The organism is Pseudoduganella ginsengisoli (assembly GCF_009720865.1).
GTDB classification, from domain to species: Bacteria; Pseudomonadota; Gammaproteobacteria; order Burkholderiales; family Burkholderiaceae_D; genus Rugamonas; species Rugamonas ginsengisoli.
In genome coordinates, this window is record NZ_WNLA01000019.1 from 57,672 (window position 1) to 113,977 (window position 56,306).

The 56,306-nt window shown below is 57.1% G+C and carries 56 protein-coding genes and 2 tRNA genes (2 of these 58 cut by a window edge); 35 read left to right on the forward strand and 23 right to left on the reverse strand.

What is annotated here, in order from left to right:
* From infB to GM668_RS23000, 4 genes are all read left to right on the forward strand, one after another.
* Window positions 1-1,956, forward strand: partial view of a translation initiation factor IF-2 gene (gene infB / locus GM668_RS22985; protein ID WP_155441302.1) — the 3' portion only. It extends 972 nt beyond the left edge of the window; the window shows 1,956 of its 2,928 coding nt (coding positions 973-2,928); its start codon lies off the left edge, out of view; it ends in the stop codon at window positions 1,954-1,956.
* A gap of 188 nt (window positions 1,957-2,144) precedes the next feature.
* On the forward strand, window positions 2,145-2,552 hold the full coding sequence (gene rbfA, locus GM668_RS22990; RefSeq protein WP_155441303.1) for a 30S ribosome-binding factor RbfA: 408 nt from the start codon (window positions 2,145-2,147) through the stop codon (window positions 2,550-2,552).
* Window positions 2,549-3,472, forward strand: a complete 924-nt coding sequence (gene truB, locus GM668_RS22995) for a tRNA pseudouridine(55) synthase TruB (RefSeq protein ID WP_155441304.1) — start codon at window positions 2,549-2,551, stop codon at window positions 3,470-3,472. The genes rbfA and truB overlap by 4 nt, the downstream gene beginning before the upstream one ends.
* A gap of 145 nt (window positions 3,473-3,617) precedes the next feature.
* Window positions 3,618-5,330 (forward strand): DUF4214 domain-containing protein, encoded by a 1,713-nt coding sequence (locus tag GM668_RS23000; RefSeq protein ID WP_155441305.1) that lies wholly within the window; start codon window positions 3,618-3,620, stop codon window positions 5,328-5,330.
* A gap of 70 nt (window positions 5,331-5,400) precedes the next feature.
* Here GM668_RS23000 and GM668_RS23005 read toward each other — a convergent pair whose 3' ends face one another.
* The 3 genes from GM668_RS23005 to GM668_RS23015 all read right to left on the reverse strand — a co-directional run bounded on the left by GM668_RS23005 (window position 5,401) and on the right by GM668_RS23015 (window position 9,026).
* Entirely contained in the window at window positions 5,401-6,747 is a 1,347-nt protein-coding gene (locus GM668_RS23005) for a DUF4214 domain-containing protein (protein ID WP_155441306.1), read from the reverse strand.
* 200 nt (window positions 6,748-6,947) lie between these two features.
* A complete protein-coding gene (locus GM668_RS23010) occupies window positions 6,948-8,288 on the reverse strand; it encodes a DUF4214 domain-containing protein (RefSeq protein ID WP_155441307.1) in 1,341 nt (446 codons plus the stop codon).
* Between the two features lie 132 nt (window positions 8,289-8,420).
* Window positions 8,421-9,026, reverse strand: coding sequence for a phosphatase PAP2 family protein (locus GM668_RS23015; RefSeq protein ID WP_155441308.1), 606 nt, complete (start codon window positions 9,024-9,026; stop codon window positions 8,421-8,423).
* 175 nt (window positions 9,027-9,201) lie between these two features.
* Here GM668_RS23015 and typA point away from each other — a divergent pair, with 175 nt between their 5' ends.
* The 7 genes from typA to GM668_RS23050 all read left to right on the forward strand — a co-directional run bounded on the left by typA (window position 9,202) and on the right by GM668_RS23050 (window position 18,123).
* Window positions 9,202-11,037 carry a translational GTPase TypA gene (typA, locus tag GM668_RS23020; RefSeq protein ID WP_155441309.1) on the forward strand — a complete coding sequence of 612 codons (1,836 nt, stop codon included), beginning with the start codon at window positions 9,202-9,204 and terminating at the stop codon, window positions 11,035-11,037.
* A gap of 131 nt (window positions 11,038-11,168) precedes the next feature.
* Window positions 11,169-13,532 carry a DUF3141 domain-containing protein gene (locus GM668_RS23025; protein WP_155441310.1) on the forward strand — a complete coding sequence of 788 codons (2,364 nt, stop codon included), beginning with the start codon at window positions 11,169-11,171 and terminating at the stop codon, window positions 13,530-13,532.
* Between the two features lie 83 nt (window positions 13,533-13,615).
* Entirely contained in the window at window positions 13,616-14,647 is a 1,032-nt protein-coding gene (dusA, locus tag GM668_RS23030) for a tRNA dihydrouridine(20/20a) synthase DusA (RefSeq protein ID WP_155441311.1), read from the forward strand.
* Window positions 14,648-15,086: 439 nt separating this feature from the next.
* Window positions 15,087-16,796 (forward strand): methyl-accepting chemotaxis protein, encoded by a 1,710-nt coding sequence (locus GM668_RS23035; protein WP_155441384.1) that lies wholly within the window; start codon window positions 15,087-15,089, stop codon window positions 16,794-16,796.
* A gap of 62 nt (window positions 16,797-16,858) precedes the next feature.
* Entirely contained in the window at window positions 16,859-17,191 is a 333-nt protein-coding gene (locus GM668_RS23040) for an energy transducer TonB (RefSeq protein WP_155441312.1), read from the forward strand.
* Between the two features lie 50 nt (window positions 17,192-17,241).
* On the forward strand, window positions 17,242-17,577 hold the full coding sequence (locus GM668_RS23045; RefSeq protein ID WP_155441385.1) for an energy transducer TonB: 336 nt from the start codon (window positions 17,242-17,244) through the stop codon (window positions 17,575-17,577).
* Window positions 17,578-17,733: 156 nt separating this feature from the next.
* Window positions 17,734-18,123 carry a YajG family lipoprotein gene (locus tag GM668_RS23050; protein WP_155441313.1) on the forward strand — a complete coding sequence of 130 codons (390 nt, stop codon included), beginning with the start codon at window positions 17,734-17,736 and terminating at the stop codon, window positions 18,121-18,123.
* A 226-nt stretch (window positions 18,124-18,349) separates the two neighbouring features.
* On the opposite strand, the gene GM668_RS23055 is transcribed toward GM668_RS23050, so the two are convergent.
* Window positions 18,350-18,826 (reverse strand): hypothetical protein, encoded by a 477-nt coding sequence (locus tag GM668_RS23055; protein ID WP_155441314.1) that lies wholly within the window; start codon window positions 18,824-18,826, stop codon window positions 18,350-18,352.
* A 466-nt stretch (window positions 18,827-19,292) separates the two neighbouring features.
* On the opposite strand from GM668_RS23055, the gene GM668_RS23060 reads away from it, so the two are divergent.
* Window positions 19,293-21,482 carry a hybrid sensor histidine kinase/response regulator gene (locus tag GM668_RS23060; RefSeq protein ID WP_155441315.1) on the forward strand — a complete coding sequence of 730 codons (2,190 nt, stop codon included), beginning with the start codon at window positions 19,293-19,295 and terminating at the stop codon, window positions 21,480-21,482.
* 166 nt (window positions 21,483-21,648) lie between these two features.
* Window positions 21,649-22,434 (forward strand): substrate-binding periplasmic protein, encoded by a 786-nt coding sequence (locus GM668_RS23065; RefSeq protein ID WP_155441316.1) that lies wholly within the window; start codon window positions 21,649-21,651, stop codon window positions 22,432-22,434.
* Between the two features lie 4 nt (window positions 22,435-22,438).
* Here GM668_RS23065 and GM668_RS23070 read toward each other — a convergent pair whose 3' ends face one another.
* From GM668_RS23070 to GM668_RS23095, 6 genes are all read right to left on the reverse strand, one after another.
* A complete protein-coding gene (locus GM668_RS23070) occupies window positions 22,439-22,966 on the reverse strand; it encodes a GNAT family N-acetyltransferase (protein ID WP_170305780.1) in 528 nt (175 codons plus the stop codon).
* A gap of 66 nt (window positions 22,967-23,032) precedes the next feature.
* Entirely contained in the window at window positions 23,033-23,674 is a 642-nt protein-coding gene (udk, locus tag GM668_RS23075) for a uridine kinase (RefSeq protein WP_155441318.1), read from the reverse strand.
* A 95-nt stretch (window positions 23,675-23,769) separates the two neighbouring features.
* Window positions 23,770-23,845, reverse strand: a tRNA-His gene (locus GM668_RS23080).
* A 135-nt stretch (window positions 23,846-23,980) separates the two neighbouring features.
* On the reverse strand, window positions 23,981-24,826 hold the full coding sequence (gene murI / locus GM668_RS23085; RefSeq protein WP_155441319.1) for a glutamate racemase: 846 nt from the start codon (window positions 24,824-24,826) through the stop codon (window positions 23,981-23,983).
* A 140-nt stretch (window positions 24,827-24,966) separates the two neighbouring features.
* Entirely contained in the window at window positions 24,967-26,496 is a 1,530-nt protein-coding gene (locus tag GM668_RS23090; RefSeq protein WP_155441320.1) for a fumarate hydratase, read from the reverse strand.
* 40 nt (window positions 26,497-26,536) lie between these two features.
* Window positions 26,537-27,094, reverse strand: coding sequence for a YqhA family protein (locus GM668_RS23095; protein WP_308506841.1), 558 nt, complete (start codon window positions 27,092-27,094; stop codon window positions 26,537-26,539).
* Window positions 27,095-27,365: 271 nt separating this feature from the next.
* Here GM668_RS23095 and acs point away from each other — a divergent pair, with 271 nt between their 5' ends.
* The 4 genes from acs (at window position 27,366) to GM668_RS23115 (ending at window position 32,056) form a co-directional block, all read left to right on the forward strand.
* A complete protein-coding gene (gene acs / locus GM668_RS23100) occupies window positions 27,366-29,357 on the forward strand; it encodes an acetate--CoA ligase (protein WP_155441322.1) in 1,992 nt (663 codons plus the stop codon).
* A 114-nt stretch (window positions 29,358-29,471) separates the two neighbouring features.
* Window positions 29,472-30,209 carry a hypothetical protein gene (locus tag GM668_RS23105; protein ID WP_229499770.1) on the forward strand — a complete coding sequence of 246 codons (738 nt, stop codon included), beginning with the start codon at window positions 29,472-29,474 and terminating at the stop codon, window positions 30,207-30,209.
* A gap of 8 nt (window positions 30,210-30,217) precedes the next feature.
* Complete coding sequence (locus GM668_RS23110; protein ID WP_155441323.1) at window positions 30,218-30,697, forward strand: hypothetical protein; 480 nt, start codon at window positions 30,218-30,220, stop codon at window positions 30,695-30,697.
* Window positions 30,698-31,003: 306 nt separating this feature from the next.
* Entirely contained in the window at window positions 31,004-32,056 is a 1,053-nt protein-coding gene (locus GM668_RS23115) for a DUF2278 family protein (RefSeq protein WP_155441324.1), read from the forward strand.
* On the opposite strand, the gene pdxR is transcribed toward GM668_RS23115, so the two are convergent.
* On the reverse strand, window positions 32,040-33,521 hold the full coding sequence (gene pdxR / locus GM668_RS23120; RefSeq protein WP_170305781.1) for a MocR-like pyridoxine biosynthesis transcription factor PdxR: 1,482 nt from the start codon (window positions 33,519-33,521) through the stop codon (window positions 32,040-32,042). The two genes, GM668_RS23115 and pdxR, sit on opposite strands and share 17 nt — an antisense overlap.
* A gap of 100 nt (window positions 33,522-33,621) precedes the next feature.
* Between pdxR and GM668_RS23125 the strand changes: the two genes are divergently transcribed.
* From GM668_RS23125 to GM668_RS23150, 6 genes are all read left to right on the forward strand, one after another.
* Complete coding sequence (locus GM668_RS23125) at window positions 33,622-34,065, forward strand: carboxymuconolactone decarboxylase family protein (protein ID WP_155441325.1); 444 nt, start codon at window positions 33,622-33,624, stop codon at window positions 34,063-34,065.
* Between the two features lie 16 nt (window positions 34,066-34,081).
* On the forward strand, window positions 34,082-34,720 hold the full coding sequence (locus GM668_RS23130; RefSeq protein WP_155441326.1) for an FMN-dependent NADH-azoreductase: 639 nt from the start codon (window positions 34,082-34,084) through the stop codon (window positions 34,718-34,720).
* Window position 34,721: 1 nt separating this feature from the next.
* Entirely contained in the window at window positions 34,722-35,153 is a 432-nt protein-coding gene (locus GM668_RS23135; protein WP_155441327.1) for a GNAT family N-acetyltransferase, read from the forward strand.
* A gap of 103 nt (window positions 35,154-35,256) precedes the next feature.
* Window positions 35,257-36,465, forward strand: coding sequence for a DUF4382 domain-containing protein (locus tag GM668_RS23140; protein ID WP_229499772.1), 1,209 nt, complete (start codon window positions 35,257-35,259; stop codon window positions 36,463-36,465).
* Window positions 36,466-36,542: 77 nt separating this feature from the next.
* Window positions 36,543-37,286, forward strand: a complete 744-nt coding sequence (locus GM668_RS23145) for a substrate-binding periplasmic protein (protein WP_155441328.1) — start codon at window positions 36,543-36,545, stop codon at window positions 37,284-37,286.
* Between the two features lie 245 nt (window positions 37,287-37,531).
* Window positions 37,532-38,485, forward strand: coding sequence for a hypothetical protein (locus tag GM668_RS23150; RefSeq protein ID WP_155441329.1), 954 nt, complete (start codon window positions 37,532-37,534; stop codon window positions 38,483-38,485).
* Window positions 38,486-38,539: 54 nt separating this feature from the next.
* On the opposite strand, the gene GM668_RS23155 is transcribed toward GM668_RS23150, so the two are convergent.
* On the reverse strand, window positions 38,540-38,767 hold the full coding sequence (locus GM668_RS23155; protein WP_155441330.1) for a hypothetical protein: 228 nt from the start codon (window positions 38,765-38,767) through the stop codon (window positions 38,540-38,542).
* A 252-nt stretch (window positions 38,768-39,019) separates the two neighbouring features.
* Here GM668_RS23155 and GM668_RS23160 point away from each other — a divergent pair, with 252 nt between their 5' ends.
* The 3 genes from GM668_RS23160 to GM668_RS23170 all read left to right on the forward strand — a co-directional run bounded on the left by GM668_RS23160 (window position 39,020) and on the right by GM668_RS23170 (window position 40,863).
* Complete coding sequence (locus GM668_RS23160) at window positions 39,020-39,511, forward strand: Hcp family type VI secretion system effector (protein WP_155441331.1); 492 nt, start codon at window positions 39,020-39,022, stop codon at window positions 39,509-39,511.
* Window positions 39,512-39,519: 8 nt separating this feature from the next.
* Window positions 39,520-39,984 (forward strand): penicillin-insensitive murein endopeptidase, encoded by a 465-nt coding sequence (locus GM668_RS23165; RefSeq protein WP_155441332.1) that lies wholly within the window; start codon window positions 39,520-39,522, stop codon window positions 39,982-39,984.
* 492 nt (window positions 39,985-40,476) lie between these two features.
* Window positions 40,477-40,863, forward strand: a complete 387-nt coding sequence (locus GM668_RS23170; RefSeq protein WP_155441333.1) for a hypothetical protein — start codon at window positions 40,477-40,479, stop codon at window positions 40,861-40,863.
* A gap of 138 nt (window positions 40,864-41,001) precedes the next feature.
* Here GM668_RS23170 and GM668_RS23175 read toward each other — a convergent pair whose 3' ends face one another.
* The gene (locus tag GM668_RS23175; protein WP_155441334.1) at window positions 41,002-41,775 is read right to left on the reverse strand and encodes a substrate-binding periplasmic protein; all 774 of its coding nucleotides are present in this window, start codon (window positions 41,773-41,775) and stop codon (window positions 41,002-41,004) included.
* 945 nt (window positions 41,776-42,720) lie between these two features.
* On the opposite strand from GM668_RS23175, the gene GM668_RS23180 reads away from it, so the two are divergent.
* Window positions 42,721-43,104 (forward strand): hypothetical protein, encoded by a 384-nt coding sequence (locus GM668_RS23180; RefSeq protein ID WP_155441335.1) that lies wholly within the window; start codon window positions 42,721-42,723, stop codon window positions 43,102-43,104.
* 30 nt (window positions 43,105-43,134) lie between these two features.
* A complete protein-coding gene (locus GM668_RS23185; RefSeq protein WP_155441336.1) occupies window positions 43,135-43,563 on the forward strand; it encodes a hypothetical protein in 429 nt (142 codons plus the stop codon).
* Window positions 43,564-44,029: 466 nt separating this feature from the next.
* Here the strand turns inward: GM668_RS23185 and GM668_RS23190 are convergent, their stop codons facing one another.
* The 5 genes from GM668_RS23190 to GM668_RS23210 form a co-directional block, all read right to left on the reverse strand.
* Window positions 44,030-44,740 (reverse strand): class I SAM-dependent methyltransferase, encoded by a 711-nt coding sequence (locus tag GM668_RS23190; RefSeq protein WP_155441337.1) that lies wholly within the window; start codon window positions 44,738-44,740, stop codon window positions 44,030-44,032.
* Window positions 44,718-45,329 (reverse strand): hypothetical protein, encoded by a 612-nt coding sequence (locus GM668_RS23195; protein ID WP_155441338.1) that lies wholly within the window; start codon window positions 45,327-45,329, stop codon window positions 44,718-44,720. Before GM668_RS23195 ends, GM668_RS23190 begins: the two co-directional genes overlap by 23 nt.
* An 82-nt stretch (window positions 45,330-45,411) precedes the next feature.
* Entirely contained in the window at window positions 45,412-45,918 is a 507-nt protein-coding gene (locus GM668_RS23200) for a YfbU family protein (protein WP_155441339.1), read from the reverse strand.
* Between the two features lie 11 nt (window positions 45,919-45,929).
* Window positions 45,930-46,643 (reverse strand): FRG domain-containing protein, encoded by a 714-nt coding sequence (locus GM668_RS23205; protein ID WP_155441340.1) that lies wholly within the window; start codon window positions 46,641-46,643, stop codon window positions 45,930-45,932.
* Between the two features lie 44 nt (window positions 46,644-46,687).
* Entirely contained in the window at window positions 46,688-47,800 is a 1,113-nt protein-coding gene (locus GM668_RS23210; RefSeq protein WP_155441341.1) for an FRG domain-containing protein, read from the reverse strand.
* Here GM668_RS23210 and GM668_RS23215 point away from each other — a divergent pair.
* The 4 genes from GM668_RS23215 to GM668_RS23230 all read left to right on the forward strand — a co-directional run bounded on the left by GM668_RS23215 (window position 47,799) and on the right by GM668_RS23230 (window position 50,213).
* Window positions 47,799-48,086 (forward strand): hypothetical protein, encoded by a 288-nt coding sequence (locus tag GM668_RS23215; RefSeq protein ID WP_155441342.1) that lies wholly within the window; start codon window positions 47,799-47,801, stop codon window positions 48,084-48,086. The genes GM668_RS23210 and GM668_RS23215 overlap by 2 nt on opposite strands.
* Window positions 48,087-48,483: 397 nt before the next feature.
* Entirely contained in the window at window positions 48,484-48,882 is a 399-nt protein-coding gene (locus GM668_RS23220; RefSeq protein WP_155441343.1) for a TraK family protein, read from the forward strand.
* 147 nt (window positions 48,883-49,029) lie between these two features.
* Window positions 49,030-49,797, forward strand: a complete 768-nt coding sequence (locus tag GM668_RS23225) for a LysM peptidoglycan-binding domain-containing protein (protein ID WP_155441344.1) — start codon at window positions 49,030-49,032, stop codon at window positions 49,795-49,797.
* Window positions 49,785-50,213 carry a hypothetical protein gene (locus GM668_RS23230; RefSeq protein WP_155441345.1) on the forward strand — a complete coding sequence of 143 codons (429 nt, stop codon included), beginning with the start codon at window positions 49,785-49,787 and terminating at the stop codon, window positions 50,211-50,213. The genes GM668_RS23225 and GM668_RS23230 overlap by 13 nt, the downstream gene beginning before the upstream one ends.
* Before the next feature lie 330 nt (window positions 50,214-50,543).
* Here GM668_RS23230 and GM668_RS23235 read toward each other — a convergent pair.
* Window positions 50,544-50,634, reverse strand: a tRNA-Ser gene (locus GM668_RS23235).
* Window positions 50,635-50,804: 170 nt separating this feature from the next.
* Between GM668_RS23235 and GM668_RS23240 the strand changes: the two genes are divergently transcribed.
* On the forward strand, window positions 50,805-51,323 hold the full coding sequence (locus GM668_RS23240; RefSeq protein WP_155441346.1) for a 2'-5' RNA ligase family protein: 519 nt from the start codon (window positions 50,805-50,807) through the stop codon (window positions 51,321-51,323).
* A 10-nt stretch (window positions 51,324-51,333) separates the two neighbouring features.
* Here the strand turns inward: GM668_RS23240 and GM668_RS23245 are convergent, their stop codons facing one another.
* Both GM668_RS23245 and GM668_RS23250 read right to left on the reverse strand, forming a co-directional pair.
* On the reverse strand, window positions 51,334-51,936 hold the full coding sequence (locus GM668_RS23245) for an acyl carrier protein phosphodiesterase (RefSeq protein ID WP_155441347.1): 603 nt from the start codon (window positions 51,934-51,936) through the stop codon (window positions 51,334-51,336).
* Window positions 51,936-52,361 (reverse strand): VOC family protein, encoded by a 426-nt coding sequence (locus GM668_RS23250; RefSeq protein ID WP_155441348.1) that lies wholly within the window; start codon window positions 52,359-52,361, stop codon window positions 51,936-51,938. Before GM668_RS23250 ends, GM668_RS23245 begins: the two co-directional genes overlap by 1 nt.
* Window positions 52,362-52,474: 113 nt before the next feature.
* On the opposite strand from GM668_RS23250, the gene GM668_RS23255 reads away from it, so the two are divergent.
* Window positions 52,475-53,221 (forward strand): metallophosphoesterase family protein, encoded by a 747-nt coding sequence (locus tag GM668_RS23255; RefSeq protein ID WP_155441349.1) that lies wholly within the window; start codon window positions 52,475-52,477, stop codon window positions 53,219-53,221.
* Window positions 53,222-53,343: 122 nt separating this feature from the next.
* Here the strand turns inward: GM668_RS23255 and GM668_RS23260 are convergent, their stop codons facing one another.
* Window positions 53,344-54,126 (reverse strand): alpha/beta fold hydrolase, encoded by a 783-nt coding sequence (locus GM668_RS23260; RefSeq protein ID WP_155441350.1) that lies wholly within the window; start codon window positions 54,124-54,126, stop codon window positions 53,344-53,346.
* 243 nt (window positions 54,127-54,369) lie between these two features.
* Between GM668_RS23260 and GM668_RS23265 the strand changes: the two genes are divergently transcribed.
* Window positions 54,370-55,011, forward strand: a complete 642-nt coding sequence (locus GM668_RS23265) for a transporter substrate-binding domain-containing protein (RefSeq protein ID WP_229499774.1) — start codon at window positions 54,370-54,372, stop codon at window positions 55,009-55,011.
* 7 nt (window positions 55,012-55,018) lie between these two features.
* Here the strand turns inward: GM668_RS23265 and GM668_RS23270 are convergent, their stop codons facing one another.
* Window positions 55,019-56,306 carry the 3' portion of a DUF4214 domain-containing protein gene (locus GM668_RS23270; protein WP_155441352.1) on the reverse strand. 845 nt of this gene lie beyond the right edge of the window, so 1,288 of the gene's 2,133 nt are visible here — the last part of the coding sequence; the start codon falls outside the window, past its right edge; its stop codon occupies window positions 55,019-55,021.

Below are 56,306 nucleotides of genomic sequence, written 5' to 3' on the forward strand. Positions count from 1 at the left end.
AAGTCGGCCAATGTATCGTCGACCTGGCAAGATGACGCGAAGAAGCGCGGCGCACCGAGCGGCCAAAAAGGCCGTGGCGGCGCGAACGCCAACGCAGGCGGCGGCCGTGACGGCTGGCGCAGCGGTGGCCGTGGCGGCCGCCGTGGCAATTCGCACTCGGATGAGCGCGAATCGAACTTCCAGGCGCCAACCGAAGCCATCGTCAAAGACGTGCACGTGCCGGAAACCGTCACGGTTGCCGAACTGGCGCACAAGATGTCCGTGAAAGCGTCGGAAGTCATTAAACAGCTGATGAAGCTGGGCCAGATGTGCACCATCAACCAGGTGCTGGACCAGGAAACCGCGATGATCGTGGTGGAAGAGATGGGCCACAAAGCCTTCGCTGCCGCTGTCGATGATCCGGAAGCGATCCTGGCCGACCAGGGCGAACACGCGCACTTTGAAGCCACTCCGCGTGCACCTGTGGTGACCGTCATGGGTCACGTTGACCACGGTAAAACGTCGCTGCTGGACTACATCCGCCGTGCCAAAGTGGCATCGGGCGAAGCGGGCGGCATTACGCAGCACATCGGCGCGTACCACGTGGAAACGCCGCGCGGCATCATTACCTTCCTGGATACGCCGGGCCACGAAGCGTTCACGGCAATGCGTGCACGCGGTGCGAAAGCCACCGACATCGTGATTCTGGTGGTGGCAGCCGACGACGGCGTGATGCCGCAAACGAAGGAAGCGATTTCGCACGCAAAAGCAGCCGGCGTGCCGCTGGTGGTGGCGATCAACAAGATCGACAAACCGGGCGGCAACCTGGAGCGCGTGACGCAGGAACTGATCGCTGAAGGCGTCGTGCCGGAAGAATACGGTGGCGATTCGCCATTCGTACCTGTGTCGGCAAAAACCGGCCAGGGCATCGATTCGCTGCTGGAAAACGTGCTGCTGCAAGCCGAAGTGCTGGAATTGAAAGCACCGGTCGAAGCGCCTGCGCGCGGCCTGGTGGTGGAAGCCCGTCTGGACAAGGGCCGTGGTCCTGTGGCCACCATCCTGGTGCAGTCCGGTACGCTGAAGCGCGGCGACGTCGTGCTGGCTGGTTCGTCGTATGGCCGTGTGCGCGCCATGCTGGACGAAAACGGCAAGTCGATTACCGAAGCCGGCCCATCGATCCCTGTCGAGATCCAGGGCCTGACGGAAGTGCCTGCGGCAGGTGAAGAAGCCATGGTGATGGCGGATGAGCGTAAAGCACGTGAAATCGGCCTGTTCCGCCAAGGTAAGTTCCGCGACGTGAAGCTGGCAAAACAGCAAGCGGCGAAACTGGAAAACATGTTCGACCAGATGGCCGAAGGCGAAGTGAAGAACCTGCCGCTGATCGTCAAGACCGACGTGCAGGGTTCGCAGGAAGCGCTGGTGGGCTCGCTGCAAAAACTGTCGACTTCCGAAGTGCGCGTCCAGATCGTTCACGCAGCGGTCGGCGGCATCACGGAATCGGACGTCAACCTGGCGACCGCGTCGAAGGCCGTCATCATCGGCTTCAACGCCCGTGCCGATGCACAGGCGCGCAAAGTGGCCGAGACCAACGGTGTGGACATCCGCTACTACAACATCATCTACGACGCGATCGAAGAGGTGAAAGCAGCACTGTCCGGCATGCTGGCGCCAGAGAAGCGCGAACAGATCACCGGCCAGGTGGAAGTCCGCCAGGTCATCATGGTGTCCAAAGTCGGCGCGATTGCCGGCTGCCTGGTTACCGATGGTGTGGTCAAGCGTACGTCGTCGGTCCGCCTGCTGCGCAACAACATCGTCGTGTGGACGGGCGAAATCGACTCGCTCAAGCGCTTCAAGGACGATGCGAAAGAAGTGCGCGCCGGTCTGGAATGCGGTCTGTCGCTGAAGAACTACAACGACATCCAGGTTGGCGACACCCTGGAAGTGTTCGAAGTGCAGGAAATCGCCCGTACGCTGTAATAGCGGAAGGCAGCATGGCGGGTGCATCCCGCCTCGCGCGATGCGCGGGGCAGGAGCACCCGCCATTTATTTTTTGTAGTGGCAGGGCATCGTAGGGCGGATTAGCGTAGCGTAATCCGCCATGCGTGAGCGGCCTGCAAACATGGCGGATTACGGCGTTGCCTAATCCGCCCTACTAGGTAAGCATCATGGCAAAACACAGCAAAAACATCCCACAGCGCGGCGTGCGCGTGGCGGACCAGATCCAGAAGGATTTGTCCGAACTGATCGCCTTCGAACTCAAAGACCCGCGCGTGGGCATGATCACTTTGTCAGAAGTCCAGCTGACGCCGGACTACGCGCATGCAAAGATATTCTTCACGACGTTGAAGGACGATAAAGAGTCCATCAAGAATACCTTGGCCGGCCTGACCGCTGCCGCCGGCTATCTGCGCAACCAGCTGGGCAAGCGCCTGCACATCCACACGTTGCCGCAGCTGCACTTCGTGCACGACACGTCGACCATGCGCGGCATGGAAATGTCGGCGCTGATCGACAAGGCGAATGCGTCGCGCGCTGCCGATTACGAAGAAGATGGCGGCGAAGGCAATCAATGAATCAAGCGAAGGTAAAGCGCGTCCGCGACATCGTCGACGGCGTGCTGCTGCTGGATAAGCCGGTCGGCCTGTCCAGCAATGACGCGCTGATCAAAGCCAAGCGCGTATTGAACGCCAAGAAGGCGGGCCATACCGGTACCTTGGATCCGTTTGCCACCGGACTGCTGCCGCTGTGTTTTGGCGAAGCCACCAAGTTTTCGCAAGACTTGCTGGAAGCGGACAAGACGTATCTGACCACCGTGCACCTGGGCCAGCGTACGGACACGGGCGATACGGAAGGGCAGGTCATCGAAACGTGCGGCGTTAACGTGACCGTGGAGCAGATTGAAGCCGTGCTGGCGCAATTCCGTGGCCCGATCAAGCAGGTGCCACCCATGTACTCTGCCCTGAAGCGCGACGGCAAGCCGCTGTATGAATATGCGCGCGAAGGCATCACCTTGGAGCGCGAAGCGCGCGACGTGACGATCCACAAGCTGGAATTCGTGTCATATGACGCGCCATTCCTCAAGCTGTCCGTCACCTGCAGCAAAGGCACGTATATCCGCGTGCTGGGCGAAGACATCGGCGCTGCATTGGGCTGCGGCGCGCATTTGAATGCGCTGCGCCGGATCCAGGTGGGCGACCTGGTGATGCAGGACGTGGTGACACTGGAGCAGCTGGGCGCCCATCCTGCGCCGTTGGAGTTGCTGTCGCCGGTGGATGCACTGCTGTCGTCATTCCCGCCTGTGCGACTGACAGCGGATCTGGCCAAGCGCTTCTTGCAAGGCCAGCGCCTGCCGCTGGGCAAAGAGCCGGAAGCTGTGGTGCCTGCGGACTATATCGGCCGCGTGCGCGTGTACCACGACGCCAAGCTGCTGGGTACCGCGCAGTTGCAGAAATTTTCGATCTTGGCGCCTGAGCGTCTGATCGCGGCAGCATAGTTGCGTCAACCCGGCCGCCGGCGCAGCTTGACGGATGAGTTATCGGGAGTGGATGTGTTGTGACATTTGGATAGTTTCCAAAGAGTTAATATCGATAAAATAGCAACTCCCCGGAGGGGGAAGGGCGAGGTGCATACTTCGCTCCATGTTCATTGACGATTGCTCGATAATAACTTCTGCTATGTCCTTCACAAAATCTACTTCCCGCAAGCTAAAGGTTTCCTTGCTGCTGGCTGCCTGCTCAGCATTCATTCCCACTGCACATGCCACGACGTCCCAGTTTATGACGCGGCTATTTACTGAGGCGATTGGACGAGGCCCAGACGCGGCAACGTGGAAAGCCAATTCGCTGTTCAGTACAACGCCATCGAACTGTACTTCCCTGGACTTTTATACGATCGTCAACAGTATTTATACGTCGGCGGAATACAACAATTTAGGCTATACAAATCAGGAAAAAGTCATCACGTTATACCGCGGTATCTTGAACCGTGAACCAGAGGCAGGTGCAGTCCAATACTGGACCAATCAATTGAATGGCGGCGCGACGATTTCTTCTCTGGTCAGTAACTTTGTCGTCTCGCCAGAATTCGCTTCCATCCGTGATAATCTGATATGCAAAGCGTTGCCAGCCAATGGCAATGCTGCATTCCGTTGGGGGAACTACCCGGCATTGCCAGTCAATGCCGGTGAGGCCACCATGGATTCAGCCTGGCTGCAAGCCCAATTAAATGCGGCTAAAACCAGCGCCAGCAAAACTGTTCTGCTCCCCCAACGCGCGTTAATCCAGGCAAATAGCACGATCAACATCCCGCCAGGCGTCAAATTGGCTACCGTTGGAACGATTCATAACCAAGCCTATGCGAAAATGGCCAGGATCGTCCGGACCACCAACTTTGCCGGTCCGCTCATTACCATGGGTAACATGAGCACGAATACGGCAGACCCTGGAAACACCGGCAGTTCCCGCATTGAAAATATCTGGATTTCCAGCCAGCGCGACCACGTGGTCAATGGTACGACGATCTCCTACATTGGCCAGCCTACCATTGCCATGTACAGCGGATACGGGTCAAGTATTTCAAATTCCCGTTTGGAGAATGCGGTTGGTGGAACCAACATTGAAATCTTTGACTATGGCTGCAAAGATTTTGTCATCTATAACAACCTGATCACGGGTTATACGAATACGCATTACAGTTTTGCGGGCGACGGCCGTTATACGGACGGCATCACGATCAAGTGCGGTTCGACTACCGTCACCAACAATACCGTGATCGATGCCAGTGACGTAGGGGTGATCACTTTCTTTAGCCCGACGCAGACACAGGCGACGAAAATGGAAAACAACTTCGTTATTGCCACTGGCGTCTCCGCCTATGCCGCCTATATGTATGAGCCATGGGGCGCTGCAGCGGGCGAATCGCGCGTGATCTTCGACTTCAATGGTTCCACCATCAAGAACAATAATTTCTGGGGTGGTCCTGGCACGCACTTCGATATCGGTATTTCCGTAGGCGCCCGCGCATGGCATGGCAGCAGCGTGCATGTCGGAAAAAATGGCTTTGTCCAGGGAAATTCAAACCAGGGTATTCCGACAGCCATGCAAATCGGTATTGGCATTGATTCCATGCCCGACACCACCGTTGGCAGCAATGCGTTGAATTATCAGCTGTATAACAACGGCTGGTGCGCAAAAGGCGTTTTGCTTGCCAATACGGGATACGACACGGTTGCCGGCGTACAAGTGCAAAACGCAACCCCATCACGCATCGCCAGCAATACCAACAATGGCTCGGTAGTCAACTATACCAACACCGCCATCCAGGCATGCGCCGGACATCCGGCATCGCAATAAGCCAATCGGCAGCGATGTGGCGGCGCAAGGCGGGTAGCGTTGCGCCGCTCTCACTGACTACAAGCCGGCTTTACGCCCAGCCCATTGCAGTTTGAATGCCGGTCAGGACCACCTGTACGGAATCCGCGTTACTGGAGACTTGATCGACAACCTGGGCGGCCAAGCCCACCGGAGCATTGTCGATCTGGTAGGTGATGGCAAAGTTCGCGCTGACCGTGGTCCGGTTCATCAGATAATCGTGCTCAGCCAACGATGGTGTGCCGGGACCAAACGTGGAATTTTCCACATTGTTCATCAGCGTGACAGCGAGTTCGCCGCGGGTCAGCGTTTTGTTCGCCAGCAGATTCGCCCAGTATGCCCGGCCGCCACTGTCGGCGGCGTGGTTCATCGTATTGACATAAATTGCGTCGACATATGCCGCGTCCGACAAACCGGCATACTTGGCCTGCGCTTCGCCGGAATTGTACATATTGTTGGCGATCTGCTTCGCCGTTTGGCCCGCTTTCATTTGGCCTGCCCAGTATTCCAGGCCGCTACGGTCGGCTGCGCGGTCCAGCAGGCTGGCGTAAAGCTGCGCCATTTCCACGCGTTGTGGTGTCCATTCCAGATCAACGCCGGAAATGCCATTCATCACGTTCAGCGAAAAGCCGCCATCCCAGGTGAATCCTGACTCGGCATTGGAAAAAGTGGCAAGCTGATCGTATGGCAGGTAGCCGAAGCCATTGTCTCCCCACTCTGCACCCCACGAGTTCTCGATAATATAGGAGCCGCCATGCAGACTATCGTCTTTACCGACGATGACCATCGCGTGATAAGAGCCTGGCTGAAATTGTCCAAACGAAAGGTAATTCTGGTCTTGCAGCGATCCATCCAGCAAGCTGAGTGCCCATGGAATTTCAGAACTCAGTAGCACCGGCTTACCTTGCATGAGGTATTCGCCGATGACTTGTTTCAAGTGCTGTTGTTTGTGCTGTACGTCCGTTTCAAGGATGCCGCTGGCTTTGTCGCCATTCAACCAGAGGGCATGGTCGCCCAAGTCGGTGTAACCGGTTAATTTTTGTGTGGCAGCGTTGGCATAGACTGCATCGCTTGGCTTGATGTACATCGTACTGCCAGGATCGCCGCTCCCACCATAGGGCAGCGCGACAGCCTGATCGGCAATGCCTTTGACCTTCGCACTCTCCAGCGCATCCTTAACAAACTTTACGCCAGCGTCACTGTTAACCGTGTTTTCGATGACGCGGGTATCGTAATAAAGCTGTTCGCGGGCCAATTCGCCTACATCTTTGTGGTATTCCCTGGTCTGCAGGCGAATCGCCTGGGTGATGGCATTGGCCACGCAAGAGTTTTCCGTCTTCTGGTCAAAAGTGGCGCCCGAAAATTTTCCGAGATTAATTTTGCTTGCAACAACTGTCATGTTTGTTTCCTCAGTAAAGATGGTAGTTGCAATTAAATAAAAGATTCAAAATTTGCAACATCCAGCATGTTACTGGGAAATTAAGAAAAATGAAATATTTATTGATAACAAAATGACAGTGTAGATCGCAGTTGGGGGAGGCAAACCCGGCAGGCTTGCCTCCGTCCGTCAGCCTGCATTCAAGCTGGCTGCTGAATTGCTTATGCCCAGCCCATCATGCTCTGGATACCAACCAGCGTTGCCTGAACCGAGTTGGCGTCACTGGTGACATTGTCCACCGCCCAAGCACCAATATCGGTATGGCTATCAATCTGGTAAGTGATGGCGAAGTTTGCACTGACCGCCGTGCGGTTCATCAGATAATCATGCTCGGCGATTGATGGTGAACCGGCGGCGCCGGTCGTATTCTCGACGTTATTCATCAATGTCACGGCGAATTCGCCACGAGAGATTACTTTTCTAGTAATCAAGTCGGCCCAATACGCTTTGCCGCCCGCATCTGCCGCATGTCCCATTGTATTGATGTACATTTCGTTGACGAATGCCGCGTCCGTCAAGCTGCCGTATTTGGCGGCAACTTCGCCCGATGAATACATAAAGTTGGCAATTGCATTAATGCTCTGCCCCGCCTTCATCGTGCCTGCCCAATATTCCAGTCCAGAGTGATCAGCTGCGCGGTCCAGCAGTGTGGCGTAGAGCTGCGCAACTTCTTTGCGCTGTGCAGTCCATTCCAGATTAATGCCGTCACTGCCATTGGTGAGGCCATAGGCGACAGCGAGACCCGTCAGGCGATAGCCGCTTTCGCTTTGGGCGGCCGTGCCGAATTGGTTATACGGGATATAGCCTAAGCCATTCGCGCCCCAGCCGGTACCCCAGGAGTTTTCCACGATATACGAGCCGCCATGCAGATTGTCATCTTTGCCGACGATGACCATCGTGTGAAACCCTTCTGGCGAGCTTTGTGCAAAAGTAAAATAATTCTGCGATGCTAAAGGTCCAGAGAGAGAGGCGATGCCTACAGGGACTTCGGCGCTGAATATCACTGGTTTCCCTTCCATCAAATACTCGCCAATGACTTGTTGCAGGTGCGCCTGTTTATTTGCCACATTGAATTCGAATCCCTTTGTTCGGTCGCCGTTGACGTAATTGAAGTGATCCTCAAGATTCGTGTAGCCAACCAGTTTTTGTGTCGCAGCGTTGGCATATACAGAGCTGCTCGGCTGCACAAACATCGAACTGTTTGTCCCATGTGTTCCGCTGTAAGGCAGTGCAACGGCTTGATCGGCTATGCCTTTGCTCATCGCCGCGTTAAGTGCAATGTGGACCGGGACACCGGTATCGGTACTCACGTTGCCCCACAGCGTTCTCGCGTCGTAGTAAAGCTGTTCCCGCGCTAATTCGCCTGAATCTTTGTGGTATTCCCGGGTCTGCAGGCGGATTGCTTGAGCAATAGCATTTGCTGTACAGGAATTTTGGTCCCCTTGATCAAACACTGCGCCAGAGTACTTACTTAAATCGATTTTGCTTGCGATAACTGACATTTATTTCCTTTAGTAGTGAATTTTCATTTCCGTGAATACATTAGGAAATGGAAAATCATTCTAAAGCGAAATTATCAAATTGAAAATATTATTTTTAATATAATTTCAATTGCTATGGCAAGCGTACAGTACTTATAATTTCCCTTTGTAGCCGACAAACACCCCGCCCGGCAGCAGCTGCACCGACCACGGCCCCCGCTGGTGTTCCAGATAGCCAGTCGCCGCGCCAATTGCCGCCCCCGCCACCACATCGCTTTGCCAGTGATCCCGCGTTTTTACACGCGACACCATCTGGTAAGCCGGTAACGCTGCCAGCAGCCACACGGCCGGCTGTTCGCGGCCATATTCCATGATCATCGGCGTCACCAGCGCCGCTGTTCCCGCCGCATGGCGGCTGGGGAAACTGTCGCCGCCTTTGTGCCAGCGGTCCGGGTCGGCCGTCTCGGATGGCCGCTCGCGTCCAGCCAAGTGCTTCAGGACGGAGGATGCTGCATACGATACGACAAACGCTTCGCCCCCTTGCCACAGCGCGCGCCCGGTCCGGTCTTCACTGCCCAGGTACAGCGCGCCGCCGGCGGTTGCTGCCAGCGCGGCGGCTGCCACGCCATCCGCGTGTTGCCAGAAACCGCCGGGATCGGCGCCGAGACGGTGGTCAAAGCCGGCAGCATGGGCGGGCAGGGCGAGGGTGGTGGCGAACACGGTGGCCACAGCGGTGGCCGCGAAAGTAGAGGAGCGCATCGGATCAGTTTGAGTTAAACGATCCGCAACTATAGGATAAAATCCCGCATTCTGGCGGTTTCACCGCCAATCTTAGCCCCAACCGTTCAGAATGTTGCCCGCTGTGTGCTATACTAGTGGGTTCCAGTCTCGCACATCGTGTGCGCACCGCAGTTTCCCTGTACTTACAACGACTATGTCTAATACTAAACGCGCTATCCGCAATATCGCCATCATCGCCCACGTTGACCACGGCAAGACCACCCTGGTCGACCAACTGCTGCGTCAGTCCGGCACCTTCCGTGAAAACCAGCAAGTCGACACCCGCGTGATGGACTCGAATGACCTCGAGAAGGAGCGCGGCATTACGATTCTGTCGAAGAACTGCGCAGTGGAATACGAAGGCACCCACATCAACATCGTCGACACCCCGGGCCACGCCGACTTCGGCGGCGAAGTGGAACGTGTGCTGTCGATGGTGGATTCGGTTCTGTTGCTGGTGGATGCCCAGGAAGGCCCAATGCCACAGACCCGTTTCGTGACCCGTAAAGCACTGGCCCTGGGCCTGAAGCCGATCGTCGTCGTGAACAAGATCGACCGTCCAGGCGCACGCGCTGACTGGGCCATCAACCAGACGTTCGAACTGTTCGACAAGCTGGGCGCCACCGATGAACAGCTGGACTTCCCTATCGTGTACGCATCGGGCCTGAACGGCTACGCTGGCATGGATGAATCCGTGCGCGGCGGCGACATGAAGCCACTGTTCGACGCGATCCTGAAATACGTGCCGGTGCGTGACGATAACCCGGACGGCCCGCTGCAAATGCAAATCACGTCGCTGGACTACTCGTCGTACGTGGGCAAGATCGGTATCGGCCGCATCAACCGTGGCCGCATCAAGGCCGGCCAGGACGTCGTGGTGCTGAACGGCCCAGACTCGACCCCGATCAAGGGCCGCATCAACCAGGTGCTGAATTTCAAGGGCCTGGAGCGCGTGCTGGTGGACGAAGCCGTTGCCGGCGACATTATCCTGATCAACGGTATCGAAGACATCGGCATCGGTTCCACCGTGTGCGCGCCGGATACGCCGGAAGCGCTGCCTATGCTGACCGTTGACGAGCCAACCTTGACCATGAACTTCATGGTCAACAGCTCGCCGCTGGCCGGCCGCGAAGGCAAATTCGTGACGTCGCGCCAGCTGCGCGACCGCCTGGACCGCGAACTGAAATCCAACGTGGCGCTGCGCGTGCTGCCAACCGACGACGACACCATCTTTGAAGTGTCGGGCCGCGGCGAACTGCACCTGACCATTTTGCTGGAAAACATGCGCCGTGAAGGTTTCGAGCTGGCCGTGTCCCGTCCACGCGTGGTGTTCAAGGAAATCGATGGCGTCAAGTGCGAGCCATATGAAAACCTGACCGTTGACGTGGAAGAAGTCAACCAGGGCGGCGTCATGGAAGAACTGGGCCGCCGCCGTGGCGACCTGCAAAACATGGAATCGGACGGCAAAGGCCGTGTGCGTCTGGAATACCGCATTCCAGCCCGTGGCCTGATCGGCTTCCAGTCGGAATTCATGACCTTGACGCGCGGCACCGGCCTGATGAGCCACGTGTTCGACGCGTACTCGCCAGTCGACAACTCGAAAGGCGAACTGGCCGGCCGCCGCAACGGTGTGCTGATCTCGCAAGACGACGGCCAGGCAGTTGCTTACGCGCTGTGGAAACTGCAAGACCGCGGCCGTATGTTCGTTGAGCACAACACGCCAGTGTACGAAGGCATGATCATCGGTATCCACTCGCGCGACAACGACCTGGTGGTGAACCCGATCAAGGGCAAACAGCTGACCAACGTGCGCGCTTCCGGCACCGACGAAGCCGTGCGCCTGGTACCGCCAGTCCAGCTGTCGCTGGAATACGCGGTGGAATTCATCGAAGACGACGAACTGGTGGAAATCACCCCGAAATCGATCCGTCTGCGCAAGCGCTACCTGAAAGAACACGAGCGCAAGAAAGCCCAGCGCGAAGGCGCGTAATCCATCACGGATTGCCTGTCTGAAGAAGCCCGCCGCCTCGTATGAGCCGGCGGGCTTTTTTCATGCCTGATACGCCATGCGCGGGTGAATTGTGGTCTACTTAGCGGGCACCCCCACTACCGGAGATTTGCATGAGTAACCCGGCTTTTGGCTTGTTTGGACAGGCCGTGGAATACTGGACCGACGCGTGGCAGCGGTCCATTTTGATGATGGATGTGCTGTACCAGCGCGGCAATGAGCGCAATGCGCGTGAACACGAAACCGCGCCGCACGTCCTCACCTTTGAATTCGATACCCTCATCGATGGCCGAACCTTGGAGCGGCCTTGCAACTACAGCCTGATGCGCATCGTGCCGCCGCCCGGCGTCGTCATCGATGACACCAAGCGCCCCTTCATCGTGTTCGATCCGCGCGCGGGCCATGGTCCCGGCATCGCCGGCATGAAACAGGACAGTGAAATCGGCGTCGTGCTCAAGGCGGGCAATCCCTGCTATTTTGTTGGCTTCCTGCCGAACCCGGAACCGGGCCAGACCATCGAAGATGTGTGCCGGGCCGAAGCGAAATTCATCGAACACGTGGCCAGCCTGCATCCGCACGCGGAAGGCAAACCGGCGCTGATCGCCAATTGCCAGGCCGGCTGGCAAATCATGATGACGGCCGCGCTGCGGCCCGGCATCACCGGCCCGCTGATGCTGGCTGGTGCGCCGCTGTCGTATTGGGCCGGCGTGCGCGGCAAGAATCCGCTGCGCTACCTTGGTGGCTTGTATGGCGGAACCTGGCTGACGTCGCTCGCAGGTGACCTGGGCAATGGCCATTTCGATGGCGCACACCTGGTGTCGAATTTTGAAAACATGAATCCCGCCAATACGTACTGGAAGAAGGCGTACAACGTATACGCCAACGTCGATACGGAAGCGGAGCGCTTCCTGGAATTCGAACGGTGGTGGGGCAACCCAGTGCTGTTGAATGCCCATGAAATGCAATTCATTGCCGACAACCTGTTCGTTGGCAACCGGCTGTCGAACGGCACCATCCACGACAGTGAAGGCCGCCGCATTGACCTGCGCAACATCAGCGCGCCCATCATCGTGTTTTGTTCATGGGGCGATGACATCACGCCGCCGCAGCAAGCGTTGGGATGGCTGCTGGACTTGTATGAAGACGACGCCGCGCTGGTCGCGGCTGGGCAGACGGTCATTTATTCGACGCACCAGTCGATCGGCCACCTGGGCATTTTTGTATCGGCGTCGGTCGCGAACAAGGAGCATGAGGAATTCACGCGCTCGATGGATTTGATCGACGTACTGCCGCCGGGACTGTATGAAGCCGTGTTCGTGGAAAAAAGCGATGACATGGCAAACCCGGACCTGGCCGACGGCCGCTACGTGATGCGCTTCGAGCGGCGCGACGTACGCTCGCTGGCGGCGCTGGGCGGCAATGATGATGAAGATGAACGCCGCTTTGCCACTGTGGCGCGGCTGTCGGAAGTCACGCAGGGCCTGTACCGCACGTATGCCAGTCCCGTGGTGAAAGCCGTAGCCAGCGAACCAGTGGCGGAATGGCTGCGCTTCATGCATCCGTACCGGCTGCGCTATGAAACGTTTTCCGACAAAAATCCGTTCATGCGCGGCATCCCGGCACTGGCCGAAAAGGTGCGCGCGGAACGCCAGCCTGTGTCCGACGACAATCCCTTCCTGAAGATGCAGGAACAAATGTCGGAAAACATCACCGCCATGCTGGACCAGTACAAACACGTGCGCGACAACTGGGTGGAAAACTTCTTCCTCGGCGTCTATGGCCAGCCGCTGCTGCAAACCCTGGTGGGCTTGCGGGCGGATTCCGGCAGTGTGCGCCGCCGCATCGGCCGTGACATTGCCCGCGAATCCGTGCTGGCCGCGCGCCGCACGGAGCTGGCAAAGCACATGGCGACCGGCGGCGAGCCGGATGGCGTGATCCGCTCGCTGCTGTACGTGGCGCGCAGCCCGGAAATGCGGGCTGCCGACGAACGGGCATTTGCCGCGCTGCGCGAAGTGCGCCAGCGCATCCCGGCCAGCCGCCGCGTATCGTTGGCGCGCTTCAAGGAAATCGTCCACGAGCAAAACATGATTCTTCAACTGGACGAAGCGCGCGCCATGGCGGAAATGCCGAACCTGATGCCGTCCGAGCCGGAAGAGCGCCTGCGGGTCTGGAACAGTATCCGCTCCATCATGACGGCGGCCGGCGAGCTGAAAGGCGAAGCGGCGCGGCGGCTGGCGTATGTGGGCGAACTGCTGAACAGTCCGGCGGCGGCAATCGCTTCCGCGCCGCCGACAGCGCCGGATGCGGCGTTGCCGCACGTGACGCTGGAATTGAAGGCCAATCCGTTGGGGCCGATTCCGACGTCGGCTGCCGGTGTCGGGGCCGATAGCGAACCGCCACCGTTTGTGCCCCCACAAGCGGCGTCGCGGGCGTCGGGGGCATCCAAAGGCAAAGGGCGGGGAAAGACGCCCAAGTAAGCCAGTGCAAGGATGGTGGCAAGCCGGCTTAAATCTGCTTGTATAATATGCAGCCCGATTTTCGCCCCCTCACGCTTGCCATCATGACCATCCTGTCCGACATCGCCACCGCCGTTCCTGCCGCTAACAAAGTGAATGGCCGCCGCCTGTCCGTGGCGCCCATGATGGACTGGACAGACCGCCACTGCCGCGTGTTCCACCGCGAAATCACCAAGCACACGTGGCTGTACACGGAAATGGTCACCACTGGCGCGCTGGTCTATGGCGACGTGGAGCGTCACCTGCGCTTCAACGAAGAAGAACACCCCGTCGCCCTGCAGCTGGGCGGCAGCGATCCGCATGACCTGGCCATCAGCGCAAAACTGGGCCAGCAGTGGGGTTACGATGAAATCAACCTCAACTGCGGTTGCCCGTCCGAGCGCGTGCAAAAAGGTGCATTTGGCGCCTGCCTGATGGCGGAACCGCAGCTGGTGGCCGATTGCGTGAAAGCCATGCGCGACGCTGTCACCATTGATGTGACCGTCAAGCACCGCATTGGTATTGATAAAACGGAAAGCTATGACTTCGTGCGTGACTTCGTCGGCACGGTGGCGGAAGCCGGTTGCCGCACGTTCATCGTGCACGCAAGGAACGCAATCCTCAAGGGTTTGTCGCCGAAGGAAAACCGGGAGATTCCGCCCCTGAAATATGACTTCGCATACAAACTCAAGCAAGACTTTCCTGACTTCGAAATCCTCATCAATGGCGGGATTAAGACCGAAGCGGAAATCGACGAGCATTTGCAGCATGTCGATGGGGTCATGCTGGGCCGTGAGGCGTATCACAACCCGTACATGATGGCGCGTTTCGACCAGCGTTATTACGGCGCCGATACTCCCGTGAAAACCCGCGCCGAAGTGCTGGCCGCCATGGTGCCGTACATCCAGGCGCAGTTGGCAAAAGAAGGCGAGCGCGGCTTGAAGATGAACAGCATCACGCGCCACATGCTGGGCTTGATGCAAGGCTTGCCGGGTGCGAAACAGTTCCGCCAGACGCTGTCTGACTCAAAAAAACTCGCGGCGGGCGACGCCAAACTGTTACTGGAAGCCGCTGCGCACTTGCCCGGTTTTGCGTGAATATCCACAAATTTTATTTAGCAATAGAACTTCTCATCGGCGCAACATGCGCCGATATCGCTTCATCAACTTACCGCATTTTTGGCCGGTAAAAGAGGAAATTCCCATGCAATGTTTGCGTTATCTTGCTTTCCCCGCAGAAAGTTAGGATGCGTAAAATTGAGGCAGTTTTTGCTTGCCCACGGGAAAATTTTGCATCTATAATTTCGAATATACACACATAGTCACACTCTCCGCTGTGTATCTAATGCGCTGAAAAACCACACATTGTCACAACGGGAAAGCGCAATTTTTGCATTCGCAGTCATTGTTTGTTACTGTCATTACTTGCATAACAGCAATGGGACTTGGTGGATGTTAATCGTGCAAGGCGAATGCGTTCCTGGGTATTTCTATCAATAGTGTCACTTACAAAGAAGCCGAAATGAATTTTGCAAAAATGAAAGTGGGGACGCGCCTGGGGCTCGGGTTTGCGTTGGTGCTGGTATTCCTGATCGCAGTTACGCTGGTCGGGATTATTCGCATGGCACAGATTCAGGACCGTCTGGACCACGTAGTAAGCTTTAATAGTGTAGTGACACGCCAAGTAATCGACATGCGCAATAACGTTGTTAGCCGTGGCGACCGCCTGCGCGTACTGACCTTGATGAGCGACTCCGGTGATATGGAACCGGAAATGAAGAAAATCAAGGAAGAGGCGGATAAATACGCGGCTTCCCAAAAGAAACTGCAAGAGCTGTTCGGCAAGGAAGGCACCAAGGAAGAAAAAGCCCTGCTGGCGCAAATCGTTGAACTGGAAGGCACCGCGATGCCGGCCATCGCCAAGGCGTCGGACTTGTGGATGAATGACAAGGCCGAGATGGCCACGAAAGTCATGATCAAGGAAATCCGTCCAGTCCAGAAAAAGTGGGTGGAAGCACTGGACCAGTTGGCAGTGCTGGAAGACAAGCTGAATGAACAAGTGAAGAAAGATGCGGCGGAAGGCTTCTCTGGCGCGCGTACCTTCATGATTATCCTGGGCGGCCTGGCCACGCTGATCGGTGCAGCTGCTGCCTGGATCATTACCCGCGGCCTGAAGAAGCAGCTGGGCGGCGAACCGGATTACACCGCAGCCATCGCTGGCCGTATTGCTGACGGCGACCTGTCCGTGGCAATCGACACTGACAGCACCGACAAGGGCAGCCTGCTGGTGGAAATGAAAGACATGCGTAACAGCCTGGTGGGCATCGTTGGCCAGGTGCGCAATGGCACGGAAACCATTGGCACCGCATCGCGTGAAATCGCCGCCGGCAACATCGACCTGTCGTCCCGCACTGAAATGCAGGCGTCGGCGCTGGAAAAAACCGCGTCGGCCATGGAAGAACTGACGTCGACCGTGAAGCAGAACGCCGACAACGCGCGCCAGGCCAACCAGCTGGCAGCCAACGCATCGGACGTGGCGCGCAAAGGCGGCGACGTAGTGTCGCAAGTTGTAGACACCATGAGCTCGATTAACGAGTCGGCCAACAAGATTGTGGATATCATCGGAGTCATCGACGGTATCGCATTCCAGACCAACATCCTGGCGCTGAATGCAGCGGTGGAAGCAGCCCGTGCCGGTGAGCAGGGCCGTGGCTTCGCCGTGGTGGCATCGGAAGTGCGTTCGCTGGCACAGCGTTCCGCAGCTGCCGCCAAAGAGATCAAGACCCTGATCGGCGACTCCGTTGAGAAAGTGGAACGTGGTTCGAAGCTGGTGGGCCAGGCTGGTGTGACGATGGATGAAGTGGTCGATTCCGTGCGCCGCGTGACCGACATCATGGGCGAGATCGCCAGCGCAAGCCAGGAGCAGAGCGCCGGTATCGAACAGGTGAACCAGTCGATCATCGAGATGGACAGCATGACCCAGCAAAATGCCGCACTGGTGGAAGAAGCCGCCGCTGCAGCACAGAGCTTGCAAGACCAGGCCGCCGAACTGGCGCGCGTGGTCAGCATCTTCAAGCTGGCCGAAGGCGAAGAACGCAAGCTGGCATTGCCGGTATCGACTGCAGTGGTGGCCAAGCCTGCAGCGGCGCGTCCGCCAGTGAAGAAGGTTGCCGCACCGGCAGGCAAGCCGGCAGCGAAAAAAGTCGCAGCCGCCACGGCAGCTGCAGACGAATGGGAAGAGTTTTAAATAGCAGTGCGGATGGCGGCGCAGGGGCGGCCATCCATTCAAACCAAGAGAGAATTATAGAAATGACCAAGTTTTCGATCAGTTTTATTGCAGCAGCCGTTTTCAGCACGTCCGTTTTCGCAGCAGAAGTACCCGCCGTTTTCGATGCAAAAAACTGCAAGGCAGAATACCCCAAAGCCTCGCTGTTGAATGAAGAGCAGGGCGCAGTATCGATGTCGTTCCTGGTGTCCGCAACCGGCGACGTGCTGGATTCGAAAGTTGATAAATCGAGCGGTTTCAAAAACCTGGACAAGGCAGCAGTTAAAGCGATCAGTGCTTGCAAATTCAAGCCTGGCACCAAGGACGGTGCCGTGGCACAAACCTGGACCAAGGTCGACTACGTCTGGAAACTGTAATCCGGCGTACACCACATCCAGCAGATCACACACGGGGAAATCAGATGTCTATGAATAAGCGTTGGTTGAGTGTTATCGCTGCAGTGCTCGCATCGAGCGCAGCGTTTGCTGCAGAAGTTCCCGCCAGCTTTGATGCCAAGAACTGCAAGGCAGAATATCCTAAAGCCTCGCTGATGAATGAAGAGCAGGGTACTGTCACCATGTCGTTCCAGGTGTCGGCAACGGGCGATGTGCTGGAATCGAAAATTGAAAAGTCCAGTGGCTTCAAAAACCTGGACAAGGCCGCCATCAAAGCCATCAGCGCGTGCAAGTTCAAGCCGGGCACCAAAGACGGCAAGCCAGACACGACCTGGACCAAGGTGGACTACGCCTGGAAACTGGATTGATTTATTGCGGACAGCGTGCCTGCGCTGCTGCAACCGGACCGGCCCTTGTGGCCGGTTTTTTTTTACGTTTCTATCGCGCTACAGCATGTAACAGCCCGTAAGAAAAGCGGAAAGGAAAGCGGGAATTTCCTATAGTGATAGATCAAGGAGATCACAATGAACACCACGATCAAATCGTTGAGCGTATTGGCTGCTGTGTCTGCAGCGGTCACTTTAACGGGCTGCGCTGTTCCCGCCAACCAGCGTTATGCACGCGCCCAGCCTGTCAATCCTTATGAGTGGCACACCGTGTCGGTTACGCCGGTAGCGCCTGGCAGCCGCCCGGCCGATGGCAGCACGCGTCCGGTGGAATATACGACGGAAGAGTTCAGGCCAACGCCTGCTCCGGCCCGCGTGGAATATACGACGGAAGCGGCTTACCCTGTGTATGTGCCTGCGCCGGTGTATGCCCCGGCTCCAGCGTATTACTATCCGCCCGTGACGATCGGACTGGATTTCGTGTTCGGCAACTGGGGCCACCGCCGCTACTATGGCCGCCACCGTTAAGTGGTCAATGCACGAGGAAGAACGACGCTTCGTGCAGCACTTCGGCTGAGCACAGCAGCCAGGTGGAAACGCCGGTCAGTCCGACCAGCAGCGTGCCAACAGTGATGGGAGTGATGCGGGTCATGATGCGCTCCTGCAGTTCGACGATGGTATGACATCATCTTAGGCGCGCACTCCGCCTTTGGGGATCGGAGCAAAGTCCTGCCAGCTGTAGGACTTTGCCTCGTTAAAACTTATCTTTCTTCCACGTGATGTGATCCGATGCCGGCGCCGTGTCCATGGCGTTGGAAACAGTCAGCCAGTGCATCAGTTTTTCCGGGTGTTTGATGGTGATGCCATTACCTTCAATTAAGCCCACCAGTTCCAGCTGCTTCGCATCGACTTTGCCTTTCGATACAGTCGGCGCCCGCATCACCATGCGGTCATACGACTTGCGCACTTTGTTTTCCCATTTATGCAGGCTGGATTCATCGAAGCGGTTGCCTTCGAAGTAAATCGTCAGTGTGCCATCGGGATTGCCAAAGCCGACAATGCCGGAGCCCATGCGGATGTTGGCATTGGCGGCGAAATTGAACTCAGGGGACGGAACGAAAATGCCGGCGCGGCCATCGATATCGGGGTGGCCGATCGGCGTGTCTTTGCTGTAGGTGGACAGCTGGGCCAGGATCTTCTCTTCAGCCGTCAGGATTTTTTCTTCAGACATGGTCAGCTCGAAAAATGGTGCGTGATGAAGCATTGTAGCGTCAATCCAATGCCTTAGGGCAATGAAGGACTGCGCAGTCAACATTATGATGCAAATAAAAAAAATGCCGTCCAAAGACGGCATTCCGTGCGTTGCACTTATTGGGATGCATCTGTTGTTTGCATCGCCCGGCAAGGCCATCGTAGTCCCTGCAGGCTACGTGGCAAGGCTCCCTGCTAGGAGCGTTATTCGGTACTTGGTATTGAAAATTTGAAACTTTAATTTCTTATTGGTATGCAAAAAATCATACCACCAGCGCACGCGAATAACAGTAAAAAACCGCGCAAACCTAGTATTCATGCGCCCTCCGTTGTATTTCCGCACGCAGTGCGCTGCCGGGCAATGGAGTGAAATAGATAATCTTTTTTGTATTTAATTTGGCAAGTCCGTGTATCATGCGGGGAAATGTATTTGTAGCAACACCTCGATGAGTAACGATTATTCCCCCCCGGTTGCCGTGCGCAGGCTGGCTTTCCTGGAAGGCGGCGGCGAGTGCGGCGAACGGCTGCGCGCGTGCGACTGGAGCGCTTCCCGTATGGGGCCGCCAGAACATTGGCCGCTCAGCCTGCAAATGACGCTGCGCACCATCCTCGCGTCCAAATTCCCTATGGCAATCCATTGGGGCCGGGACTTGTTGACCTTTTATAACGATGCCTTTGCGCACGTGCTGGGCAGCAAGCATCCGGGCCACCTGGGCCGCCCCGTGTTTGAACTGTGGCGTGAAATGTGGGACCAGCTGGGGCCCATTTTCGAACACGTCTTTACAGGTGAAACGTATTACGTGGAAAACGCCAGCTATGCGCCGGAGCGGGGCCTGACGCAGCGTGAAACGTATTTCACCCACTGCCACAGCCCGATCTGGGGCGACAGCGGCCAGGTCGAAGGCGTGTTGCTGGTGTTGACGGAATCCACCCGAGAAGTGCTGGCCGAGCGCGCGTTTGTCGCGCTGAACCGGCGCCAGGCTTTCCAGCTTGATATGGCGGACCGCTTGCGGGCGCTGGGTTCTCCTGCCGAGATCACGGCCGTGTCGACGGAATTGCTGGGCAAGTATTTACGCGTATCGCGCGTGTATTACTCAGAAATCCATGCGGGTAGCCACACGGCTTTCTTGCAGGGCATGTGGACCGCATCGGAATACCACGGGTTGCCGCCACTGCCGTCCAGCGTCAAGCTCGATGAACTGGGACCGGAAATCATGGCCATCCTGGAAGACGGCAAGCCCTTTGTCGTCGATGATGTCAGCAGCGACCGGCGTACGGCACCGCATGTGTGGAAGTACCAGGCGCTGGGCATCGGCGCCATCGTCGTGATGCCGCTGATGCAGCAAGGGCGCGTCACGTGTGCATTAAACCTGGCGATGGCCACGCCGCGCCAGTGGACGCGCGATGACATCTCGATGACGCAAGACGTCGTGCAGCGCACGTGGGAAGCGGCTGAACGGGTGCGCGCCGTGGCGGCGCTGCGCGCAGAGCATGAGGCCAGCAAGCGCGCCCAGGCGGCGCTGCGCGATGCGGACAGCCGCAAGGATGAATTCCTTGCCATGCTGGCGCATGAGTTGCGCAACCCGCTGGCGCCGATCGGCACGGCAGCGGAATTGCTGCGCCGTTTCCAGTTCGATGAAGCGACCGTCAAACGCACCAGTGAAGTGATTTCGCGCCAGGTGCGCCATATGACGGGACTCATTGATGACTTGCTGGACGTGTCGCGCGTGACGCGCGGCATGGTGGCGCTGAAAAAAGAAATCCTGGATTTCCGCCACGTCGTGTCGCACGCGGTGGAGCAAGTGCGCCCGCTGATGGAAGCGCGCCGCCACCGCTTCAATGTGCATTTGCCGCCTGAGCCGGTGTGCGTCCATGGCGACAACAAGCGCCTCGTGCAAGTGCTGGCCAACTTGCTCAACAATGCCGCCAAGTACACGCCGGAAGATGGTTTTGTGGAATTGCGCGTCGGCGTGCGTGGTGAAAACGTGACGGTGACGGTGCGCGACAATGGCGTCGGCATGCGTCCTGAATTGCTGGCGCGTGCGTTTGATTTGTTTGCGCAGGATGAAAGGACATTGGACCGCTCGCAGGGCGGCATGGGGCTAGGCCTGGCGCTGGTGCAGCGGCTGGCGGAAGCGCATCAAGGCAGTGTGGCGGCGCACAGCGACGGCATTGGCAAAGGCAGCACGTTTATCTTGCGCTTGCCGATGGCGCGGCAAGGCGAGGCAAGTGGTGCGCGGCCGGAACACAGTGGCGCTGAAACGGCGGCCCGTAGTTTGAAGTTGCTCGTGGTTGACGACAATGTCGATGCCGCCAGCACGCTGGGCATGGTGCTGGCCGATGCGGGCCATACCGTGCAAGTGGAGCACCATCCGCATGGCGGCCTCGATGCGGCGCGCGCCATGCGGCCCGACGTGTGCCTGCTTGATATTGGTTTGCCGGACATCGATGGCAATGAATTGGCGCGGCGCTTGCGGGCACGGCCAGAAACCGCCAATGCCGTACTGGTAGCGATTACTGGTTACGGCCAGGAGCGGGACCGCCAGGAAGCTTATTCGGCAGGCTTCGATTATCACTTCGTCAAACCCGTTGACATGGCGCGGCTGTTTGCGCTGCTGGCCCGCGTGAACACGTGAAAAAAATCGCTGCAGCGGTTTACACCGTTGCAGCGAGCAGCCCCATCAACTTGGCTTAAATCAATGGGTTCATTGTAGGCAATTCGTGCACTTCGTACGTCGTTTCCCTCAATCTTTTTCATGCTCCGTGTTACGCTAGACACAGATTGCATAAGGGGAGTTACGAATGTGGTGTCGGAATGGCATTGCGTTGGCTATGCTGGCTGGTGGTGTGGCGTCGGCAGCGGGCATTGAACCGCCAGGGACTGCGGCGCCAGCGCGTTTTCGCCTGTGCTCAATGGATGTCGATTATCCGCCTTATGCGCGCGTGGATGGCACCGGCCACTTGCAATACCTGATGCAGCAGGCTGCGCGTGGATTGGGACTGGAACTGGAGCGTCGTGTTGCGCCGCGCCGGCGCTGCGTGGAAGAGTTAAAAGCCGGGTTGGTCGATGGGATGATTGGCGCTTATTCTTCCGAGCGCGCGGAATATGCCGTATTCCCCATGGTGGGCGTGGGGCCGGATGAAAAGAAGGCGCTCGCTACGCCCCGTTATTTCCTGTACCGCCGCAAGGGCACGCAACTGGACTGGGATGGGCAAAAATTCTCTGGTCTCGGCGATGGCCGTATCGGTGTGGAATCCGGCTTTGTCTTCATTACTGAACGCCTGCAGCAACTGGGCATACCGTTTGATGACGGCAGCAAGGCGCTGGAACCGAATGTCGCGAAGCTGGCTGCCGGCAGGCTCGATGGCGTGATTGCCATGGAGTTTGAAGCGGACCAGCTCGTTGCGTCGCGTTATGAAGGCAAGATCGAGCGTGTGGGCAAACCGTTTGAACAGACGCCGCTCTACTTGATGCTGTCGCGCCAGTTCCATTCCCAGTATGGCCGCTTCTCGGACCGCTACTGGCAGGCACTGTATGACTACCGCGGCACGGCGGAGTACCGCCAGTATCAGCAGGCCCGGCCTTAGTTGCTTACTGCCAGTCCCACACGATCACTTGCCATGGTGATCCCTCATTGATTTCCTTGAAGCCGACACCGGCGTGCGCATTCATCGAGCGCAGGTTTTTGCGTGACACGTCCGTGGCCACGAAGTCAAAGTGCGCCTGCATTTCATCGCGCAGCTTGTGGTACAGGCCACGGAACACACCCTGGCCGCGATAGCCGTCCGCCACGCATACCTGGCCCATGACGAAGTAGCGCGTGCCAGGTTTTCTCCACGCGTCAACCGCGCCGAACATGTCGCCGATTTCCGGGAAGTGGGCTTTTGACTCCTGCAACAGCACCAGCGTATAGCCGATCACCTGGCCGCCATCTTTGGCGATCACATGGCGATGCGGGCCGCAGACGGATTCCAGCAGCGGTACGGTATAGACCAGCGACACAAATCCTTGCTCATCTTGCCCTGGGGCTGCGCCGGGCAGGTTGCTGCGCTGCAGGGCGAGGATTTGTTCGAGGTCGGCGCGGGATTGGGCGGTCGTATAGGTCAGGTGCGGTTTCATGATTTCAATCATAACCGCTATCGAGGTTTTATTTCGTGCGCGTTGACGCGCGTGTTCAGCCCTGGTTCAGCCCTGATTCAGGCCGTCGATCACGCTGGCGACTTTGGTCGTAATGACATCGACCGCCGGGCCATTGGCGCCGTGCGGCAAAATCACGTCGGCGTGGCGCTTGGTCGGTTCAATGAATTGCTTGTACATGGGGCGCACGGTTTCCATGTATTGCCCGATCACGCTATCCATGCTGCGGCCGCGCTCGGAAATGTCGCGCTGCAAACGGCGGATGAAGCGCACGTCGGATGCCGTGTCGACGAAAATCTTCAGTGACATCATGTCGCGCAAGTCAGCGTCATACAGCGCGAACAAGCCTTCGATGACAATCACCGGCGCAGGCTTGACGTGAATGGTGTCGGTGGAGCGGTTGTCGATAGTGAAGTCGTACACCGGCATTTCAATTGCCTGGCCGCTGCGCAGCGTGTGCACTTGCTGGATCAGCAGCGGCCAGTCGAACGCATTCGGATGATCGTAATTGGCTTTGCGGCGCACGTCGGGCGCGAGGTGGGTCTGGTCGGCGTAGTAATCGTCTTGCATGACGACCGACACCACATCGGAGCCGAAGGCGGCCAGCACTTGCTGGGTCACGGTGGATTTGCCGCTGCCGCTGCCACCGGCGACACCAATCACGAACGGGAAGGAGGAAGTATTAGTCATAGTGGCATGAGCCCGCATCACATCGCGCCAGTTCCGCTAAGCATCAAGTGTACGGGAAAATGAAAAGCCCAGCACAAGGCTGGGCTTTAGAATTTTGGGGTGGCTGATGGGGCTCGAACCCACGACAACAGGAATCACAATCCTGGACTCTACCAACTGAGCTACAGCCACCGCTGATTTACTGCTTATTTACTGCTTTACTGCTACTGTCTGTGCTGTGTTCTGCAAGACAGGCCCGAATTATATATGCGGATTCGGAACTTGCAAAGGGTAATCGGCACTTTTTTCGGAAAATAGTTTATTTGCCTATATTTTCAGCGTCTCCACCGCAACATCCAGCTGCAGCAGCGTACGGAACGCGGACGCCAGTGCATCGGCACTGGCGGTGGTGTAACCATGCAACGTTGGCGGATGGCCGGCGCTGCCCGGGCGCTGCAAACCGGCGCCTTCCAGCAAGCGGGCCAGCTGGCGCGCCACCGCGTCGCCCGTGTCGATGAGTTTCACGTCCCGGCCACCGGCGGCAATTACCGCGCGCGCGATGGCGTCCTGTACGAAGGGGTAGTGCGTGCAGCCCAATACCAGCGTATCGGCGCCTTGCTCGACCAGCGGCGCGACAAAGCCTGCCAGCAGCGCATCGATGGCGGCGCTGTCCAGCTCTCCCTGTTCAATCAAGTCCACCAGGCCGGGGCACGGCTGCAGCAGGAATTGCGCGCCGGTGGCGGCTGCGATCTGGTCGCGCAGTTGCAGCAGCTTTTCGCCTTGCAAGGTGCGCACGGTGGCCAGCACGCCGACTTTGCCATTGCGCGACGCGGCGGCGCCGGGTTTCAAGCCAGGTTCCACGCCGACTACCGGCAATTCCGGATAATGCGCGCGCACAGCCTTGATGGCGGCGACTGTCGCGGTATTGCAGGCCACCACCAGCGCTTTGACGCCTTTGCCGGTCAGGTAAGCGGCAATCGCCAGCGCGCGCTCGACCACATACGCTTCCGTCCTGCCGCCATACGGCGCGTAGCCGGAATCAGCGAAGTAAATCAAGTGTTCCTGCGGCAGCAGGGCGCGGATATGGCGCAGCACGGACAAGCCGCCGACGCCGGAATCAAAGACGCCGATGGGGGCGTCGGCCGGAGTGGGGAAGGTTGGGTGTGAAGTCATGGTTGCAGTATATACGGCAGCAAAAAAGTAGGGCGGATTAGCGCGCAGCGCGTAATCCGCCATGTATGCGCCAACGCGGCGCACGCATGGCGGATTACGCCTTCGGCTAATCCGCCCTACAGTAACAGGAAGCGTAACGCTTACTTGGTCACCACCGCCACATTCAACTGCTCAATCTTGGCCTGCCACTCTTTCGGACCCGTGTTGTGCACCGACGTGCCTTCCGAATCCACGGCCACCGTCACCGGCATATCGACCACGTCGAACTCGTAGATGGCTTCCATGCCCAGGTCTTCAAAGCCCACCACCTTGGCGTGCTTGATCGCCTTCGACACCAGGTAAGCCGAGCCGCCCACCGCCATCAGGTATGCCGACTTGTGCTTCTTGATCGATTCAATTGCAGCAGGGCCGCGTTCCGCCTTACCAATCATGGAAATCAGGCCGGTTTTTTCCAGCATCATGTCGGTGAACTTGTCCATGCGGGTGGCCGTGGTAGGACCTGCCGGGCCAACCACTTCGTCGCGCACCGGATCGACCGGGCCGACGTAGTAAATCACGCGGTTGGTGAAGTCCACTGGCAGCGATTCGCCCTTGGCCAGCATGTCCTGGATGCGCTTGTGCGCGGCGTCGCGGCCGGTCAGCATCTTGCCGTTCAACAGCAGCGTCTGGCCCGGCTTCCACGATGCCACTTCTTCTTTCGTCAGCGTGTTCAGGTCAACGCGCTTGGACTTCTCCGTGTCCGGCGCCCACGACACGTCCGGCCAGTCCGACAGCTTCGGTGGCTCGATGTAGGCAGGACCGGAACCGTCCAGCACGAAGTGCGCGTGGCGGGTGGCCGCGCAGTTCGGGATCATGGCGACCGGCTTCGATGCCGCGTGGGTCGGGTACATGTTGATCTTCACGTCCAGCACGGTGGTCAAGCCGCCCAGGCCCTGCGCGCCGATGCCCAGTGCATTGATCTTGTCGCACAGTTCGATACGCAGTTCTTCGGTCTTGTTGCGGGGACCGCGCTGCTTCAACTCGTACATGTCGATGTCTTCCATCAGCGACTCTTTTGCCATCAGCATGGCTTTCTCGGCAGAGCCGCCGATACCGATGCCCAGCATGCCCGGCGGGCACCAGCCGGCGCCCATCAGCGGCACGGTTTTCAAGACCCAGTCCACCAGCGAGTCCGATGGGTTCAGCATGACGAACTTGGTCTTGTTTTCCGAGCCGCCGCCTTTGGCTGCCACGCTCACGTCAACGGTATTGCCTTCCACCAGTTCCATGTGCACGACGGCTGGCGTGTTGTCCTTGGTGTTCTTGCGGTCGAAGTGCGGGTCGGCCACGATCGACGCGCGCAGCTTGTTGTCGGCGAAGTTGTACGCGCGGCGCACGCCTTCGTTGATGGCGTCGGTAACGGTGCCGGTGAAGCCTTCGAAGCGCACGCCCATGCCGATCTTCAGGAAGACGTTGACGATGCCGGTGTCCTGGCAAATCGGACGCTTGCCTTCCGCGCACATGCGCGAGTTGGTCAGGATCTGCGCGATCGCATCCTTGGCGGCCGGGCTTTGCTCAACTTCATAAGCGCGCGCCAGGTGGGCGATGTAGTCGGCCGGGTGGTAATAGCTGATGTACTGCAGCGCGGCGGCTACGGATTCGATCAGATCGTCTTGCTTGATGATGGTCATGGTGAACTCGCTAGAGATGGAACGGGTAATAAATACGCGGTCAGTGGTGCTTTGTTGTTATTGCCTGAGTTTTTGTCATCAGGTGATCCGTGTACGCGATCGCGATCGTGGACAGCAGGAATACGATATGGATGGCGGTCTGGGCGACCACCACGTCCATCTTGCCGTTGCAGGAACTGGCATTGATAAAGGTTTTCAGCAGGTGTATCGATGAAATGCCGACGATCGCCATCGCCAGCTTGGTCTTCAGCACGGACGCGTTCACGTGCGACAGCCACTCTGGCTGGTCAGGGTGGCCGTCCAGGCCCATGCGCGACACAAAGGTTTCATAACCGCCCACGATCACCATGATCAAGAGGTTCGAGATCATGACCACGTCGATCAGCCCCAATACCACCAGCATGATGGTGGTCTCATTGAGCTTGTTCGGCACTTCCGCACCTGGTACCGCCACAGCCTGGAAAATATGCTCCAGCGCCGCATCGCTACCCAGCGCCGCGCCAATCAAATCCTTCAGCTCCACCCAGAAGTGGAAAACATAAACGCACTGCGCAAGAATCAGCCCCAGATACAGCGGCAATTGCAGCCAGCGGGACATGAAAATAAACGCCGGCAGCGGCGCTAATTTAGCTGGTGGTTGAGGTAAATCACGGTCCGCCATTGAAAAACGTGCTCCTTGCCGCAAAAAATCAATGCCGACATTCTACATGTGATTCCCCTGCTGCACCGCAATGCGCCAACTTGCCGTAAAATTGCAGAAATGCTCATTCAAATACCAACCTAATACCAGTTTGCTGGCGCACGTAAGGCGTCAGTAAGCGACTACATTTAAGGTGTAGTCAAAATGATTACCACACGGAGACCTCAGCATGACATCGCAGACGACTGAACAACAGGGCCAACCCGAATCCCGCCTTTTCAATCCACCGGCATCGTTCGTGGCCAACGCCACCGTGTCCGGCATGGAGGCTTACAACAAGCTGTGCGCCGAAGCCGAGCAGGATTTCGAAGGCTTCTGGGCCCGCCTGGCCCGTGAAAACGTGGACTGGAAAGTACCGTTCACGAAAACGCTGAACGAAGACAATGCGCCGTTCTATAAATGGTTCGAAGACGGCAAGTTGAATGTGTCGTACAACTGCCTGGACCGCAATCTCGCCAACGGCAATGCCGACAAGACCGCCATCATTTTCGAGGCGGACGACGGCGCCGTGACCAAAGTCACCTATAAAGAATTGCACGAAAAAGTCTGCAAATTCGCCAACGGCTTGAAATCGCGCGGCATCAAGAAGGGCGACCGCGTGATCATCTACATGTCGATGTCGGTGGAAGGCGTGGCCGCGATGCAGGCATGCGCGCGTATCGGCGCGACGCACTCTGTTGTGTTCGGCGGCTTTTCCGCCAAGTCGCTGCAAGAGCGCATCATCGATGCGGGCGCCGTGGCGGTCATCACTGGCGACGAGCAGCAGCGCGGCGGCAAATTCCTGCCGCTGAAAGCCATCGTCGATGACGCGCTGGCGCTGGGCGGCTGCGACAGCATCAAGGACGTGATTGTTTACAAGCGCACCGGCAATCCGATCGCCTTTAAAGAAGGCCGTGATATTTGGCTGCACGATTTGGTCGACCATCAAAGCGCCGAATGCGAACCGGAATGGGTGGAAGCGGAACACCCGCTGTTCATCCTGTACACGTCCGGCTCCACCGGCACCCCGAAAGGCGTGCAGCACTCGACGGGCGGCTACCTGCTGTGGGCCAACCTGACGATGAAGTGGACCTTCGACATCAAGCCGTCGGACGTGTTCTGGTGCACGGCCGATATCGGCTGGGTCACGGGCCACACGTACATCGCGTACGGCCCGACGTCGGTGGGCGCCACGCAAATCGTGTTCGAAGGCATCCCAACGTTCCCGCACGCGGGCCGCTTCTGGGAAACCATCGCCAAGCACAAAGTGTCGATCTTCTACACGGCGCCAACGGCAATCCGTTCGCTGATCAAGGCGTCGGACGCGGATCCGAAAGTCCATCCAAAGAGCTTCGACGTATCGTCGCTGCGCCTGCTGGGTTCCGTCGGTGAGCCGATCAATCCGGAAGCATGGATGTGGTACTACAAAAACGTGGGCGCGGAAAAATGCCCGATCGTGGACACCTTCTGGCAAACGGAAACAGGTGGCCACATGATCACGCCGCTGCCGGGCGTGACGCCGATGACACCGGGTTCGTGCACGCTGCCGCTGCCAGGCATCATGACGGCCATCGTCGATGAAGCCGGCCACGACGTGCCGAACGGCCAGGGCGGTATCCTGGTCGTCAAACGTCCATGGCCATCGATGATCCGCACCATCTGGAACAATCCTGACCGCTTTAAAACCAGCTACTTCCCGGAAGAGTTTGGCGGCAAATATTACCTGGCCGGCGACGGCGCGATCCGCCACAAGGACACGGCATACTTCACGATCACGGGCCGTATCGACGACGTGCTGAACGTGTCGGGCCACCGCATGGGTACGATGGAAATCGAATCGGCGCTGGTGGCCAATCCGCTGGTGGCGGAAGCTGCCGTGGTCGGCAAGCCGGATGAAACCACGGGCGAATCGATTTGCGCGTTCGTCGTGCTGAAGCAGGCGCGTCCGACTGGCGACGATGCGAAGAAACTGGCGCTGGAATTGCGCAACTGGGTGGCCAAGGAAATCGGCCCGATCGCGAAGCCGAAGGAAATCCGCTTTGGCGACAATTTGCCGAAGACGCGTTCGGGCAAGATCATGCGCCGCCTGCTGCGCGTGCTGGCCAAGGGCGAGGCGATTACGCAGGATGTGTCGACGCTGGAAAATCCTGCGATTTTGGAGCAGTTGAAGGAAGCGTCGTAATTCAGTCGCGCCGGCACTCGCCGGCGCATCAATACCTCGCAAAGCGCGCCTCTCCTGGCGCGCTTTTTACTTTGTGCTTGCGCTATGGCAACTCGATGCGGGAGTCACTTTCGTATGCTGGTCTTTTCATTTCTTTACAAGGCCGGGACCATGACGACTGCACACGATGACAAGGCGCGCTTTGAACAAGAATTAAAAGCGCTGGAGAGCCAAGTTATGAACGTAGGGGGTCATATGACCATTGATGCGGATGCGCGAGCAGTGTACGCGCGTGAAATCAAACGGATGGCGGACACGTTGCGCGCGGACGCCCTTGCTGGAAAAATCACCTGGGCTCAGGCAGCAATGCAAGCGCAGCAGACACGTAACGCCGTGATGGCAGTTATCCGTAGCCGAAGCACGGCAGTGGGCAGGGCGATGTCTCAGCGCATTAAACCAGAAGGATTGCCGCTTGCCGAACTCATCATTCGCCAATCCAAGCGTATGTATGGTGACAGTACAGTGTTTGCTCATTTGGCGGAGATAAAGCAAAACGCTGTCTACGCTGCAATTGTTACGTCGGCGGGTAAATCCAATCCGACAGTGACCAAGGCAATGTCACGGATTGCCTATGCTGGCAGAGGGCTGGTATTTCTTTCGATCGGCCTGTCGCTCTACAACGTTGCCGCCGCAAATGATAAGGTGGCCGCTGCCAGGAAAGAAGTGCTGGCCAGTGGCGCCAGCATTGCCGGGGGAATGGCCGGTGGCGCCGTGGCGGGATTGGCGTGCGGTTCCGGCGCGCCGGTTTGTGTTGCTGCCGGTGCCTTTATCGGTGGTGCTTTGGCGGCATTTGGTGTTACCTCAATTTGGTAGTGACTCTCATGCACAGCTTGTCTCAGGCAGACTTGTCGATCTGGCCGATGAGCGGGGGCTCAGAAGTACAAGCTCGCTCGGAAATTATGTTGAAGGGGACTCGCACTGGCGCGATTCTCGATGGCGCCGTACTGGAGGCGGCGTTGTCCTGGCATGAGTACATCATCGTATTTCTGACTGATGATGTTCCTTATGAAGACACTTTACGGATCTACTTGCTGGACGCGAACTTATGCATCGTTGATTCTGCCAGCTTGGGAGCGATGTACTCAACCGGGGCGTTTAGGGACCTTCAAGTGGTGCAGTCTGATACCGTGCGTTTTCGCTTTATCGGCGACGTGACTTGGACGCTGCGCTTGTTCGACAAACGCACTCTTGCGCTGCCCGTGCTTTTCGACCCGGTTGGCGTTCGTCGTCCGTTCCGGTTTTATCGGCACTTCGCGTTGACGCCGAGTTCTGGCACCAGAAAAGAAGCAGCCAAGCTCTAAAAGCACAGCATGCGCATCCTGCGCCTTACATCCGTTGGCGTTCGTGGCTGTTGTTTGCTCACCCCCCCACTCAACCTGCCACCATTCCTGGTCGATTTGAACGGACGGGGCCTGTCGTCTACTGATAGAACGCCCGTGGTCTTTGCACATCGCGTGACAAAGCACGTACTTCTTTCTTCGTTCCCTGCGCTATATTGATATGTATCAAATAGTAAATGCTTCCATTTTTGCCATAAAGCATGCTAGTTGATCCCCGAACGCAGCGCGTAGGCTGCCAGCAGTGCAGCCAAGACGAAGGAGGTAAAAATGTCCTTGAAAAGCTATGGTGTACTGAAAGGCCGCCCGGTCAATCGCCAGACCGGTTCCGGCAGCAATCCCCACTACCAGGTGCACGTGGTTGACAACACCACCGACTACCGCATTGCCGTCAACGTGAAATCCCAACTGGCGCCATCCGACGTGGAATACCTGGTGGTGTCCCACTTCCAGCACCCGATCCTGAACCAATTAAAAGAGTTGCCGCAAGGCTGGAAAAACCTGCAGCGCGAACCGGGCGGGATGGCGCTCGATTTTATCCGCAGCAACCTGTTCGACCCGCGCGAACTGGTGCCGTTGCCAGCCAACGTCAGCGGCCCGGATAACGACCTCAACGAGAAAATCGACCAGTACATCCAGCGCGCCATGTCCGATGAAGATGCCGTGCTGTATGCGTTTGGCGAACGGTGGGGGCCGGAGCCCGGCCTCAAGGATAAAATCTTCGGCTTCTTGCCCGGCAATGGCGTGCACGACATCCACATGAACCAGGCCAATTCCGGTGACTTTACGAAGGATGACGGCGTCTACCAGGATGGCGCGCTGCTGCTGCACTTCCCCGCGCAAAACCAGTGGGTCGGCATCTTCCTGAAATTCCAGTCGCAGGGCTGGCACAGCGATGACCACACGGGCCACATCGTCAAAGTCCCGACCAGCGGCCCGCCATCGGACAACAATATTCCGGACACGCCATTCCCGCCGGGCGGCCAGCCTTCGCCGAACATGCCCGATGGCGCCGTGCGCATCGTTGCGGCGATGGTCAATGGCGTCAGCACACCGGAAACCGAAACCGTCACCTTATTGAACGTCACGTCGCGCACCATCGATCTGACCAACTGGCGCTTGCTGGACCGCGATAAACATGCGCAAAAACTCAGCGGTTCGCTGGCGGCCGGCGAGACGTTGCGCGTGACGTTGAAAGCGCCCGTCACACTGCCGAATAAGGGCGGGCTGATCACGCTGGTCAATGCCGATGGCTTGCGCGTCGATGGCGTCAGCTATACGAAGGAACAAGCCGCCAACCCCGGCTTCAGCGTGAAGTTTTAATCCGCTCCAGCACGTCCGCCATCCGCGCCATCCCGTCGCGGATGGCGGGCCCGTCAAAGCTGGAAAACCCCAGCACCAGCCCCGGCGGGGTGGGGTGCTGCACGTGGTAGATCGATATGGGCCGCGCCATGATCCCTTGTTGCCCCAGCGCGGCGGCGACCACGCGGTCATCCAGGCCCTGCGGCAGCAAAACCGTGGCGTCCAGTCCCGTGCTGAGCGGCAGCAGTTCCAGCAGGCCGTCGCAGTGCGCCTTGCACGCGCGCTGGAATTCCTGCGCCCGTCCGCTGTACAGCAGGCGCATTTGCCTTAAATGGCGGGCGAAGTGGCCGTCCGCTATGAAGGCCGATAGCACAGCCTGCTGGAATACCGGCGCGTTGCGGCACGTCAGCGACTGGGCGGCGGCAAAGGCATCGGTCCAGCCGTCCGGCACCACCAGGTAAGCCAGCCGCAGCGATGGAAACAGCAGCTTGCTGAACGAGCCCAGGTACAGCACCCGACCGCTGCGGTCCAGGCTTTTCAGCGCGGGCAGCGCCACGCCGTCATAGCGGCATTCGCCATCGTAATCGTCTTCAATCACGACGGCGTCGCAAGCGTCGGCCCAGTCCAGCAAGGCGAGCCTGCGTTCCAGCGGCAATGTGCCGCCCAGCGGCGCCTGGTGTGCGGCGGTCACGTAAGCGAGCCGGATGTCCGGCGCCACCGGCAATGTCGGATCCGTGCGCAAGCCCTGTAAATCCACCGGTACGCCGTGCACCCGGGCGCCAACCTGCTGAAAAATCCTGTGCGCACCGGGATAGCCGGGGTCTTCCATCAGCACGGCATCGCCGGGATCGAGCAGCAGCCGCGCGCACAAGTCCAGCGCCTGCTGCGTGCTGGAGAAAATAATCACTTGTTCCGCGTCGCACGCAATGCGCTGCGAATAGCGCAAATGTTCCGCAATGGCGCGCCGCAGCGGCGCATAGCCTGCCGCATCGCTGTATCCCATTTCCTGCGCCAGCCGGGTGCGGCTGTAGCGGGTGGCCAGCCGCCGCCACGTCGGCAACGGGAAGGCCGCCACATCCGGCTGGCTGGGACGGAACGGGACCACGGCGCCGCTTTCCCGCAAGGGGAACGGGCTGGTGGCCAGCAGCTGGCCTTGCCGTGACAGGCGCGGCGGCGCAGCTCCTGCTGATGATGCTGGCGCTGGCCTGGCCGGCAGTTTGGACGGCAGCTTCGCCGATACCGTGGTGCCGCTTCCCGTTGCGCCTGCCAGGTAACCTTCGGCGATCAATTGTTCGTACACCAGCAGCACGGTGCCCCGGGAGATCTGGTGCTGGCGCGCAAAGTCGCGCGTGGACGGCAGGCGCCGTCCGGACGCCAGCCGGCCCGACAGCACGGCTTCCCGCAATTCACTGTAGAGCCAGCGCTGCAAGGTGATGCCCTGCGCACGGGGACCCAGCGCGAATTCCAGTTCTTCCGCAAGTTTCACGACAAAGTGGCCTAATCAATTCTCTGCTAAATGGGTATATGAATCGTACCACGTCACCTCTACGATACGTCCATCGAGCAACCACTGTGAAGGAAACAAAATGAGCCAACGATTCGACCCCAGCAAGCTGATTCCGGAAGGCTACAAAGCCATGTATGGCGTGCATTTGAAAGTCCAGAATTCCGGCCTGCCGCTGGGATTGCTGGAACTGGTACGCCTGCGCGTATCGCAGATCAACGGCTGCGCCGCCTGCGTCGCCATGCACGTGCCGTTGGGACGCGAACACGACTTGAGCGAGCATCAAATCAACCTGGCCGCCGTGTGGCGCGACGCGCCGGTGTTCAGCCCGCGCGAGCGGGCGGCGCTGGCCTGGGCCGAAGCCGTGACGGTGCTGGCGGGGCAGGAAGTATCGGACGCGGCCTACGCGGAAGTCAGCGCGCAGTTCAGCGAACAGGAAATTGCGCACCTTACCTTGGCCATCGGTGAAATCAATACGTGGAACCGCCTGAACATCGCATCGCGCACGCCGCCGGCGCTGGCTTGATTGGGAGTGGCAAACGATGGAATTGCTGTTGATTGAAGCCAGCCCGCGCCATGCCACCAGCAGCCTGCTGGGACGGCGTCTGGCAGGGGCGCTGCAAGAACACTGTGGCCGGGCCGTCACGCTGACGGAACGCCAGCTGGGCCGGCAGCCGCTGGCGCCGCTGTCGGCTGAATATGCGGAGTCGCTGTTACTGCCCATCGATGAAGCGCGCGAACGCTATGGCGCGCACCTGGCGCAGTCCGATGAACTGGTGGCGGAACTGGAACGGGCCGACATGGTCGTCATTGCCTCGCCCGTGCACAATTTCACGGTCCCGGCTGCGCTGAAATTGTGGCTCGACCTCGTGGTGCGCAATGGGGTGACGTTCAAGAACACACCGGAAGGCAAGGTAGGCTTGCTGCGCGACCGGCCGGTGCTGGTGGCCGTCACATCGGGCGGCGCGATGTTCCGCGACCCGCCGAAACAGCCGGACTTCTTCCGCCCCTACTTGAGCGCGGCGCTGGGCGTGGTGGGGTTGCACAGCGTCAGCTATGTGTCCGCCACCGCACTGGCTTTTACGGAACAGCCGCTGGCACACGCCGCCAGTGCAGCCGATGCGTGGATTGCCGCGTCACTGCAGGGTTTCCTGCGCAACGTACCGGACCAGGGAGATTGACATGGACCAGCCCGCCATCCGCCACGCGGATTCCGATGCCGACTTGCAGGCGTGTTTCGACGTCATGCGCCAGCTGCGTCCGCGCCTGCACACGGCCGAACAGATGCTGGCGGCGCTGGCGCCGCAGCGCGCGCAGGGCTACCGGTTGCTGGTGTGCTGGCAGGGCAGCCGCCCGCTGGCACTGGCGGGCTACCGCAAGCTGGATAACCTGATACATGGCAGTTTTTTGTACGTGGACGACCTGGTCACGTGCAGCAGCGAGCGGGGACTCGGCCATGGCGCCCGCTTGCTGGCCGCGCTGCGCGGTATCGGCGCTGAACGCGGTTGCGGGCAACTGGTGCTGGATACCGCGCTCAGCAATGAAGGCGCACAGCGCTTTTACCGCCGCGTGGGAATGGAAGCGTGCGCACTGCACTTCCGGCAACAGATGTGACAGACCGCAATTCTGTAACAGTCCGTTACTATGTTCGCTGCCTAACATTCAAATTACTATCCGGAACGGATAATGGCCCCATAACTCATCCATAAGGAGGCCCATGATGAAATACACCGTTCCGGCTTTATCCCTGGCAGCCGTTGCTGGTTTGCTGGCCGCATGTGGCGGTGGCGGAGGAGGTGGCGGCGCCAGCTCGACACCGGCCACGGTACAAATGGGCAGCGTCGCCGTTTCCCTGACCGACGCGCCTGCTTGCGGCTTTGATGCAGTGAACGTGACCGTCTCCAAAGTCCGCATCAACCAAAGCGCCTCCGCCAGCGATACCGACAGTGGCTGGACCGACATCACCTTGTCGCCGGCCCGCAAAATCAATTTGCTCAACCTGAACAATGGCACGCTGGAAGCCTTGGGCACGGCATCGCTGAGCGCCGGTCACTACAGCCAATTGCGGCTGGTGCTCGATGGCGGCGCCAACAGCAATACTGTCGTCAAGACGGGCACCACGACCGAAGTCCCATTGGACACCCCGAGCGCGCTGACCAGCGGGATCAAGCTGGTCAATGAATTCGATGTGGCGGCCGGCCAGCGCGTCGACCTGGTGCTGGATTTCGATGCGTGCAAATCCATCGTCACCAAGGGCAACAGTGGCGGCTATAACTTGAAGCCAGTCGTGAAAGTTGTGCCCACCGCCTTGAATGGCATTAGCGGGTTTGTCGCCACGGCCGCACTGGGGAGCCACGTGGCGGTGTCCGCCCAGCAAAATGGCGTTGTCGTGGCCGCCACCACGCCGAATCCCTCCACCGGCGAATTCGCGCTGGCGCGCCTGCCCGCCGGTAATTACGACGTGGTCATTACTGCGGACGGCTATGCGGCCAACGTGGTAGGCGCAGTGCCGGTGACGGCCAGCGCGATGACGCAGCTCAGCACGGCAGCGGCGCCGATTGCGCCGGCCGTTTCACTGTCCGGCAACATCAGCGGCAGCGTGACGCAAACGCCGGCCAGCAGCACGGAACCGGCGCAAGTCGCCGCGTTGCAATCGATCACGGGCGGACCCACCGTTACGCTGAAATACACGTTGACGCCGATTGGCGGCGGCGCCTACACGCTGGCCAAGCTGCCGGTGACGGCGCCACGGTATGTGGCTTACAGCACGACATTGCCGCTGGTGTTTGGTACGGCCAATACGGTGTTACCGGCCGGGCAGTACCGCGTCGATGCCTCGGCCAATGGCTATGCCGCCAAGTCGGTACCGGTGGTGAATATTGCAACGGCTGACCAGTCCAACGTCAACTTCGCGCTAACGCCGTAATTGCCCCATGCTCTCATCATTACTTTTCACGCGGCAAAGCTGACCGGCTAGAATAGCCGTGTTAAAGGAGCGCGCCGATGAAATTCCTGTCTTCGCTGGCACTTCTGGTGCTGTTGCCGTTCCCCGCCGCCGTGACGGCGGCATCGTACACCTGCGTGTCTTTCGAATATCCACCGTTGATCACCGGGGGCGCCGAACCAACGGGATTTGCGGTGGAGCTGGTCAGGCAAGTGTTCCGTCAAATGGGGGATGACGTGGCGGTCAACCTGTATCCATGGGAACGCGCCATGGCGATGGTCAAGGCGGGGCAGGCCGACTGTATTTTCACCATCTACCGCTCCCCCGTCCGTGAGCAATTCCTCGATTACAGCCATGAAGTGCTGGCGCAGCAAGTCGTCTATTTTTTCGCCCGCAAGCAAGACGCGCCGGAATTTAATGGCAACATGGATCTCGTCAAAGGCGTACGTATTGGCGTGGCGCGGCAGATCAATTACGGGCCCAGGTTTGAAGGGTTTCGCGACAGGCTCGTCATCGATGAGGCATCGACGATTGAACAAAATTTCAGGAAACTGGCGGCGGGCCGCGTGGATCTCGTTCCCAGCAACCTGCACACGGCGATGGCCACATTGGCATTGCCCGGCATGCGAGACGCCGCAGACACGATCGTCAGGCTGTCGCCGCCCATCGAGGCCGTGCCGAGCTATATCGGCTTTTCCAGACAGCGCCATTTGTCGGAGCTGCGGGACCGTTTCGACAGCGAACTAAAGAAGTTTTTCAAGTCAGATGCGTACCGGGCCATGCTGGAAAAATATCAATGGTAGAACCCGGCCGCCCTTCATGGTCGGCGGGGCAGTACCGCGTCGATGCGCCGGCCAATGGCTAAGCAGCCAAGTCGGTACAGGTGGTAAATATTGCGACGGCTGACCAAGCCAGCGTCAACTTTGCGCTGACGCCGTAATTGCTGTATGGGGCGCCGGTTCGGGCGCCCTGTGGTAAAGATGGTAATTGTCTTTTTGATTATTTTGCGCAAACATACAGTTTCTTTGTCTCTGCAAGAGGATCTACGATGAAACTGTATGGTGTGGCGGGACTGGCGGCAGCAGGACTGCTGGCGGGCTGTTCGGGCATCGTGGCGAATCACACTTCGCCGGACCGGATCCGGTTGGGCGACTTTCAAAAGGCGGACAGCGGCATCGTCGTGCTGTCGATGGGCTCCGACAAGGAATGCTCCGTGTACAGCAAGTTCATGTACGTCAAAGATGCGAACGGTGCGGACGTACCCGGATTTTCCGGCATGTCGATCGATGTCTATGCGGTGAAAAGCGATTTCACGGACCACTATGGCACCGTCAACGCGCTCACTCTCCCAGCAGGCAAGTACTTCCTCGCGCCGCGCTACGCCAACTGGCAAATCGTCAGCAAGACCATGCCCATGCTGCCTTTCGAGGTGGTGCCGGGGCAGACCACGTACCTGGGCGAGGTGTACCTGAGCCCTGCATGCGGCCAGGAAAGCCGGATGCTGGTACGCGACCAGTATCCACGCGATATGCGTGTCTTGATCGGCAAAAATCCCGCATTCGCGCAGCGGCAAGTGGTCAAGCATTTGCTGCTGGATGTGAAGGATATTGGCGGTGAACAGCATGCGGCGGAATTGATAGACGCATCCGCGATCCCTGCCAGGTGGAGCGGCAATCTCGCTTGCAGTGCACGTGCGGACAGTGGCGCGAATGCTGCCGCGTTTGACGTCAAGCTGGCAATGGATGTGACGGGTAACCAGGCCGTCATCCGGCGCGCGGGAGCGGATTTGGCGGAATCGCTGACGGGCGCCGCAGTGGGCCTGGACCTGGACATGCGTGGGGAAGGCCACCGCTTGAGCGATCCGGGAAGGGCGTGGCAGTACCGGCTGAAGGGCAAGTTTGTGCAGGATGGGCGGGCGGTGACGGCATATTCCGCGACGGGCAGCATGCTGGTAAATGGAGCGGCGGTGCGGAGTTGCCAGTTACGGATGACGCCAATGTGAGTTGGCCGTGCACCGCGACTGGCATGTTCCAGTGTGGAGCAAGCACGGCTGGCATCACGCCGTGCCGTTTTGTTTCCGGTGGTTTGGCGCCGCTTGCTGATCCACCGTGGCGGCGGCGGACTTCATTGCATCGCGCCGTGCGATGACTTCCTTGCGTAATTCCTGCAGCTGTTTTTCGGACGGATCTTTAGTCAGCATCAGCGATTGCAGCTCTGCCTGATAGCGCAGCACAGCTTCGTGCCACGCGAGCCAAGCATTGAAATATTCTTCCCAGTACGACACTTGTTTTCCACCTGCTGGTTTTTCGCGCCTGCGATGGGCAGGCGAGGAGGCCATCCACGCCGTAGCGCACGCGAGCGTGGGCTAGCTACGTTGATGCAAGAATATCGTAATTGAAAATTCTTTTCCCGTGCGCACGGGAGATTGTCGTGTTGCATTGGGTTGGCTGTTTGGTGTGCCGCCTGTCGGGCGTCAAACTCTGAATTTTCCAATCGGAAATACTGACTTCCTCATCAACTGCACAGGGAGGTCGTTATGGCCATCGACGTCTATCTGCAACTGGATGGCGTGAAAGGGGAGTCGACGGATAGTGGGCATGCGGGCTGGATTGAGTGTACGTCGGCGCAATGGGGCGTGAGTCAGCCCAAGAGTGCAACGTCATCGACAGCCGGCGGCCATACGGCCGAACGCTGTGACATCCGCAGCATTTCCATTACCAAGCTGGCGGACTTGGCCTCGCCGCTGCTGATGCAAAACTGCGCGGCTGGCCGCACGTTACCGCGAGCGCGAATTGACTTTCTGCGGGCCGATGGTCATGGTGACCGCGTCAAGTATTACGAAATTGAGCTGGAAAATGTGCTGATCGGCAGCGTGAACCAGGCGATTCATCAGGGCGACATTCTTCAGGATTCCATCAGCCTCAAGTTTTCCGTTGTGCGGTGGAAGTACACGCAGCAGCGGATTGGCGGCGGGGCGGGAGGGAATACTTCTGGTGGGTGGGATTTGTCGACTAATCGGATTGCCTAGGAGCGGCGATGACGCAAATTATCCAGCCGCATGACAGCCGGGGCTTTGTCATGATTCCGCAGGCGCCTGAAGATGCAGGGTATTACGTGTACGGCGAACCGGGTGCAGGCGTGAATCAGTACGTGCACCCGCAAATGCTGTCTTTGATTTTTGCCGTGGAACGGGCTTGGCAGGGCATCGATTCCCGCAAGTTCGGCGTGGGCGATATCAGCTCTGCGGGTGGGCCGAAGATGGGAGGGCATGATTCGCACCGTCGAGGTGTCGAAGTCGATATCCGTCCTTTACGTAAGGATGGAAAGGAAATTGGCTGCGTGTATCAGGACGATGCGTACGACCGCGCTGGGACGGAAAAGTTGATTAAGCTGTTTCGCAGTTGTTCTGCCAGTCCGCTGCTCATCTTCTTCAATGATGTGAAGATCCCCGGGGTTAGGCCGCTGAAGAAGCATGACAACCACTTTCATGTTCAATTTTGACTAGTCTATGACAAGATATTTTTTGAGAGCCATTGCGGCTGGCGTATGCGTTACTGGTCTGGCACTTGCCGCATCACCAAAGGCGTGGGACGGCACATACGTGTCATTTACTGGCCGTTTCCTTATTTACTCAAAAAACTTGGATGAAAAGGCCGCGCCTACTGCAAAAGACAGGCGCATTTCCTTTTTCGTCGAAGGCGCGCTTGCGAAACAGTTGTTTGATTCAATTGGTCCGGATGAGAAAGATGCGTGTGGTGCTTCGGCTGATTTGCGGGTCCGTGAACGGGGAGATGTATCGTGCACCCTCGATAGACTGGACAAGAAAAGCCCGTACACGTGCCATTTCGGGTTGGATCTTCGATATGGGAAAAGCATCGCTGGTTCGACGTGCTGATGCAGGAATGTCTGCTCAATGAACGGCCGGAGGTACAACGACAAACACAGTGATCATTTTCAATTCCAGTTCAACTAGGAATTCCCGGAGGACGACAGATGTCTGTAGCCATAATTCTTGCGATGCTCAGCAAGGCCGGTCATGCAGGTTTGGAACGCAAGCCGATTCCGGCCGAGGCCCGTAAGGTCATCCAGGAAGTGCACGTAGCAGCGAAAGCAAAGAACTTTACGGCGCTTCGAAGTCAGATGGTCTCGGAATTTACCTGGAGCTTTGGCGGTGACGGTGACGCAAGCCAGGCAATCGATGCATGGCGACGTGATCCAGCAGCCCTTCGTGAGTTACATCGGGTGACTGGTGGGCGATGTGTGTTTTATGCGGACGACAAAAACATTCAGTGCCCGCCGAATGCTGGCTACCGCTATCGGGCTGGATTCACGAAAACAGAGCAGGGGTGGCGGATGTCGTATTTTGTCGCTGGTGATTGATATCGGGCCGTCTGCAAAATGCTTGTTTGCACATGGCCCCGATCGGCCGCATCAAACGGTTTGTCCAATGATATGGGCTCTGGCCGTGGATGCAGTTTTTCGTGATTGAATTCTGGGCGGGGCGAGACCGCCATGCAGTCAGTCAAGCTGCTTTTTCTGGTAATTCTCGCCAAGGCGCTTGATCGAACCATCGAGCCACATGGTTCCGACCGCCTTGTTCAAGTCTTCGATCATCCGGTACGGCACCGCCAAATTGCACGCCATGTAATGATCGACTTCCTGGATCACGAAGACGGGCTTGATGGGCACGTTGCCCTTCTGCGCGACCAGCTTGCCGCGAAATAAACCGGTGGCCCACAGGTCGATGCGTCCGGCGGCCAGTTTATTCAAATTGAGTTCATTGGTCCCGACCAGTTCGACATTGACGTCACGGGCTTGCAGGAAAGTCGAGGGGCCATCTTGCAACAAACCGCCGATACGGTATTTCTTCGCTTCATCGAGGCTGTCGACGGTCTGGCGAAAATCGCTCTTGGCAAACAGCACCCAGGTATTTTTCGACAACGGCCCCACCCATTGAAACTGCGATTCGCGCTGGGCAAGCCGCACCACCGGGTAGACGCACGTGTCCGCTTCGTTTTGGGCGCGCCAATAGGCGCGCGCCCATGGATTGAGTTCCATCTTGCCGGCAATGTTGGCGCGGCGCGACGCCTCGGCAACCATTTCAAAGGTCAGTCCACCAATCGACTTGCTGACCGGATCCATATAGGCGAACGGGGCGTTTTCGTCCGACAGGAATTTTAATGGCTCAAGCGGCCATGCCGGTAAGGCAAGGACGAGCCCGGCGAATGTTGCCGCCAATGTCGCAGGAAATCGTCTCCGCTTTCCGATCAGTTCCCGCACCGACTTCCCCATCAATTCCCCAGCAAATGGCCATCAAACCGCCGCGCCAATAAATAGTGCAGCATTGCGTCACCTGATCATGCCATGTGGCTAGGCGCGGGGGCAATCACAGTGTGGCGCTTTTGGTTCGGTTTGCTGGGCACTAATCGTGGGTTGGCTTTGCTCGGGGCCAAGACCTGTTAGCACACCTTGCGAGCCGAGCACGGGTTCCTTCATATCGGAGACAAGATTACGATCTGTGAATCCGCCACAGAGTTTTATGCAGCCCGCAAACCACAAGGAGCTGCCGGGCTTATCTGTGCAAGAAACTTGTTCTTGCCATGTTACGTCGCTCGAGTGCTGATAGTTTTTCCTGGCTCCAACCTGTTTCGTGACTGGTCGCATGGTTGTGTCGGTGCAATTGTTGATCACAATCAATTTCGTGCAGGGAACTTTCGCTACGCTGGTTGCCATTGCATCTACCTTGGAGATGAATGTGCGGCGTTACACTATCACACTAGGCGCTTCGACTACCGCTGGCGGCAAGGTAATTTCCGCAAGCGCCAATGGCAGTATTAACGGTCAGCAGATCGCGCTCGATAATGACCTCTGCACCTGTGGATGTGCTATTCCAAACCCAAGGAGCGAATAAGGAGGAAGTAATCGAGCAATATTTTTCGCTGCGCAATGCGTCAGGCCATCCGGCAGCTTGGTAGGTTCGATCACATTTATGAATCTACCGCAGCTCATGGCGGAACTATTTTCTGGAGGATTTCGCCACAGAATATTCAAGTCATGAAAGCCAAGGAGTACAAATGAAAAGTAACGTTCAACGGCTTCTTTCCATCTTGTCGTTTCTTATTGTTTGCCAATTTTCGGCGGCGGCGATGCCATCGAAAATAATGCAATCAACTTGCCTTCTGGGTGAGGCTGTATCGCGCGCTGTGCGTCTGTCGGAATTGTCAACAAATTTAATAAGTGAGCAAGAAAACTATTCAAGTGGGATATGACGCCATCTATTATTTTGTAGATGGTAAGACTGAGATTGGCTATGGGGAAAAATCTGGAAAAGGCGCTCTGATATACTCCGGAAGAATCTATCCGCTGGATAACGCAAAGGTGATTGCAAAAGGCCGCACGGTGCCATCGGAATTCAGTCCGGCGTTGGCCTCTTGGAGCAGAGTGAAAGACGCTAGCGGTTCCTATCTATGTGTTAACTTCAACTTCGACGGCATTGGGAGAAGTGGTTCATTTCAAAATTTCAAGGGCGGATACCTCTTAGATATTGGAAATGACGAGCATCATCTTTATTACATTGAAGGAGATCTCAGGGCCATCCGCCGTGCCGTTCCCCGCCATTGATTCCAGAGAGAGACATTCTGGAAACACGGTATGCGTGGCCTGACCTGCACCTTAGCCGTCACGCTTGCTTGCCTCGCGCCTGTTGGCCAGGCGCAGGCCGGAAAACTCGCCGGAACGTTTGCGGGCACGGGACGGGCCTGTTTCGGCAAGCTAGTGGTGCACGCGAAAACCATTTCGTGGTTGACGACATTTAGCCGCTGCGAGTCGCTGCCGTATGAACTCATTGAGCAAACCACGGACGCGGATATCGACCGCTATTCGTTCAAGTTCACCCGTCATTCGCCCCAGTGCCGCTATCGCTACATTACGGTCACGCATCGCGGGGCAAGTGGGGCGGACATTGGCTGGGGTGTCATCGGTTATGGCAGTGAGCAAAGCCACCTTGCGGACAAGGCCAATGGCTATACGGCGAATGCGCCGAACGCGATGGCGTGCTACCTGGTGCGGGAGTCGAGGTAGAAGGCACAGTGCGGCGTGTTGGTGCCTCATGTCGCAAGCCGAAGTGGTGAAAGAACGCGCGCCCTCGGCGCGCGGCGCTGTTTATTTACCGCTGCGCGGCAAAATAAACAGCAAATGGGCGACTCGGTCGCGTCTCGTGACCGCGCGACCGCCAGTAGGCGGATCGCTTTCGAATCCCCCGGGCAAGGCCCGCAGGGGTCTTGCTTCTCTCCGCCAAACCCAAAATGAAAAAGCCGCCCAGTGTGCGGCTTCCTCTTCGAGAGGGGGATTTATATCTTATTTCATATCGTTGTAAAAACGTCTGATGCAATAAATTTGATGTTCCGCATACCCCGAAGCATACCCCGTTTTTTGAAATATAATTCGATAGTTATTGCTTGATTTTTTTACTATCAAACTCGGAAATAAATTTTAATGTATCCAAAATTTCGTGAAAATTGAAAGATGTTTTCTGCATGGAAGATATTCATATTGCCTTCATTTTTATTAATATAAACCTTGGCAAATGAAAGCCGCGCCCGACGAGTTCCTTGAATTCATCAATACGAAATCTGTTACTGATTAAGGTGGAAATATATTTTTCTATAGGATGGTGAAAATGCGTCGTTAAAATATTGCTCAATTCATTTTGGATTTTAAATTCTCCTTCAACTGCAAATGATTTTTTATAATTGAAATTTGGGTCTGAGGCATACCCCCAATATATGGGCCAGAAAAAAGGATGGGGAATAGTAATGATGAAAATTCCATTTTTTTTTATAATCTCTCGGGATGCGGAAATAAATGCTTGAAGATCTGGTGCGTTGCTTGCTGACATATTGCAAATCGCGAGATCAAACTTCTTTCCCTTTAATGCATAAGTTTCTATGCTCTCGGCATGAAAGCTGATGCCCACGCCTTTATGCTGCTTACGTCCAATCGCGATAGATTGCTCGCTAGGATCAATGCCAACGGCTAGTTCAGCGAACTCCGCAGCTCTTTCTGTAAGCCAGCCCGTGCCGCAACCAATGTCAATCAAAGTTTTGACTCTATGAAGTTCGCTTAAAATGGCTGGGGCAAGTACAAAGTTAGCGCTGTGGTCCTTGCCAGAACATACTTGTTCATCTCTCAGTGCCGCAATCGCATCCCACTCGCGCGTAATGCGGGCTAGGCTCTTAGATTTTTTTAAAGTTATCATTGGCTATTTTTATAGAACGAATGAGATCAAGGGCCATGGAATAAGTTGGATGAGACGAATCAAGCTCTTCAATAACGTGGTGCTCGTTGGGTTTACGTCGGCCAATGGCCACATATGATGAAGCTTGGTTGCCAGAATTTACAACCGTAAAGCGCGTAATTGGATCAAACCCTAATGAGCCGTAAACAATTATCTCTGCCCCAAGATTTTTTAACTCAATTAGCTCCGGCGTGGATCTGTGAACAAGAAAGGTTAATTCTCTTCGGCTGGCCTTTTGTTTTAACAAAGCATAAATTTTGGCATCTGTAACCCAACTAGCATCACGTGAGCAAATTTCGCAACGGCCACTATTCTTTAGCATGGAAAACATATAACTGTTGATGGCATCAGAGTTTCGATATCTTTTTGCGAGTCTTCGTCGTTCCTCCAGTATATCGCGGATGGCCGCGATGGTGAATATGATTGAAACAACAGCAACGAAAGTCATTTGCTTTAGAGACATGGACCCTGATACTGGACGGAGAGTGAAGAATAGACCAATTAGAGATGCAGCAGCGGCAATCCAATTGAGTAATGCTTTAATAATCATGTATGAAACCTAAAAGTATTCCAACGTGATTTCCTTGCTAAGGGAAATCTGCATTTTTATCGACGGATAGCGCTTCAATCAGCTAAGCATCCAAAATTGAAAAGATGTCGTTAAGGGTTAGTTTGTGAAACGAGTTAATTTTTTCCGCTGCGGCTATCATTCTTTGATATTTTTCATACATCGGCGTATGACTGTTCATGCCATCATTTTTTGATAAATATTGTTCTTGTTCTTGGAATTTTCCTTGTGTATCAATAAGAAAACGGCAAAATCCAAGATATTCAGATTCATTGTTGCCATCAAAGCCAGGGAAAGTAGCCATGGGGTGGGATAATAATTTTTCGTCTTTGGTTGACCTCTTTATATTTTCAATTGATCGGTATAGGTCTAAAATACTGATAACGAACCTACTATCCTCTTCCGGCATTTCATCTGAAATCCAATCTCCTATTTTGTGATAAAATCCCTGGTAGCCATACTCTAGAATTTCAATCAGTTCAAGATAATGAGAGGAATTTTCCTTTTCTAATTGGGAGAGTATCTTGTACTGATTTATAAGGAAGATTCGATCTTTTTTGCTTAGTTCCATAACTGTTTTCCTCAAAGAATTTTTCTCTTGATGTGGCGGGCCATTCCAACAATGTCTGGATAAATAGTATATTCATCTAAATTTGCCCAGCGTAAAAATTCGCGTGCTTCTGGTTTTGCAGCGCTCGGGAGAATTATTTTTCGAAAAGAGGTTGATGCTGCAGATTCGAATCCATTCATTACTGATCCTGCAACGGTGAAAACACCTTTTTGAGCTTGCAGTCTATCACTCTGATGGTTAGGTCTAATTGCAAGCGGTTTCTCTATTTGAATGGGTCGCTTTTCCCAATAAATGGTTTTATATTCAAAAGATTTATCTTCCGGGACGTTGATTATGTCCTCTCTACCACTTAGGCGATTTAGAGCAATAGGGTCAAGTATGAATAATGCACTATCATCTGAATCGCTATAGTCTCCATGAAGAATAAATGCAATTGCAATGCCCATTACTGTGCTCCAATCAAGTAGGCGCGTTGGAACCCAATAATGCTGCATGTCAAAAAGAGTTTCCCAGTCACTAGTTCGCCGATCGAATAGTCGCGATGCGGACTTTGTGAACTCCAGAAATAATGCTTTCTCTTTCTTTTCCCAATCTTTCTCTCTGGGAAGACTTGGAATAAGTTGCCATTGATGGTTGGAGTGACCTCGATACCAAACCTCTGCTGGACTGCCAAGATCAAGTTCGGCAGCTCTTACTTCCTTGAGAAAATTGTCCCAAGCTGACATGGATTCTCCATTATTTTAAATATGGTTAATTCTATATTTAATATTCAGATTTTTTGTTTGAAATTCATTTCATGTTTCATCATTGTGCAAACCCCGTCGAGACCAGGAAACATCGAAGCAGCAGATAAGCCCATAAAATACAAATCTTCTAGAGCCTCTACGGCGCTTGAAATTGGAATATCCACGGCCGTCAATAACTCTATTTTGGTAACCTTTTCGGCTTCGCATAAAAATGCTTCAAGATCTACAATGTTTGTAAGCAAAAATCTTCCTTGCTGGGCAAGTAGCCGTGGATTTTTCCGAGGAGCTATATTAAGGTACGAAGCATGTTTTCCTGGTGCTGTTAGTGAAACTATCGGTGATGCTATTGATGAAAGGGCTCGGCTAAGGGAATAAACTCGAACATGGGTTGAATTTGGGCGAGTCGAGAGGTTCGCTAATGCATCAGAAAATGCAAAAAAAGCCGCAACGTAGGGGGATGCTGTCCAGTCAAGCAATGGCGTCGGGAGGCCATGATGCTGAGCGAGTCCTACAGCAACTGAAAAATCGTCTGGATCTCCTCTAGTAAAACGCATGTCCAGAATATTTTCCGCAAATCCTTGAAATCTGGGCATAGTTTCATAGCAAAAGCGTTCAGATCTAGAGCGTCCAGCACGGTGAAGTGTAGACGACAAGGTAAATGTATTACTTCCATGGCCTCGAAAATCGACGAAATTTCCTTCTGCGCGTTTTTCGCTTGCCCAAGATTTGAACGCGGACCAATTCCGGAGTTTGCGCGCCTTAACCTTCATTGGTTTCTTGATGAAAAATTCTACTTTTCCGCCTTCATTTGATTCGTGCCCCCAAGTTCCAACTAAGGAATTCTTATGTAGCTTTAGCTCTGATGAAACCTTTACTAATTGATCATAATTTTCCAGTCTCGGCGGGGCAAAAAGCCCACCACCATTATCCGGAACGTAAAACATTAATGGAGTGAGTCGGATTGTATTTGAGTTAACTTCAAATATTCTCATCAAAATGCCAGCTGATTTTTGCATATTTGAACCGCACCATTGAATCATCACTTCGTCCGGACGATCCAAGTCCCGACAAAAAATTGCTTCCAAGCGTTCCCCCATGCTTTCAATATGCCCAAACATTTGAATAGGAAGTTCCATGGGAGTACGCCTCGTAGTTGTCGTTGAGTTCTGGCAATATTGCCACGCTTTCGGACGGATTCATAGTTTTGCTGGACGTAAGTTAATTTTCTCGTTGATCCTCGCGGTATCTCCATGGCAATCTCTGCGCGCGTTGATGCAGAGTGCAGTAACGCGTCTTTTCGCAAAAAGCACTCCTCATGCCTCGGCTACCGCAGGTAAACGGAAGAATTTTTTGGTGGCATCCAAAGTTGCTTCTGCAGTTCTTGAAAAAAATTTGCAAAATGGAAAGATGTGCTTGAAATGATTCGTCGGGTATATTTTCGTTGAGCACCGCAGGTGCGAATAAGCAGGAGGTGAAGTTAGCTAACCGCAGGTTAGCTAACTTCACCTATCCTGCCCGCATTCGCAGAGTTCTTACGCCAAGACAGAAAGTCATCCCGGCCTCGGTTTGTCGTCTGTTGCACATCAAGTCGAACCCGAAACCATGGATAACACTACTGAGAGGGCAGCAGTCGCCCAACAGTCGGCCATTAGTTGTCCATTAGTCCTCCATTGATCCGGTTAGCTAACCCAGTTGACAACTAATTGGGAATTAGTCCACGAACAGTCCGCACTGCGACCGCGATTCAGCCGGTTCTGCGTCGCAATCGGGGCGCAACCGCTCATCGATCGGGCTTCAAACGCATAGGAGTATTGATGCCATGGCGAAAAATTATGTAAGCCAACTTGGGGAATGGGTTGCTTCGCAGCCAGCAACTCAGAAAGCAAAAAATCTGACGGCCTTTCTTGCCGTGCGCGACGATGTGCGCGATGCGCTCAATGCGGCGTACTCCGTTAAGACGGTATGGGCACACCTGTATGAGTCCAAGCGCATCGACATCAAGTACGATGCCTTCCTTGGTTACGTTCATCGTTACCTGCAGAAGTCAGGGCAGCAATCGGAAAGTTCGGATTCGCAGCAATCTGGCGCGGCAGGGGCAGGTGCTGGTTTCCGTGGGAAACCTGCGGGGCCTGCGTCGCGGTCAGAGCCAAGGAAGTTGTCAGTCGATATGCCTGGCTTTGTGTTCAACCCGATTCCTAACAAAGATGAATTGCTTTAGCGGGCTGCCGATTATTCCATTGAACAGCATCTCTTGAGATAGGGCCAATCGACAAATTTTCGCAACCTTACGATGGGTATGCCGAACTCGTGTCCGGGGCCGGCTTCCATTCAGTTGTCAAAATTCCCATTGTCGAAAGGAGTGCCCATGTCCGCACATGCAGGCAGTAAATCCAACGCCCAGCACAAATCAGGATTCGACCGCGGGAAAGACACCATTGATGCAGCGCTGACCGACCGGCGCTGGCATGAATACGATTGCGATATCCAGCAGGTTGTTAATGAATTCAATCGCCATCTGGCCGGTACCGCAGGCTTTCACTCGCTTGACTGGCGGATTATTAAAGCCATGATCTGGACGGAAACATGCGGCCCGACAAATCCGGCATGGCGCAGCAACCCGATGCAGATTGGCAACCCCGGCGATCCAGGCTTACGGGCTCTGCTGTTCGGGAATGAAGGCGGCGATTTGGTCTTGCCGCCGGATGTCAGGAAAAGACTCATCGGCACGACGATTCGGGGAAATCCAGTCATGAACATGCGTGCCGGTGTCGGCTACCTGCTGATGCGGCTGGCGCATTATCGGATCGGGACAGTACAAGACCCCGCCGATTCCAACGTATATACACTGGAAGTCCGGCGCGGCGACACCTATGCGACGCTGGCGCGGGCAAACGGTACCACCGTTGATACTCTGAAAAACCTTAACCGTGGCGCCGCGCCACTGGGCCAGGGACAGACTTTGCGTTATCAGAAAGCATCGACAGGAAAAATGATTGCCAGTTGGGACCTGCCGACTTCGCAGCGCATTGCCATCCGTTACAACGTAGGCGATGCGGAATATGCGGCCAAGCTCGATTACTGCATGTCGGTGATCAGGAAAAGCCTTTCTGAAAGTGCGGCATGCGCGGCCTGATCTGTACCGCAGCCATCACGCTTGTTTGCGTGGCACCTGCTATTCAGGCGCATACTGAAAAACTCACTGGAACTTTTACGGGGACGGGAAGGGCCTGTTTTGGCAAGCTGGTCGTGCATGCGAAAACCATTTCGTGGTCAACGACATTTAGCCGCTGCGAGTCGCTGCCGTATGAGCTCATAGAGCAAACCACGGACGCCGATGTTGATCGCTATTCGTTCAAGTTCACGCGGTATTCGCCGCAATGCCGCTATCGCTACATTACGGTCACTCACCGCGGGGCAAGTGGTACGGACATTGGCTGGGACGTTATTGGATACGGCAGCGAGCAAAGCTATCTTGCCGATAAGGCCAACGGCTATACGGCGAATGCGCCGGACACGATGGCGTGCTACCTGATCCGCGAATCAAAGTAGAAAGCGCCGTGCTGCACGTTTGAAGTGGGGCGGTGCCGTATATCACTCGCCTTTCATCGGACGTGGGCGTTGGGGCATTTTGCTGGCCTGGATGCTGCCGTAAACCGAAGTGGTGAAAGAACGCGCGCCCTCGGCGCGCGGCGCTGTTGATTTGCCGCTGCGCGGCAAATCAACAGCAAATGGGCGATTCGGTCGCGTCCCGCGACCGCGCGACCGCCAGCAGGCGGATCGCTTTCGAATCCCCCGCGCAAGGCCCGCAGGGGCCTTGCTTCTCTCCGCCAGGCCCAAAACGAAAAAGCCGCCCAGTGGGCGGCTTCCTCATTTTGTTCCTGGCGGAGAGAGGGGGATTCGAACCCCCGATAGGCTATGAACCTATACACGCTTTCCAGGCGTGCGACTTAAACCACTCATCCATCTCTCCTTCATCTCGCAGGCTCGCTGCAAGAGAGGCCGCATTGTAGCAAAGATTCTGAAAAGTACCAATATTTTTTGTCGCCATTGTTGTGGCTTCCCAGAAGTCGCGGGCAGCAAACGTGCGGTCACCTTGCTAATATTGTCTACAAGGAAACTCCAACGCTTAGCGCGATCGTTATGGATACGTCTCCACCGAAACGGCGCCAGTTAAGCCTCTACCTGCCAGCAGGCGCTGCTGAAAGCGTAGAGGCAATTCGCCGGATAGCCGACCCTGTGCAACATGGTTTGATTCCCGCACACGTCACCCTATGCCGGGAAGATGAGCTGACCGATCTGCCGGCAATCCGTGCACGGCTGCGCAACGGTACGCAGGCGCCGCTGACGCTGGCCTTTGGCAAAGCCGAGCCATTTTCCAGTCATGGCGTGCTGCTGCAATGCGTGGAGGGGCAGGGTGCTTTGCAAGAGTTAAGAAAATATGTACTGGCTTCGGACGAAGTTCGAGTGCAGCAGGCGCACATCACACTGGCGCATCCGCGCAATCCCCAAGCTATTCCGGATGCATTGGCCAGAGCGTACACGTTGCCGGAACGGCTGACGTTCGTTCTGCCGGAAATTCGCCTGATCGAGCAGCAGGACGGCGGACGCTGGCAAACGCTGGAGTCGTTTCCCCTGCAGTGGCAGGCATTGTCCATATGAAGAAAATGCCTTAGGAATATGCGCCCACCATGGCGGCACGCCGTTCTTCCGCAAAGCGCATCAAATCCGGAAAGAATTGTTCAAACCCCTGCGTCAGCACCGCATAGTGCTCGCGCACATCCGCAATCCCTTCACGCATGTGCGCGCCATTCCTGCTCAGCCTTTGCGAAATCCGTTCAATGGCTTTTTCCACGGCGGCGAAATCTTCATACGCGTTGAGCCAGTTCAGCTCCACCATATGCGGCGCCATGGCGCGTAAGCGGTCCGGCAGCAGCGCGTGATGCTCGGCAAGCGCGGCATAAAAACGGTCCAGCATGGCTTGGCGCGGTTCGTCGCACCAGCGCTGCCATTGCAGGCTCAATACATGGTCGTAAAACACGTCCAGCAAAATGCCCGCATAGCGCCGCCGGCCTTCCGGGAACAGTTCCGCCGACGCCTTGACTGCCGGGTGGCTGTCCGTGTAGCTGTCGATGTAGCGGTGCAGCTGGATTTCACGTGCGACGTCGGGCGGATAGCGGCCCGTGACGTCGGCTTTTACGAAGTCGCCCATGATGCCGCCCACCATGGCGGCGCCGTTGTGGCGGGCGAGGAAGATATGGGCGAGGTAATTCATCAGCGCATGGCACGCAGCGCCACAGGATGGCCCGGGCGCAGTTGCAGCAAGTCCCACAGGTTGCCGTACAAGTCTTCGAAGACTGCCACGGTGCCGTAATCCTCTTCCTTCGGCTCCCGGATAAAAGTGACGCCGTTGGTGCGCAGGCGTTCATAGTCGCGCCAGAAGTCGTCCGTATTCAAGAACAGGAAAACCCGGCCACCGGCCTGGTTGCCGACGAACGGCTGCTGCTCCGGCTTCGATGCCTTGGCCAGCAGCAGGGTCGTGCCGGTGCCGCCGGGCGGCGCCACGACCACCCAGCGCTTGTCCTGGGCTGGCTGATACGTGTCGTCCACCAGTTCAAACCCCAGCTTGCCGACGTAGAATGCGATGGCTTCATCGTAGTCCCGCACTACGAGCGCAATGTGGACGATGGCTTGTTTCATGACTTTTCCTTGATTGGCTGGCCGACGCCTGCCATTGTAAAAGCTTCCCGCAAGCGGCGCAGTTTTCCACTGTTTGCTACGATGGCGTTCTCACTACTGCAGAAAGGAATCCCATGCGGATCGCTGCCTTGTCCGATATCCACGGTAACCTGTGGGCGCTGGAAGCCGTCCTGGCTGACATTGCGCGGCGCGGGGCGGATTTGATCGTCAATTTGGGCGATATCGTGTCCGGGCCGTTGCTCCCGGGCGAAACGGCGGACCGGCTGATGGCGCTGGCGCTGCCTACCGTTGCAGGCAACCATGAGCGGCAAGTGTTGACGCAGGCGCCGGAACGCATGGGGCCATCCGACCTGTATGCGCACCAGCAGCTGACGCAGAAACAGCGCGCGTGGCTGGCCGGTTTGCCAGGGACATTGCGCTTGAATGACGACGTGCAGATGGTGCATGGAACGCCGCGCAGTGACGTCACGTATTGGCTGGAGAGCGTGACTGCGCCACAGGGGATGCGGCCGGCCACATATGAGGAAGTGGCAGAGCGGGCAGCGGGCGCGGCGGCGCCGCTGGTGCTGTGCGGGCATACGCACGTGCCGCGAGCGGTGCAGCTCGACGATGGCCGGCTGATTGTCAATCCGGGCAGTGTCGGGTTGCAGGCGTATGACGACGACAGGCCCTATCCGCACCAGGTGGAAAATGGGACGCCGCATGCGCGGTATGCGTTGCTGGAAAAGCAGGCGCACGGGTGGCAGGTGGAGTTGCTGGCGGTGCCGTATGACTGGCGCGAGGCGGCGGAACTGGCGGCGCGCAATGGGCGGCCGGATTGGGAAATTGCTTTGCGGACGGGGAGGATGACGTCCCGGTAGTGCAACCGGAGATTGTTGCTCCGAATGGTAGGGCGGGTTCCACGAACCCGCCTGCTTGCTTTAACGCGGCGCATGCAAGGCGGGTTTGACTCGGCGTCCCCGTAAAACCCGCCCTACGAATGTTATGCGGCGTCGATTTCCTCGCCCACCAGGAAGCCGGCAATCAGCGGATTGACTGCCGCGGCATGCGTAATCGGCGCCATGTGGCCGCCTTTGGTTTGCACTGCCGTGGCATTGGGCAGCGCTTGTGCCAGCAGTGCTGCCACGCGGCGCGTCGACAGCGGGCTGTGGGCGCCGGACATTACCAGCGCCGGCATCGCCAACTGCGCCATGTCGGCCAGCGTGGCCGGTTCGTTCAACAAGGCGTGGAAGTCCAGTTTCACCTTGGCGATCTGCGACGTGAAGCGCTGCTGCTGAGCTTCCGGCAGCGCATCGAATGCGCCGGCGCGGTTCCAGTAATCGATGAAAGTGCGGGTGCCATCCTTGTCGCAGGCAGCGTCGTTAATGCAGGCCACCACGTCTTCGATTTCCACGCGCGCGTCGTCGGCTTCGTCCAGCAAGTGGAATGCCACCGGTTCAAACACCGTCAGCGACAGCACGCGCTGGTGTTCCTGGCGCGCCAGGCGCAGCGACGTGGCGCCGCCATACGAGTGGCCCACCAGGTGGAACGGTTCGTCCGGCGCCAGGTGCAGTGAAATGGCGGCCATGACGGCGTCCACTTCATGCGCCAGCGAAAAGCCGGGACCGGCCGCTTCATCCGGGAATGGCGATTTGCCATAGCCCAGCAAGTCAACTGCGATGAAACGGAATTGCGATTGGTGCTGGTTGATCAATTCGGACCACTGGCCCTTGGAACTCATGGAGCTGTGCAGCAATACCACTGCAGGCAATGCGTTGGAAGTCATGTGTGGCGAAAAAACTAACGGCGAATCCACGATTATATGCGGCTTTGGCAGAGCGGAGTACCATATGTCAATTAACGATTGGTAATTTCGTGTTAGCGCCCAACCTGCCAATTAAATATGCCGGCAACCCCGCACTTGTTCGGATTCTGCCTCGCGCTGCAGTTGCTGGCTGCGGCGGGGTGCGGGGCGCAACAGCGGATTGTTGCCACGATTGTTGCCACATATCATGATCGCCCCCCGTATTTGTCACCGGGATCGGATGGCGCGCCCACCGGGCTGACGGGAACGCCCGCCGCCAATGCCTTCCGCGACGCCGGCATTGCCGTCACCTGGATGATGGCGCCCACCAACCGCCAGCTGGCCATGGTCAAGGATCCGCAGCAGCCCAGTTGCGCGGTGGGCTGGTTCCGCAACGCCGAGCGGGAACGTTTCGCCCGGTTCACCAAGCCGATTTACCGCGACAAGAATTGGATCCTGCTGGCCAATGCGGGCTACACGATGCCGGAAGGCGCCACCCTGGAACAATTGCTGCAAAACCCGGAGACGCGCATTCTCGTCAAAGAGAATTATTCTTATGGCCCCGACATTGACGCGATGATCGTGCGCGGCAAAGCCACGGTGGCGGTCTCGGCCGGGAGCACGGACCAGTTGCTGCAATCCGTCAGTGGCGGCGCGGTGGACTTCATGTTTGTGTCCGAGGAAGAGGGGCAATACGCGATGTCGCGCCGCCCAGGAGCAAGCGGGCCGCAAAATGGCCGCGGCGCCGGCCTGCGGCTGCTGCGGCCCAAGGGCTTGCCGCACGGCGCGGAACGCCACATCATGTGCGGCAAGAGTGTGCCGGATAGCGTCATTGAACGGCTGAACAAGGCCATCACGTTCCGCTGACAGGACTTTATAGCGGCAAGGGTTGCTGCACGCCGGTGATGACGACAGGGCCGCCGCCAAGCAGGAAGTCCGGCAGCAGGTCGAGCGCATTTTTCAGCGTAGCGTCGTCCACGATCCCCGTCATCCACACGTTGCCCGCTGTCGGATTCGCGTGGTAAGCATCGGCCAGGTCCGGCGCCGACAGGGCCGACGTAAATTCCAGCGCACCGGCGATCTTGTCGCGTGCCGCTATGGCGTCGCTGCCGCTGGCGCTGTTGACAAGGTATTGCGTCAGCGTGGCAAGGTCGATCTTCTTGTCGTGCAGCACACTGGTCCAGTAGGTCAGTCCCGCCACCTCGGCTGAACGTCCGAACAAGTTCAGATACAGTGCATTGACGGCCTCCGCGTCGCTGCCTTTGCCATGCCATTCCGGCAGCGCGCGCAGTTCGGTGGCCAGCGCGGCGGCGTCACCCTTGGCCATCCATTTTTGCAGTGCATCCGGCTCGGCGGGACGGTTCAGTATCGCCACGTACGCTTGTTCGACAGCCAGCTTGCTCATTGCCGGCGGCGCACCATTGGCTTTCGCGGTGGCCGCGGTATCGTTATGGCTGTACGGATCGAGGTCGCCGACATCCTTGGCGGTGATGCGTTCCTTGACCGCGGCATCGGTCCATTGCGGCAGCAGCGAGGCGGCCTTGTTTTCCGCCATGGCGCGCGGCAGCGTATCAGCCAGGTCATCCAGCGCGGCGCGTGCCTGCGCGGCGTGCGCAAACACGGTCCACGGATCGCTGGTATTGCTGATGTCTGCACGCGCCTGCGGGATGGCGGCGCCCATCATTTGCTTGAACGCGTCCAGCGTTGCCGTGCTGAGTGCAGCCAGTGATTTGGCTGCCGTGCCGTCCAGCACCGTGCCATCGGCCAGGTGCGGCAGGGTGGCAGCGGTGGTCAGCACTTGCAGCAGCGTGGCGCCACTGTCCAGTGGTGCGCTGCCTTTCAGCTGGACCAGTACGGATGCCATGCCTTCGTACGCGGCCCGCATTGCCACGTCCAGCGACAATTTTGGCGCAACATAGCCCGAGCCATGGTCCGGCATGCGCGCGCTCAGCATCTGCAACGTGCGCGCCACCACTTCGGCAATGCCATCGATTTCCGCGTTGTAGGCGTAGCCCTGCAGCGCGGCGGCGCGCGCAGCCGGTTCCGCATCCAGTGCCGCGTTCATGCTGTCCGCGGCAGCATTGACCTTCACGCCGAACGCGGTGGACAGCGCGGCATCCACGGCGTCCGCCGCCACACCGGTGCGCACCATTGCGTCGCGC

Excerpts from the sequence above, each read along its gene's own strand:
- rbfA (WP_155441303.1), top strand. The coding sequence starts at position 2,145 with ATGGCAAAACACAGCAAAAACATCCCACAGCGCGGCGTGCGCGTGGCG.
- truB (WP_155441304.1), top strand. The coding sequence starts at position 2,549 with ATGAATCAAGCGAAGGTAAAGCGCGTCCGCGACATCGTCGACGGCGTG.
- GM668_RS23000 (WP_155441305.1), top strand. The coding sequence starts at position 3,618 with ATGTTCATTGACGATTGCTCGATAATAACTTCTGCTATGTCCTTCACA.
- GM668_RS23005 (WP_155441306.1), bottom strand. The coding sequence starts at position 6,747 with ATGACAGTTGTTGCAAGCAAAATTAATCTCGGAAAATTTTCGGGCGCC.
- GM668_RS23010 (WP_155441307.1), bottom strand. The coding sequence starts at position 8,288 with ATGTCAGTTATCGCAAGCAAAATCGATTTAAGTAAGTACTCTGGCGCA.
- GM668_RS23015 (WP_155441308.1), bottom strand. The coding sequence starts at position 9,026 with ATGCGCTCCTCTACTTTCGCGGCCACCGCTGTGGCCACCGTGTTCGCC.
- typA (WP_155441309.1), top strand. The coding sequence starts at position 9,202 with ATGTCTAATACTAAACGCGCTATCCGCAATATCGCCATCATCGCCCAC.
- GM668_RS23025 (WP_155441310.1), top strand. The coding sequence starts at position 11,169 with ATGAGTAACCCGGCTTTTGGCTTGTTTGGACAGGCCGTGGAATACTGG.
- dusA (WP_155441311.1), top strand. The coding sequence starts at position 13,616 with ATGACCATCCTGTCCGACATCGCCACCGCCGTTCCTGCCGCTAACAAA.
- GM668_RS23035 (WP_155441384.1), top strand. The coding sequence starts at position 15,087 with ATGAAAGTGGGGACGCGCCTGGGGCTCGGGTTTGCGTTGGTGCTGGTA.
- GM668_RS23040 (WP_155441312.1), top strand. The coding sequence starts at position 16,859 with ATGACCAAGTTTTCGATCAGTTTTATTGCAGCAGCCGTTTTCAGCACG.
- GM668_RS23045 (WP_155441385.1), top strand. The coding sequence starts at position 17,242 with ATGAATAAGCGTTGGTTGAGTGTTATCGCTGCAGTGCTCGCATCGAGC.
- GM668_RS23050 (WP_155441313.1), top strand. The coding sequence starts at position 17,734 with ATGAACACCACGATCAAATCGTTGAGCGTATTGGCTGCTGTGTCTGCA.
- GM668_RS23055 (WP_155441314.1), bottom strand. The coding sequence starts at position 18,826 with ATGTCTGAAGAAAAAATCCTGACGGCTGAAGAGAAGATCCTGGCCCAG.
- GM668_RS23060 (WP_155441315.1), top strand. The coding sequence starts at position 19,293 with ATGAGTAACGATTATTCCCCCCCGGTTGCCGTGCGCAGGCTGGCTTTC.
- GM668_RS23065 (WP_155441316.1), top strand. The coding sequence starts at position 21,649 with ATGTGGTGTCGGAATGGCATTGCGTTGGCTATGCTGGCTGGTGGTGTG.
- GM668_RS23070 (WP_170305780.1), bottom strand. The coding sequence starts at position 22,966 with ATGAAACCGCACCTGACCTATACGACCGCCCAATCCCGCGCCGACCTC.
- udk (WP_155441318.1), bottom strand. The coding sequence starts at position 23,674 with ATGACTAATACTTCCTCCTTCCCGTTCGTGATTGGTGTCGCCGGTGGC.
- murI (WP_155441319.1), bottom strand. The coding sequence starts at position 24,826 with ATGACTTCACACCCAACCTTCCCCACTCCGGCCGACGCCCCCATCGGC.
- GM668_RS23090 (WP_155441320.1), bottom strand. The coding sequence starts at position 26,496 with ATGACCATCATCAAGCAAGACGATCTGATCGAATCCGTAGCCGCCGCG.
- GM668_RS23095 (WP_308506841.1), bottom strand. The coding sequence starts at position 27,094 with ATGTCCCGCTGGCTGCAATTGCCGCTGTATCTGGGGCTGATTCTTGCG.
- acs (WP_155441322.1), top strand. The coding sequence starts at position 27,366 with ATGACATCGCAGACGACTGAACAACAGGGCCAACCCGAATCCCGCCTT.
- GM668_RS23105 (WP_229499770.1), top strand. The coding sequence starts at position 29,472 with ATGCTGGTCTTTTCATTTCTTTACAAGGCCGGGACCATGACGACTGCA.
- GM668_RS23110 (WP_155441323.1), top strand. The coding sequence starts at position 30,218 with ATGCACAGCTTGTCTCAGGCAGACTTGTCGATCTGGCCGATGAGCGGG.
- GM668_RS23115 (WP_155441324.1), top strand. The coding sequence starts at position 31,004 with ATGTCCTTGAAAAGCTATGGTGTACTGAAAGGCCGCCCGGTCAATCGC.
- GM668_RS23125 (WP_155441325.1), top strand. The coding sequence starts at position 33,622 with ATGAGCCAACGATTCGACCCCAGCAAGCTGATTCCGGAAGGCTACAAA.
- GM668_RS23130 (WP_155441326.1), top strand. The coding sequence starts at position 34,082 with ATGGAATTGCTGTTGATTGAAGCCAGCCCGCGCCATGCCACCAGCAGC.
- GM668_RS23135 (WP_155441327.1), top strand. The coding sequence starts at position 34,722 with ATGGACCAGCCCGCCATCCGCCACGCGGATTCCGATGCCGACTTGCAG.
- GM668_RS23140 (WP_229499772.1), top strand. The coding sequence starts at position 35,257 with ATGATGAAATACACCGTTCCGGCTTTATCCCTGGCAGCCGTTGCTGGT.
- GM668_RS23145 (WP_155441328.1), top strand. The coding sequence starts at position 36,543 with ATGAAATTCCTGTCTTCGCTGGCACTTCTGGTGCTGTTGCCGTTCCCC.
- GM668_RS23150 (WP_155441329.1), top strand. The coding sequence starts at position 37,532 with ATGAAACTGTATGGTGTGGCGGGACTGGCGGCAGCAGGACTGCTGGCG.
- GM668_RS23160 (WP_155441331.1), top strand. The coding sequence starts at position 39,020 with ATGGCCATCGACGTCTATCTGCAACTGGATGGCGTGAAAGGGGAGTCG.
- GM668_RS23165 (WP_155441332.1), top strand. The coding sequence starts at position 39,520 with ATGACGCAAATTATCCAGCCGCATGACAGCCGGGGCTTTGTCATGATT.
- GM668_RS23170 (WP_155441333.1), top strand. The coding sequence starts at position 40,477 with ATGTCTGTAGCCATAATTCTTGCGATGCTCAGCAAGGCCGGTCATGCA.
- GM668_RS23175 (WP_155441334.1), bottom strand. The coding sequence starts at position 41,775 with ATGGGGAAGTCGGTGCGGGAACTGATCGGAAAGCGGAGACGATTTCCT.
- GM668_RS23185 (WP_155441336.1), top strand. The coding sequence starts at position 43,135 with ATGCGTGGCCTGACCTGCACCTTAGCCGTCACGCTTGCTTGCCTCGCG.
- GM668_RS23190 (WP_155441337.1), bottom strand. The coding sequence starts at position 44,740 with ATGATAACTTTAAAAAAATCTAAGAGCCTAGCCCGCATTACGCGCGAG.
- GM668_RS23195 (WP_155441338.1), bottom strand. The coding sequence starts at position 45,329 with ATGATTATTAAAGCATTACTCAATTGGATTGCCGCTGCTGCATCTCTA.
- GM668_RS23200 (WP_155441339.1), bottom strand. The coding sequence starts at position 45,918 with ATGGAACTAAGCAAAAAAGATCGAATCTTCCTTATAAATCAGTACAAG.
- GM668_RS23205 (WP_155441340.1), bottom strand. The coding sequence starts at position 46,643 with ATGTCAGCTTGGGACAATTTTCTCAAGGAAGTAAGAGCTGCCGAACTT.
- GM668_RS23215 (WP_155441342.1), top strand. The coding sequence starts at position 47,799 with ATGGGAGTACGCCTCGTAGTTGTCGTTGAGTTCTGGCAATATTGCCAC.
- GM668_RS23210 (WP_155441341.1), bottom strand. The coding sequence starts at position 47,800 with ATGGAACTTCCTATTCAAATGTTTGGGCATATTGAAAGCATGGGGGAA.
- GM668_RS23220 (WP_155441343.1), top strand. The coding sequence starts at position 48,484 with ATGGCGAAAAATTATGTAAGCCAACTTGGGGAATGGGTTGCTTCGCAG.
- GM668_RS23225 (WP_155441344.1), top strand. The coding sequence starts at position 49,030 with ATGTCCGCACATGCAGGCAGTAAATCCAACGCCCAGCACAAATCAGGA.
- GM668_RS23230 (WP_155441345.1), top strand. The coding sequence starts at position 49,785 with ATGCGCGGCCTGATCTGTACCGCAGCCATCACGCTTGTTTGCGTGGCA.
- GM668_RS23240 (WP_155441346.1), top strand. The coding sequence starts at position 50,805 with ATGGATACGTCTCCACCGAAACGGCGCCAGTTAAGCCTCTACCTGCCA.
- GM668_RS23245 (WP_155441347.1), bottom strand. The coding sequence starts at position 51,936 with ATGAATTACCTCGCCCATATCTTCCTCGCCCGCCACAACGGCGCCGCC.
- GM668_RS23250 (WP_155441348.1), bottom strand. The coding sequence starts at position 52,361 with ATGAAACAAGCCATCGTCCACATTGCGCTCGTAGTGCGGGACTACGAT.
- GM668_RS23255 (WP_155441349.1), top strand. The coding sequence starts at position 52,475 with ATGCGGATCGCTGCCTTGTCCGATATCCACGGTAACCTGTGGGCGCTG.
- GM668_RS23260 (WP_155441350.1), bottom strand. The coding sequence starts at position 54,126 with ATGACTTCCAACGCATTGCCTGCAGTGGTATTGCTGCACAGCTCCATG.